The organism is Streptomyces sp. NPDC051173, assembly GCF_040689515.1.
GTDB lineage: Bacteria > Actinomycetota > Actinomycetes > Streptomycetales > Streptomycetaceae > Streptomyces.
Genome location: NZ_JBFBBD010000025.1, coordinates 16,048 through 73,537, shown reverse-complemented (window position 1 = coordinate 73,537; position 57,490 = coordinate 16,048). Strand labels below are relative to the sequence as shown.

Annotated in this window: 47 protein-coding genes and 1 pseudogene (1 of these 48 cut by a window edge); 23 read left to right on the top strand and 25 right to left on the bottom strand. The window is 73.5% G+C overall.

Annotation, left to right across the window (positions count from 1 at the left end; translation table 11 throughout):
* Positions 1-49, top strand: partial view of a family 2 encapsulin nanocompartment cargo protein terpene cyclase gene (locus tag AB0435_RS16225; protein ID WP_366427261.1) — the 3' portion only. It extends 2,207 nt beyond the left edge of the window; the window shows 49 of its 2,256 coding nt (coding positions 2,208-2,256); its start codon lies off the left edge, out of view; the stop codon is at positions 47-49.
* A 67-nt stretch (positions 50-116) separates the two neighbouring features.
* On the opposite strand, the gene AB0435_RS16220 is transcribed toward AB0435_RS16225, so the two are convergent.
* The 7 genes from AB0435_RS16220 to AB0435_RS16190 form a co-directional block, all read right to left on the bottom strand.
* A complete protein-coding gene (locus AB0435_RS16220) occupies positions 117-2,618 on the bottom strand; it encodes an acyl-CoA reductase (RefSeq protein WP_366427260.1) in 2,502 nt (833 codons plus the stop codon).
* Positions 2,615-3,790: an acyl-protein synthase gene (locus tag AB0435_RS16215; protein WP_366003716.1), complete on the bottom strand. Its 1,176-nt coding sequence runs from the start codon at positions 3,788-3,790 to the stop codon at positions 2,615-2,617. The genes AB0435_RS16220 and AB0435_RS16215 overlap by 4 nt, the downstream gene beginning before the upstream one ends.
* The gene (locus tag AB0435_RS16210) at positions 3,787-4,932 is read right to left on the bottom strand and encodes a GNAT family N-acetyltransferase (RefSeq protein ID WP_366003717.1); all 1,146 of its coding nucleotides are present in this window, start codon (positions 4,930-4,932) and stop codon (positions 3,787-3,789) included. Before AB0435_RS16210 ends, AB0435_RS16215 begins: the two co-directional genes overlap by 4 nt.
* Positions 4,929-6,209: an MFS transporter gene (locus AB0435_RS16205; protein WP_366003718.1), complete on the bottom strand. Its 1,281-nt coding sequence runs from the start codon at positions 6,207-6,209 to the stop codon at positions 4,929-4,931. Before AB0435_RS16205 ends, AB0435_RS16210 begins: the two co-directional genes overlap by 4 nt.
* Complete coding sequence (locus tag AB0435_RS16200) at positions 6,206-7,477, bottom strand: phenylacetate--CoA ligase family protein (protein WP_366003719.1); 1,272 nt, start codon at positions 7,475-7,477, stop codon at positions 6,206-6,208. The genes AB0435_RS16205 and AB0435_RS16200 overlap by 4 nt, the downstream gene beginning before the upstream one ends.
* A 573-nt stretch (positions 7,478-8,050) precedes the next feature.
* Positions 8,051-8,416, bottom strand: coding sequence for a DUF6233 domain-containing protein (locus tag AB0435_RS16195; protein ID WP_366003720.1), 366 nt, complete (start codon positions 8,414-8,416; stop codon positions 8,051-8,053).
* A gap of 371 nt (positions 8,417-8,787) precedes the next feature.
* On the bottom strand, positions 8,788-9,633 hold the full coding sequence (locus AB0435_RS16190) for an AraC family transcriptional regulator (RefSeq protein WP_366003721.1): 846 nt from the start codon (positions 9,631-9,633) through the stop codon (positions 8,788-8,790).
* 88 nt (positions 9,634-9,721) lie between these two features.
* On the opposite strand from AB0435_RS16190, the gene AB0435_RS16185 reads away from it, so the two are divergent.
* Both AB0435_RS16185 and AB0435_RS16180 read left to right on the top strand, forming a co-directional pair.
* On the top strand, positions 9,722-10,087 hold the full coding sequence (locus AB0435_RS16185) for a cupin domain-containing protein (protein ID WP_366427259.1): 366 nt from the start codon (positions 9,722-9,724) through the stop codon (positions 10,085-10,087).
* A 238-nt stretch (positions 10,088-10,325) separates the two neighbouring features.
* Positions 10,326-11,585 (top strand): wax ester/triacylglycerol synthase domain-containing protein, encoded by a 1,260-nt coding sequence (locus tag AB0435_RS16180; RefSeq protein ID WP_366003723.1) that lies wholly within the window; start codon positions 10,326-10,328, stop codon positions 11,583-11,585.
* Between the two features lie 255 nt (positions 11,586-11,840).
* Here AB0435_RS16180 and AB0435_RS16175 read toward each other — a convergent pair whose 3' ends face one another.
* The gene (locus AB0435_RS16175) at positions 11,841-12,680 is read right to left on the bottom strand and encodes a helix-turn-helix transcriptional regulator (protein ID WP_366427258.1); all 840 of its coding nucleotides are present in this window, start codon (positions 12,678-12,680) and stop codon (positions 11,841-11,843) included.
* 360 nt (positions 12,681-13,040) lie between these two features.
* Between AB0435_RS16175 and AB0435_RS16170 the strand changes: the two genes are divergently transcribed.
* Genes AB0435_RS16170 through AB0435_RS16125 form a run of 10 tightly spaced genes read left to right on the top strand, consistent with a single transcriptional unit; the run spans position 13,041 to position 29,170 of the window.
* Positions 13,041-14,756, top strand: a complete 1,716-nt coding sequence (locus AB0435_RS16170; protein ID WP_366427257.1) for a BTAD domain-containing putative transcriptional regulator — start codon at positions 13,041-13,043, stop codon at positions 14,754-14,756.
* A gap of 57 nt (positions 14,757-14,813) precedes the next feature.
* On the top strand, positions 14,814-17,048 hold the full coding sequence (locus AB0435_RS16165) for a TOMM precursor leader peptide-binding protein (protein WP_366004294.1): 2,235 nt from the start codon (positions 14,814-14,816) through the stop codon (positions 17,046-17,048).
* Positions 17,038-18,927, top strand: a complete 1,890-nt coding sequence (locus tag AB0435_RS16160; protein WP_366427256.1) for a TOMM precursor leader peptide-binding protein — start codon at positions 17,038-17,040, stop codon at positions 18,925-18,927. The genes AB0435_RS16165 and AB0435_RS16160 overlap by 11 nt, the downstream gene beginning before the upstream one ends.
* 25 nt (positions 18,928-18,952) lie before the next feature.
* Positions 18,953-20,545, top strand: coding sequence for a nitroreductase family protein (locus AB0435_RS16155; protein WP_366427255.1), 1,593 nt, complete (start codon positions 18,953-18,955; stop codon positions 20,543-20,545).
* Between the two features lie 16 nt (positions 20,546-20,561).
* Complete coding sequence (locus tag AB0435_RS16150; protein ID WP_366427254.1) at positions 20,562-23,276, top strand: lantibiotic dehydratase; 2,715 nt, start codon at positions 20,562-20,564, stop codon at positions 23,274-23,276.
* Positions 23,273-24,316 carry a lantibiotic dehydratase C-terminal domain-containing protein gene (locus AB0435_RS16145; RefSeq protein WP_366427253.1) on the top strand — a complete coding sequence of 348 codons (1,044 nt, stop codon included), beginning with the start codon at positions 23,273-23,275 and terminating at the stop codon, positions 24,314-24,316. Before AB0435_RS16150 ends, AB0435_RS16145 begins: the two co-directional genes overlap by 4 nt.
* A complete protein-coding gene (locus tag AB0435_RS16140) occupies positions 24,313-25,542 on the top strand; it encodes a peptidase M50 (RefSeq protein WP_366004288.1) in 1,230 nt (409 codons plus the stop codon). Before AB0435_RS16145 ends, AB0435_RS16140 begins: the two co-directional genes overlap by 4 nt.
* 6 nt (positions 25,543-25,548) lie before the next feature.
* Positions 25,549-26,481, top strand: coding sequence for an ABC transporter ATP-binding protein (locus AB0435_RS16135; protein WP_366004287.1), 933 nt, complete (start codon positions 25,549-25,551; stop codon positions 26,479-26,481).
* Entirely contained in the window at positions 26,478-27,233 is a 756-nt protein-coding gene (locus tag AB0435_RS16130) for an ABC transporter permease (RefSeq protein WP_366004286.1), read from the top strand. Before AB0435_RS16135 ends, AB0435_RS16130 begins: the two co-directional genes overlap by 4 nt.
* A complete protein-coding gene (locus tag AB0435_RS16125) occupies positions 27,230-29,170 on the top strand; it encodes a TOMM precursor leader peptide-binding protein (protein WP_366427252.1) in 1,941 nt (646 codons plus the stop codon). Before AB0435_RS16130 ends, AB0435_RS16125 begins: the two co-directional genes overlap by 4 nt.
* Before the next feature lie 77 nt (positions 29,171-29,247).
* Here AB0435_RS16125 and AB0435_RS16120 read toward each other — a convergent pair whose 3' ends face one another.
* Entirely contained in the window at positions 29,248-29,424 is a 177-nt protein-coding gene (locus AB0435_RS16120; protein ID WP_361526204.1) for a thiazolylpeptide-type bacteriocin, read from the bottom strand.
* 155 nt (positions 29,425-29,579) lie between these two features.
* On the opposite strand from AB0435_RS16120, the gene AB0435_RS16115 reads away from it, so the two are divergent.
* From AB0435_RS16115 to AB0435_RS16090, 6 genes are all read left to right on the top strand, one after another.
* The gene (locus AB0435_RS16115) at positions 29,580-30,779 is read left to right on the top strand and encodes an amidohydrolase (protein WP_366427251.1); all 1,200 of its coding nucleotides are present in this window, start codon (positions 29,580-29,582) and stop codon (positions 30,777-30,779) included.
* A 219-nt stretch (positions 30,780-30,998) separates the two neighbouring features.
* Complete coding sequence (locus AB0435_RS16110; RefSeq protein WP_366004283.1) at positions 30,999-32,165, top strand: alpha-hydroxy-acid oxidizing protein; 1,167 nt, start codon at positions 30,999-31,001, stop codon at positions 32,163-32,165.
* Between the two features lie 168 nt (positions 32,166-32,333).
* Complete coding sequence (locus AB0435_RS16105) at positions 32,334-36,326, top strand: Pls/PosA family non-ribosomal peptide synthetase (protein ID WP_366427250.1); 3,993 nt, start codon at positions 32,334-32,336, stop codon at positions 36,324-36,326.
* A gap of 34 nt (positions 36,327-36,360) precedes the next feature.
* Positions 36,361-37,104, top strand: a complete 744-nt coding sequence (locus AB0435_RS16100; protein WP_366004281.1) for a BPL-N domain-containing protein — start codon at positions 36,361-36,363, stop codon at positions 37,102-37,104.
* Positions 37,105-37,257: 153 nt separating this feature from the next.
* A complete protein-coding gene (locus tag AB0435_RS16095; protein WP_366004280.1) occupies positions 37,258-38,043 on the top strand; it encodes a maleylpyruvate isomerase family mycothiol-dependent enzyme in 786 nt (261 codons plus the stop codon).
* Between the two features lie 100 nt (positions 38,044-38,143).
* Entirely contained in the window at positions 38,144-39,499 is a 1,356-nt protein-coding gene (locus AB0435_RS16090; protein ID WP_366004297.1) for a M1 family metallopeptidase, read from the top strand.
* On the opposite strand, the gene AB0435_RS16085 is transcribed toward AB0435_RS16090, so the two are convergent.
* Positions 39,456-40,247 (bottom strand): methyltransferase domain-containing protein, encoded by a 792-nt coding sequence (locus tag AB0435_RS16085; RefSeq protein ID WP_366004279.1) that lies wholly within the window; start codon positions 40,245-40,247, stop codon positions 39,456-39,458. The two genes, AB0435_RS16090 and AB0435_RS16085, sit on opposite strands and share 44 nt — an antisense overlap.
* Positions 40,248-40,481: 234 nt before the next feature.
* On the opposite strand from AB0435_RS16085, the gene AB0435_RS16080 reads away from it, so the two are divergent.
* Positions 40,482-41,501 carry a RimK family alpha-L-glutamate ligase gene (locus AB0435_RS16080; protein ID WP_366004278.1) on the top strand — a complete coding sequence of 340 codons (1,020 nt, stop codon included), beginning with the start codon at positions 40,482-40,484 and terminating at the stop codon, positions 41,499-41,501.
* On the opposite strand, the gene AB0435_RS16075 is transcribed toward AB0435_RS16080, so the two are convergent.
* From AB0435_RS16075 to AB0435_RS16030, 10 genes are all read right to left on the bottom strand, one after another.
* Positions 41,405-42,247 carry a M23 family metallopeptidase gene (locus tag AB0435_RS16075; RefSeq protein ID WP_366427249.1) on the bottom strand — a complete coding sequence of 281 codons (843 nt, stop codon included), beginning with the start codon at positions 42,245-42,247 and terminating at the stop codon, positions 41,405-41,407. The genes AB0435_RS16080 and AB0435_RS16075 overlap by 97 nt on opposite strands.
* A gap of 24 nt (positions 42,248-42,271) precedes the next feature.
* A complete protein-coding gene (locus AB0435_RS16070) occupies positions 42,272-43,732 on the bottom strand; it encodes an NAD(P)/FAD-dependent oxidoreductase (protein WP_366427248.1) in 1,461 nt (486 codons plus the stop codon).
* Complete coding sequence (locus AB0435_RS16065; RefSeq protein ID WP_366004275.1) at positions 43,729-45,450, bottom strand: ABC transporter ATP-binding protein; 1,722 nt, start codon at positions 45,448-45,450, stop codon at positions 43,729-43,731. Before AB0435_RS16065 ends, AB0435_RS16070 begins: the two co-directional genes overlap by 4 nt.
* A complete protein-coding gene (locus AB0435_RS16060; RefSeq protein ID WP_366004273.1) occupies positions 45,447-45,623 on the bottom strand; it encodes a hypothetical protein in 177 nt (58 codons plus the stop codon). Before AB0435_RS16060 ends, AB0435_RS16065 begins: the two co-directional genes overlap by 4 nt.
* A 44-nt stretch (positions 45,624-45,667) precedes the next feature.
* Positions 45,668-46,429: a class I SAM-dependent methyltransferase gene (locus AB0435_RS16055; protein ID WP_366427247.1), complete on the bottom strand. Its 762-nt coding sequence runs from the start codon at positions 46,427-46,429 to the stop codon at positions 45,668-45,670.
* A 114-nt stretch (positions 46,430-46,543) separates the two neighbouring features.
* Entirely contained in the window at positions 46,544-47,128 is a 585-nt protein-coding gene (locus AB0435_RS16050; protein ID WP_366004271.1) for a hypothetical protein, read from the bottom strand.
* Positions 47,125-48,930 (bottom strand): alpha/beta fold hydrolase, encoded by a 1,806-nt coding sequence (locus tag AB0435_RS16045; RefSeq protein WP_366427246.1) that lies wholly within the window; start codon positions 48,928-48,930, stop codon positions 47,125-47,127. Before AB0435_RS16045 ends, AB0435_RS16050 begins: the two co-directional genes overlap by 4 nt.
* Before the next feature lie 271 nt (positions 48,931-49,201).
* The gene (locus AB0435_RS16040; RefSeq protein WP_366427245.1) at positions 49,202-49,402 is read right to left on the bottom strand and encodes a hypothetical protein; all 201 of its coding nucleotides are present in this window, start codon (positions 49,400-49,402) and stop codon (positions 49,202-49,204) included.
* Positions 49,403-49,439: 37 nt separating this feature from the next.
* Positions 49,440-49,613 (bottom strand): hypothetical protein, encoded by a 174-nt coding sequence (locus tag AB0435_RS16035; protein WP_366427244.1) that lies wholly within the window; start codon positions 49,611-49,613, stop codon positions 49,440-49,442.
* 443 nt (positions 49,614-50,056) lie between these two features.
* Positions 50,057-50,806 carry a class I SAM-dependent methyltransferase gene (locus AB0435_RS16030; protein ID WP_366004267.1) on the bottom strand — a complete coding sequence of 250 codons (750 nt, stop codon included), beginning with the start codon at positions 50,804-50,806 and terminating at the stop codon, positions 50,057-50,059.
* Positions 50,807-51,059: 253 nt separating this feature from the next.
* Here AB0435_RS16030 and AB0435_RS16025 point away from each other — a divergent pair, with 253 nt between their 5' ends.
* From AB0435_RS16025 to AB0435_RS16015, 3 genes are all read left to right on the top strand, one after another.
* Positions 51,060-51,395 carry a metalloregulator ArsR/SmtB family transcription factor gene (locus tag AB0435_RS16025; protein ID WP_366004266.1) on the top strand — a complete coding sequence of 112 codons (336 nt, stop codon included), beginning with the start codon at positions 51,060-51,062 and terminating at the stop codon, positions 51,393-51,395.
* Positions 51,396-51,401: 6 nt separating this feature from the next.
* Positions 51,402-51,947, top strand: coding sequence for an SRPBCC family protein (locus AB0435_RS16020; protein WP_366004265.1), 546 nt, complete (start codon positions 51,402-51,404; stop codon positions 51,945-51,947).
* Between the two features lie 146 nt (positions 51,948-52,093).
* Positions 52,094-52,621: a hypothetical protein gene (locus AB0435_RS16015; protein WP_366427243.1), complete on the top strand. Its 528-nt coding sequence runs from the start codon at positions 52,094-52,096 to the stop codon at positions 52,619-52,621.
* Between the two features lie 22 nt (positions 52,622-52,643).
* On the opposite strand, the gene AB0435_RS16010 is transcribed toward AB0435_RS16015, so the two are convergent.
* From AB0435_RS16010 to AB0435_RS15990, 5 genes and pseudogenes are all read right to left on the bottom strand, one after another.
* Entirely contained in the window at positions 52,644-53,945 is a 1,302-nt protein-coding gene (locus AB0435_RS16010) for a NucA/NucB deoxyribonuclease domain-containing protein (RefSeq protein ID WP_366427242.1), read from the bottom strand.
* 220 nt (positions 53,946-54,165) lie between these two features.
* Positions 54,166-54,540 (bottom strand): VOC family protein, encoded by a 375-nt coding sequence (locus AB0435_RS16005; protein WP_366004262.1) that lies wholly within the window; start codon positions 54,538-54,540, stop codon positions 54,166-54,168.
* 24 nt (positions 54,541-54,564) lie between these two features.
* Complete coding sequence (locus tag AB0435_RS16000; protein WP_366004261.1) at positions 54,565-55,122, bottom strand: hypothetical protein; 558 nt, start codon at positions 55,120-55,122, stop codon at positions 54,565-54,567.
* Between the two features lie 31 nt (positions 55,123-55,153).
* Positions 55,154-57,154, bottom strand: coding sequence for a family 43 glycosylhydrolase (locus AB0435_RS15995; protein WP_366004260.1), 2,001 nt, complete (start codon positions 57,152-57,154; stop codon positions 55,154-55,156).
* Between the two features lie 74 nt (positions 57,155-57,228).
* Positions 57,229-57,490: pseudogene (locus AB0435_RS15990) on the bottom strand (hypothetical protein); the annotation flags it as partial.

Genomic DNA, 57,490 nt, shown 5'->3' with positions numbered 1-57,490 from the left:
ACTCGGGACGTCCGCGGCACGGCTGGCCCCGCCGGTGGGGGTCGGGTAGCCCTCGGTCGCGGGACGGCGGAAAGGGGGGCAAGGCCAACGCCTCGCCCCCCTTTCCGCCGTACTGCCTACTGCCGGGCGTCCACGACCGCCCGCAGCTTGCCGCTCATCGGGGTGCGGTCGAGGTCGGCGCCGTCCACGGTCTCCACGGTGAGGTCGAGCAGCCGCTCGTCCACGGCCGAGCGGAGCTCGGGGTAGTCGGCGAGGAAGGCGTCGCGTGCCGCCTCCGCGGGGACGTCGCCCGCGCGCTCCATGCGGACGGTGAGCGCCTCCCGGGGGCCGCCGTTGGCCAGCGCGATCTGGAGCTCGCCGCTGTAGTGCAGGCGCTCCTCCGCGATGGCCACGAACCGGCGGTAGTTGAGGAAGTACGTCGCCACGCGCATCACGTCACCGAGCCGCCCGAGGAGCTCGAACCTCGGGGCGTGGCTGCCGCAGGGGCAGCGGCCGGGGAGGGCGCGGCCGAGGTCGCCTATGACGTAGCGGCCGAGGTCCTGGCCGCGCCGGGCGTGGGTGGTGAAGACCAGCCGGCCGGTCTCCCCCGGCTCCACCGGGCGGTCGTCGTCGACGTCGAGGACCTCCAGGGTGTGGAGGTCGGCGTGCAGGTGGTGGACGCTGCCGCCGCTCTCGGTGCACTGATAGCCCAGCGGGCCCAGGTCGGTGCTGCCGTAGGTGATGGAGTGGATGACCTCGATGCCGAAGGTCTCGGTGAGGGTGCGGCGCTGTTCGGCGGTGAAGTGCTCGCCGCCGTAGAAGATCTTGCGGATGCCGCCGTAGGAGCGCAGCAGGTCCGCTTCCTCGTGGAGCAGCTGCCAGAGGTAGGAGGGCATTCCGAAGAGGGTGTCGGCCCGGTGGGCGACGATCGTCTCGGCGGTCGCCCGGTGGTCGGTGCCCGCGGCCATGGGCAGTTGGACGCCGCCCAGCCGCTCCAGGATGGAGAAGAAGCTGATGAAGCTGCCGTACATCCCGCCGCAGTAGAAGAGGTTGGCCGTGCGGTCCCGGGCCGGGTCGTAGCCCGCGGCGAGCAGGCCGCGGGCGGCGGCGTGCATCTGGGTGTCGTAGTCGTCGTAGCTGAAGAGCGACAGCGCGGGGGTGCCGGTGCTGCCGCCGCTGCGGAAGTACAGCTCGGCGTCGCGCGGGTCGACGTGCTGGTTGAGCTCCTGGACGTCGGCCTTGTCCCGCAGGGGCCCGCTCGGCGGCGGGAGGACGACGGGCCGGGCGAGGTCGTCGAGGCAGGCGGTGGTGGTGAAGCGCTCGTCGGCCTGGACGGCGACGCGGCGGCTGTAGCGCTGGAGGGCGTAGACGCCGTCGTGGGGTTCGCCGGAGTAGCCCGCCGTCATGGCGCCGACGGGCGTGACGCGGGTGGCGCCCGCGGCCAGGACCGTGCCGGACAGCTCCGCGATGTCCGGGCGGCTGCCCGCGATGCCGGCGGTCTGGAGGTAGCGGCGCATGGGGCGCAGGGTGGGGATGATCCGCTTGCGGGGCAGCGGCTTGATCCACACGCTGCGGTGCAGCGGGGAGGCGGTGAGGACGGGCCGGGTGTCGGCCAGGACGCGCCAGGTGCCGTCGGGCGCGGTCAGCACGCGGGTCAGGCCGAGGTGTTCCTCCAGGCGGGCGATCAGCTCCGTGGTGGTGAGCTCGGCCTCCTCGGCCGCGTCGAGCGCCTCGCCCGTGGGGGCCGGCATGGCGGCCAGGGCCTCGGCGAAGCGGTCGGCGAAGGCGAAGACCTCGTCGGTGTCCTCGGTGTCGAGGTAGACGACCTGGGGGCTGGAGCACGCCTGCTGCTCGAAGAGGCAGACGTCGGCGGCCAGCGCGGCGAGGGTGGCCGGGTCCTGCCACGCGTCGCGGGTGAGGTAGGCGAAGGAGATCTTGTGTCCCCACTCCACCAGGCGGCAGCCGGGCGGCACATGGGCGGCCACGCCTTCGACCGCGGCCTCGCCGCCCCAGACGGCGACGGCGTCGGCGGGCGCGCACATCAGGCGCAGCCAGTCCTGCCGGGAGGAGGAGAAGCGCAGCACGATGACGCGGTCGGCGAGGGCGCCGGTCGGGTCGAGGGCGGCCAGCTCGGCGAGCAGGTGCTGGGCGAGGAGGGTGTCGCCGCTGCTGGTCTTGAGGATGTTGACGTTGCCGGCGAGGAGGCCCTCGACGAGGCTGAGCGGGGCGACGCTGGCGGCGTTGCCGGGGGCGATGTGGGCGACGAGGCCGACGGGTGCCCAGGCTTCGTAGACGGTCTCCTTCGCGTCGGGACGGCCCAGCCGCTGGGGTGCGGTGGAGCCGAGTTCGCGGCGGAGCTTGCGGGTGAGGGCGTCGCGGCCGAGGAAGGCGGCGAGTTCGGCGAGGAGGCCGCCGTCCTCGTCGGCGGGGAGGTGCTCGGCGAGGCGTACGGAGACGGGGTGGGCCGGGTCGGCCAGGGCCGTGGCCAGCCGGTCGCAGGCGGCGAGGACCGTCTCGGTGGCGAGCGGCGCGGCGAGCGCGGCCTCGACGGCGGCCGGCAGCGTGGCCAGCCGCCGCTCGGCCTCGTCGTCACCGATGAAGGCGCCCTGCCAGTAGTGGTGGTTCATGGTGTCGGTCATGACATTCCCTTCATCAGTTCGGCGGCGGCGACGGCACAGCTGCGGTTGCGGCTCACCCCGGCCCGGCCGTGGACGGTGAACCAGTCGGTGGCGAGCTCGCAGCCGCACTCGCCGCCGGGCCGCACGGAGGCGAGGTCGCCCATGAGGACGCTCTGGGCCGGCACGGAGGTGATGTACGGCGAGACGAGGTGCAGATAGCCGGGCTCGCCGTAGGGCAGCGCTTCGAGGGTGCGGGTGGAGCGCGCGGAGATCCGGGACCAGACGGGTGCGTGCAGGTTGTGGTGGTCGCACTCGATGTAGGGGATGCAGTGCTCGACGGAGCCGAAGGTGTCCCGGATCCGCTCGGAGGGGATGCCCAGTTGCCCGGTGACGCGGCTGTAGAGCTCGTCCTTGCCGATCCGCTGGTCCGTGTGGCCCTTCCAGCCGCCGCCGAGGATCACCAGGGAGCCCTCGGGGAGCGTCAGGGGCGGCAGGCCCATGGCACGCATCCGCTCCAGGGTGAACCAGAGGAACGCGGGGAAGCCGAGGATCCGTACGGGCGCGTCCTCGTCCGCGAAGCGGCGCAGGGCGGCGACGCAGCCGAAGGGGTCGAACTCGTGGCCGTTGCCGGTGTTGCGCAGGGCGTACTCGACCTGGCGGGCGGGCGCGAAGTCGCAGAGGTAGTTGTCGGTGAAGGAGGTGCCCAGCTTGAGGTCGCGGGCGGGTTCGTAGCTGTAGAGGAGGTAGTTGACGTCCTGCTCGGGGGTGATCCAGCCGTTGCGGTCGAAGATGCGGGCGACCATGCGCTGGGCGGAGCGGATCGTCCACCGGTCGAAGAACATCTGGGACTTCTGGCCGGTGGTGCCGGAGGAGGTCAGGTGCAGGTCCACGTCGTCCCGGGGGATGGACAGGACCTCGTGGCGCTTGAAGAAGTTGGCGTGCACGAGGGGCGCGCGGTACGGCTCGGCGGGCGCGGCGGGCTCGACGGGCGCCGTGGCCTCGTACAGCTTCCGGAAGAACGGGGACCGGTCGGTGTGCCAGGCGTTGATCTCGGCCATGGCGGCCGTGAACAGCGCGTCCTCGGCGGGGCCGGTCGCGTAGGGGTCGGCCAGGTCGCACAGTTCCTGGACCCGGGACAGCGCGTGCGGGTCGGGAACGTCGATCGGGGCGAGATGGGGGTTCACGGGGCTCATGAGACAACCTCGGGTACGGTCACGGCGGGCAGATAGGTCGACGCCCAGGCCGAGACGTAGAAGTCCAGGTAGGGCTGGAGGGGTTCGTCGACGACGACGCCGCGGAAGTCGATGTGTTCGGTGGTCCTGGTCAGCACGACGTAGTCGTGGAAGCCGTCGCCCTCGGGGCGCATCGCGGGGTAGAGGGCGCTCGGCAGGAAGCCCTGGGCCAGGAAGGCCGACAGCGCACCGTGGTGGGCGAGCGGCACCAGTGCCTCGACGTAGCCCGCGCCCGCGCGGGTGAGCGCCCGGGTGATCGGTTCGAGGTGACCGGCGGCGGCCGCCGGGTCCGGGTGGCCCGCGACCAGGGCGCAGTATTTGCCGGTGCGGTTCAGATAGGCGTACACCTCGAAGTCGCCGTCGTCCGGCACCAGCAGCACGTTGGGGGTGTGCAGCGGGTAGAACCACTGGGCGGCGTCGGGGAACTGGTCGTGGAAGCGGCGGCGGACGAAGGCCGGTGCCTCGATCATCTCCAGTCGCGCGTCCGACGTCCTGGCCGGTGCGGGGAGCGGTGCGGTGGCCCGGGTGCCCGCGTAGCTGATGCCGAGGCTGCGCTCGACGTTCCGCAGGAGCGGCAGCAGGGGCGCGGGCACCTCGTCGACGGGGATCCGCCGGTCCAGCACACCGGGAGAGTGACGCGCGTAGAGCGCGAGGCTCTCCCGGCAGTCGAGGTCGACCGCGTTGGGCAGGATGCCCATCGGCCGGAAGCCGTTGCGCGAGACGACGCGCTGGGGTCCGGCGCTGACGGTGCGGACCGTGGCGTAGACCGAGTCGAGGCGGCCGGTGTCGAGCATCCGGGCGCACAGTTCCTCGGTGAGGGCCCCGGCGAGGCCCGTGCCACGCTGGTCGGGGTGCACGGCGAGCCCTTCGAGGCGGCCGAGGCGGCCGCCGGGTTCGCTGTGGATGGCCGCCGATCCGACGACGCCCCCGGTTCCGGTGCGGCGGGCCACGAGCCAGAGGGTGTACGGGTCCGCGATGAGCCGGGACATCACGGCGGGGTCGGTGCCCAGGGCCGTGGGGTAGTGCGGCCCGTAGACGGCGTAGTAGAGCTGCCGGAGCTCGGCTATGTCGGCGGGCGTGGCCTGCTCGATGGTGACGCTCACCGGGCGGCTCCCACGGCTTCCGGCTCGGCCGCCGCGGGCGCGGCCTCCGGGGCCGGGGCGCGCTCGCGCAGCAGGGCCAGCGCGCAGGCGGCGGGCACCAGTCCGGCCGCCTGGATCAGGCAGAGCGTCTGCGGCGACAGCTGGTCGCCGAGCGCGCCGAAGAGCAGGGAGGCCACGGGGAAGGTCGCGCCGAGCACGGCCTGCATCACGGCGAAGAAGGCGGGCTTGTCGGCCGCGGGGACGAGGCGCTGGAAGAGCGCCACGAAGCGGACGCCGATCACGCCGACGCACCAGCCGGCCACGGCCAGGCAGCCCGCGATGACGGGCCGTTCGCCGACGATGCCGGGCAGGCCGAGGGCGAGGGCCATCGTGGCCAGGCACAGCGAGCCGACGACGGTGGGCCGGCCGGGCACCCGGGCGCCGCTGAACGAGCCGATCAGCGTGCCCGCGCCGAGCGAGGCCTCCAGCAGGGCGACGGTGCCGCCACCGCCGTGGAGCACGCCCTTGGTGTAGAGCGGGATGACGACGAAGACGGCGGTGGTGAAGAGGTTGGCGGCGGTGAAGCTGATGAGGATCTTGCGGACGAAGGGCAGGCCGGCCAGGACCTGACGCAGCGTCCGGCGCTCCTCGCCGTCCGCGCCTTCCCCGGCCTCGGCGGCCGCGGTGCGGAAGCGCACGGTCGCGATGAGGAGGGCGGCCGTCACATAGGCGGCCGCGCAGCCGACGGCGAGTCCGGCCACTCCGGCGCGGTCGACGATCAGGGCGCCGAGCAGCGCCCCGCCGAGGCTCGCCAGCGACTGGGTGGACAGCTCGAAGCCGGTGGCCGCCTCGATGTCCTCGTCGTCGACGAGTTCGGGCACGGAGGTGGTCAGGCAGGGGTCGAAGAACGCCTGGCAGGTGGCCAGGGCGAGGGTCGCGGCGTACGCGGCGGCGAGCGGCAGGTCGCTCGCGTACGCCCAGGCGGCGAGCGCCGTCGCGACAACGCCCGCGGTGGCCGCGGCGGTTCGCAGCAGCGTGCGGTGGGCGACGCGCGCGATGGCGCGGGCGACGACGGGGGCCAGGGCCACGGCGGGCAGCGTGCTGACGGCCATGAACAGCCCGGACGCGAGTCCGTTGCCGCCGCTGACGGCGTAGGCGACGAGCCACCAGGAGACGCCGACCTGGAACATCCGGACCGCGGCCTGGGTCAGCACCTGGCCGAGCCAGACGGCGCCGAAGGCGCGGTTGCGCAGGACGAGCGGGAGTCTGCGGGGCCGCTCCGCTGTCGGGGCGGTCATGCTGTCGGCCTCTCGTCGATGACGCGGATGAGCTTGCCGGAGCGGGAGTTGACCGCGAGGTCGCGGTTGCGGACCCACTCCACCTCCATCGGGTGGACGAATCCGGCGCGCAGGCTGTCGGGGTAGAGCGGGCGTGCCGTGCACAGCCCCTCGACGACCTCCTTGGCGAGGACGTCCAGACCGGCCGGGTCCTCGTCGCCGGGGGCCGTGGCCAGGCGCAGGACGAGGCCGTCGCGGCCGTCCCAGCGGCGCACCACGAGCTGCATGCCGACGATGCGGCCCTCGGTGTCCGCCTCGGCGACGGCGTTCTGCGCGTCCTGCGAGTACAGCGACACCGGTCCGACGCGCACGCCTTCCTCGGCGCGGCCGAGGATGCGGAAGTGGCCCGCCTCGGTGTCCGTCCACTCCGCGCGGTCACCCGCGGGGTAGCGGATGATCGGCATGAGGCTGCGGAAGAGGCTGGTCACGACGACGCGTCCGGGGCGGCCCGCCTCGGTGATCGGCTCCCCGGTCGTCTCGTCGAGGATCTCGACGACGGAGTGCGGGGTGAAGGCGCGGTGGACGCGCGCGTCGGGGCCGGGTACGGGGCGGCCGAGCAGGCCGGCGTCGACACTGGCGTAACCGAGGGAGCGCGCTTCGGCGTTGGGGAAGGCGGCGGCCAGCAGGCGTCGCTGGTCGTCGAAGAGCGCCTCGCCGCCGAAGAACAGCAGCTCCACGGCGGGCAGCTGCTCGCCCTGGGCGACCAGGTGCTCGGCGAGGCGGCAGAGCGTGGTCGGGGTGCCCGCGACGACCTGTGCGGCGAAGTCGCGGAGGGTGGGGACCGTCGACTCCAGCGGCGCGGCGCCGCCGATGGGCAGGCGCACGTTCTCCACGGGCGCGTGGGCGAGGGAGTCGAGGATGAAGAGGAAGCTGGCGTACAGCTCACCTGCGTAGAAGAGGTCCGCCACGCGGTGACCGGGCTTCAGCCCCGCGTCGACGAGTCCCGCGCCGAACGCGGTGACGAACTCCCGCCATTCCTCCCGGGTGTAGCAGGAGAACTTGGGTGCGCCGGTGGTGCCGCCCGTCTTGTAGACGGACGCCTCGGTGAGCGGTGCGGTGAGCACGCGATTGTCGTGGAGTGTGTTGGCTGCCCAGAATTCTCCCTGGTCCACGACGGGAAGAGCCGTGAGGCAATCCACATCCGGCGTCAGGGAGGCGTAGAGATTCGCGTAGTACGGGGAGTTTTCACGGGCGTGACGTATGAGGTCCGGAAGCTGATGGACGGGCATGCGGCCTTTGCCTAGTGACGAGAAAGAAAATGAGGAGTGTTCCTCGGCGGGGCGGGAAGCAGTGCACCGCCGCCACCAATTGAAAGCTGAACGAGATATGTCCCCCACATACTCGCGTTGCTTGTGCATCACAACTGACGCACGCTCAATGATGGAACACGGCAGAACGTACCGCAAAATCGGCGACGCCCCGGACGTCGGGATTGGCCGGAAACGGCGGCACCCGTGATGGCCGTAAATGCCAGCGGATGGCATGATTTGCCCGCGTGCGGCAAACACCCGGTATGCTGGCTCCTGCGGCGGTTCGTCCCTCGCTTCGGCCCCGGCCTGTGAGTTGACGTCCCGCACGTCGCTGTGTGAACCGTCACTGGAAGGGCGCCCGGTCTTTGCATAGCGTTGCGCCGACCCGCATCAGATATCAACGAACAATTCACCGGACGGCGTTGCTCGTCCGTCGGTGAATCCTCACCGGGGGCGCACGGAATTGCCTCTGAGGCAGAGCGGCGTTTCAGCCGGCCTTGACGGGTCCCTTACGGAAATCCGCGCCCGCCGGCGCCCGGGTCCGCCCGGCGGCTACGACGTGGGCGTAAGGAACCGTTCCGGCAGGCAGGCGTCGCACGGCCGGGCCTTGCTCGCGAGGAGCTCGTCACGCGCCTCGGCCGTGGTGAGGGTCTCCTCGCCGCCCTTGGGCACCCAGCAGCCCGCGTGGTGCACTTCGTGCATGGTCCTGCCGGACCGGGTGTGGGAGGTGACCGGCCAGACCGCGTGCTCCAGGTCCGGCCGGTACGGCGTACGGGAGGCGACGCGCGGCTCCTCGTACGGATCCTCCGTGAGGTGCTGGAGGACCGCGCAGCGGACCCACTCCCGCGGGGGCATGCCCGCTTCGTCTGCGGCCGCCGTGATAAGGGCGAGTTCGTCGTGGCTGAAGAGCTGCTCCATGCCGCGCGACGCTAGCAGTGGCGGAGTGCGGGCCGGGCGGGTTGCCTGAAGGCGGCATATGCGGGTGGCCTGCGGCGCGGAGCGGTTCCGCCGGGAGAGCGGTCGCCGTAAGGCCACGTGAGCGACTTCCGGACCGTGGCCGAAACACGTCATTTTCCGCTGGGCTCCGGTGAGTTGACGTCCGCCACGGGCTCGGGCACGGTTCCCGGAAGCGCGGCGGTTCCCCCGAACGGGGGCCCGGCGCCGGATACCGATTCACCCTTCCGGTCCGCCGGACGCCTCTCAGCGGTCCGGTCGGAACGGGTGCGCGAGGAAGAACGCGCGCCCTTCGGTGTCAAGGCGGTCTCAAGCCGGTCTCAAGGCGAAGGAACTCAAAGAGGGGGAAGGCGCCGCGGGCCGCGGGCGCCCGCAGCGGTGAAGCGGGCGGGTGTCGTGCCGACGTGCCGGGTGAAATGGCGGTTCAGGTGGGACTGGTCGTAGAAGCCGACGGCGGTGGCGACCTCCGCCGGGCACTGTCCGGACAGCAGCAGCGAGCGCGCCCGCTCGATCCGCTTGCCTGTCAGATAGGCGTGCGGCGGCAGTCCGTACGTCTGCTTGAAGCAGCGGATGAGGTGGGTGGGGTGGGCGCGCAGGACACCGGCCGCCTCTTCGAGCGAGAGGCCCGCGCGTATGCGGGAGTCGAGCAGATCGCGCAACTGCGTGGCCAGACGCCCCGCTTCGCGGCCGGGCGCGGCCGGACGCGTGGTGGCGAGCCGGTCGAGGTGCCCGTGGAGCCGCTCGCGGACGAAGGAGAGCCGGGACTCCGCCTCGAAGGCGTCCCCGGCGTGGGCGAGGGCCGTGTGCAGCCCGTGCACGCGCCGCCACAGCAGGCCGTCGAGGAGGACGGGCACCCCGGCGGCCCGGCCGGTGAACCGCTCGGGGAGGACCGTCGTGTCGAGGTAGAGCACGCGCTTGCGGAAGCCGGCGGCCGTGACGGTCCTCCCGTCGTGCGGGACCCCGGGCGGCAGCAGGGCGACGGTGCCCGTCCCGGTGGCTCCGTGGTGATGGCGGTCGAGCGCGAACTCGACGGAGCCCGCGTCGATGATCATCAGCGCCCAGGTGTCGTGGGCGTGGGCCGGATAGGCGTGGTCGACGAAGCGGGCGTGGAACACCTCGGCGATGCCGGGCACGGCCGGCCGCCAGGCGCTGACCTTCGTACGGGGACGGTCTCCGATCATGCAAGGAACGTACAAGACCGCAGGTGACCGCTCCCGGCACACTCGGGGCATCGGCCGGAGCACCGGCCGCGTGCCAGGAGGAGCCACCATGACCACGACCACCCGAGCCGTGAACCTCGCCGCGGAGCTCGCGGCCGTCCAGGGCCACTGGGTCCAGCGGAAGATAGCGGGCCTCAACGACTACGAAGTCAAACTCGCCAAGGTGCGGGGCGAGTTCGTCTGGCACACCCATGACGACACGGACGAGCTGTTCCTGGTCGTGAGCGGCCGGCTGACGATCCGGCTCAGGGACGGGGACGTCGTCCTGGAGCCGGGTGAGCTCTTCGTGGTGCCGCGGGGTACGGAGCACTGCCCCAGGGCCGAGGAGGAGACGTCCATCCTGCTGCTGGAGCCGGCGGGCGTGCCGGCCGCGGGCTCGGCGACCGTCCCGGACGGGCCGGCCGGCGGCGCGTGACCGGAACGGAGGGGTGACGGGTTCTCCGTGGAAACAAGGCGTCCGTCCTCCGCGGAGTCCGTGTCATCTCCCCTGCGGGTGGGGCGGGTCGGGGCCTCTCGGGCTCATCAGGCCGTCATGGGCGGTGCGTTGCGGCCCGGGAGGCCCGGGGGGGGGCGGTCCCGGGCAGGCCTGGGGTAGGGCGGTCGAGGCGGAATCTCCGGTTCGGCAAGGGCGGGTGCGGGGAAGAAGTCCGGCCATGTCCGACGGCACGCACGCCCACGCGCACCCGCCCGCCCTCATCGACCGAGCCATGCGGAGCTTCCCCGTGCACCACCCCGACGCCCAGCTCCGCATCGGGGCCCTGCTCCACCTCACCGGCACCGCCCCGCCCGTCGGACGACTGCGTGACCACGTCGCCGAGCGGCTGCCCGCCCTGCCCGCGCTGACGCACTTCCTCACCGACACGAGCAGCGGATGGACGCGGGCGTGGTACGCCGACCCGGCCGTCCACGTCGTGGAGCACGTGCTGCCGCCCGGCCGTGAGCACCTGGAGCGGGAGGTCCAGCGGCTCATCCGCGTCCCGTTGCCCGAGGGGGCACCGCACTGGCGCCTCGATCTGCTGCGCGGCCACGAGCCGGGGCGGTACGCGGTGCTCTATCTCGTCCACCACGCCATGCAGGACGGCGCGGGGATACTGCACACCCTGGAGACGCTGTTCACCGCGCGGGGCATCCCGGACAGCGAGTCGTCGGCCGTGGTGCCCGGCCTCTCCCCCGCCCCGCCGGTGATGCTGCGGGACCGCTTCCGCGCCCTGGCCACGACGGCACGCACGGCCGACCGGTCCGTCATCTGGGCCTCCGCCCGGCATCCCCTGTCCGCCCGGCGGACCTTCCGCTGGGCGCGCGTGCCCGTCGAGCGGTTACGGGAGGTCGGCCACGCCCGGGGCGGCTCCGTCAACGACGCCTATCTCGCCACGCTGGCGCACGCGGTGCAGGACTGGGCGGGCGGCCACTGGCCTCCCGCGCGCCGCTCCGCGGAACTGCCGCTGATCATGCCGGCGAACCTCCGCCGCCCCGAGGAGGCCGCCGCCCCCGGCAACAAGGTGGCGATGGTCCGGCTCGCGCTGCCGGGCGGGGACGTGCCGTTGACAGCTCGGCTGGACGGGGCGATCCGGGCCACGGCCCCCCTGCGGTCGCCGCGCCACCGCGAGGCGCTGCGCCGCGCGGCGTCCCTGTCGTACGTTCCCGCGTGGCTCCTGCCCCGGCTGCTGCGGGCCGTCGGCCGCCCGGACCGCGCCACGGTGGGGGTGTCGGGGCTGCTGGCCCGGCACGATCTCCACCTCGGCGAGGACCCGGTGACCCATGTGCTGCCCGTGGGCTGTCTCCCGGAGGCGAGCCCGTTCGGCTCGCTGATGCTGACCTATCGCGGAGTCTCGACGGCGTGCTTCATGACGGACCGCGCCCTGCCCGGCCTGGACTCGCTGCACCTGCGGTGGCGGCGGGCCGTGGAGGGGTGACCCCGGCGAGCCGGTCCGCCGCGCCGTGCGCCGGCTAGGGCCTGTCCGGCGGATCTTTGCCAGTCTGCGGGCCGGTTGCCTCCCCCAGCTAACGCTGGGGGAGATTGAGGACACCGCCGCGCAGCGGTGGTGCGGACGACGACCACCCGCAGCACCGACCACAAGATCCGCCGGACAGGCCCTAGCCGTCAGGCGCTTCGCCGTCGCCGCCCGATGTGCCGCGGGCCGAAGCGGCCGTCCGCGGGGCCCGTTCCGTCAGGCGACCGCGGTGACGACGACGAAGCGCAGGTCCGGGTGTTCGGCAGGGACGAGGACGTGGCTGGTCACCTGGATCTCGGCGCCGTCGTGAAAGGGCAGCCGGAGGCGGAGGCGGTGGCCGCCGGGGTGCTCGACCACGGCGTGCTGTTCGGCCCAGATGCGGCGGCAGGTGCCGTTGGTGGCGAGGATGTCCTCGATCAGGGACCGGATCCGGGCGTCGCGCGGGTCCCGGTGGCTGGCCACGCGGAGCATGGGGAGGTAGGTGCGGGCGCAGGTGTCCTCCCAGTCCAGCACCTGGGTGCGGGCCTCGGCCGAGGTGAGGGCCCAGCGCATGAGGTTGGCCTGCGGTTCGCGGGTGAAGGGGAACCACCGGGTCATGGGGGTGTTGGCGGCGACGATGTTCCAGGCGGCGTCGGAGAGGTAGGCCGGGTGCGGCGCCTGGTGTTCGAGGAGGGCGGCCGTCGCGGAGTCGACGGTCGCCTGGCCGTGACAGCCGCCGCGGACGGGCGGGCGGCGGCCCGAGACACCGAGGAAGAGGGTGAGCTTCTCGGTCTCGCTCAGCCGCAGCGCCTCGGCGACGCGCAGCAGGAAGGCGTCGGAGAACTCGCGGGGCGCGCCGGTCTCCAGCGCGCGGTACCAGCCCTCGCTCACGCCGGTCAGCCGGGCCACGTCGGCCTGTGACATGCGCGATCCGGCCCGGTGCCCCCAGACGCGCAGCTCGGGTATGCGCCGCCGGTCGACCCGCTCCCGCCAGGCGCGCAGCAGCCGGCTGACGGAATCGCCGTGAGGGCACGCCACCGTCGCCGGAAACTCGGGACCTTGGTCCTGTTTCGCCATCAGTTCACGGCCCGTCTTTAATCGATCATTGCCATGTCCGTTTCTACCGGATCATGACGGCGCTGACCAGTCCAGCGGCCAACAGCCTGTGAATGCGGGGCGAGTTGACGGGTGCCGGAAAGGGCTTCCGGACGCCTTTGACGGGACCGCCACTGAAACTCACGACACTCCGAGTGATGGATTACCTGTTGCAGACTCTGAGGGCGAAGAAGGCGTCGCGGTGACTCACATCCCGTGACGTCCGATGCCGTGCGTCCGGATCCGGGACTCGGGGATTCGCGATCCATAAGGATTCTTTGGGGGTGTCAGAATATGCGCTTCAAGGTTCTCGGTCCTTTGCGGATCTGCGACGGTCCCGAAGTGGCGGTCCTGCCTCCCTCGAAGCCCACGATTCTGCTCGCCGCTTTGCTGCTGCGGCCGGACACGGTGGTCTCGACGGACTTTCTGCGGCGCGCGATCTGGGGCGACGAGGAGCCCGCGTCGGCGAAGGCGGCACTGCACGCGTGTGTGCTGCGGCTGCGCAGGACGTTCACGAAATACGGGATTTCCGGTGCGGTGATCGAGTCCGTGCCGGGGGGCTACCGGATCGTCGTGGAGGCCGGTTCCCTCGACCTGGTCCGGTTCCGGGAGCTGCGGGCCAGGGCGCGCGCCGAGCGGGATCCGGAGGCCGAGCTGTGTGCGCTCAAGGAGGCGCTGGCGCTGTGGCAGGGGCCGCCGCTGCCCAACGTGCCGTCGGACTTCCTGCGCCGGGGCGAGCTGCCGGGGCTGGTCGAGGAGCGGCTGGCCGTCGTCGAGCGGGCCTGCGACATCGAACTCGCGCTGGGCCGCTGCGGGCAGGCGCTCGTGGAGCTGTGGACGGCCGTACGGGCGCACCCGGGCCACGAGCGGCTGCGGGAGCAGCTCATCGAGGCGCTCTACCGCACGGGCAGGCAGGCCGACGCCCTGGCGGAGTTCCGCGAGGTCAAGCGCTATCTGCGGGACGAGCTCGGGGTGGACCCCGGAGCCGGGCTGCGGCGGCTGGAGCTGAGCATCCTGCGCGGCGACCCCCTCGGTCCGGCCGAGGCGGCCCCCCGGCGGGACGTCCCGCCGGCTCCCGTGCCGGGCCCGCCGGTCGCCACCGTCTCGCACTTCACCGGCCGTACCGCCGAGGGCGCCGCGATCGTGGACCGGCTCACCGCCGACCGCTCGGCCCCGGCGATCGTGGTGCTCTCGGGTGCCCCGGGCATCGGCAAGACCGCGCTCGCCCTGCACACGGCCCGGCTGGCCGAACGGCACTTCCCCGACGGCCGGTTCGCGGTACGGATGACGCGCGCGGACGGCAGGCCGCGCGCGGCCGCGGAGGTCGCCGCCGAACTGGACCGCATGGCGGCGGGCTCCTCCGGGGCCCGGGACGGCCGGCGGGCGCTGCTGGTCCTGGACGACGTGACCGACGCCGAGCAGGTGCGGCCGCTGTTGCCCACGGGCGCGGGCGGTGCCGCGATCCTGACCGGCAGGCTCGGCCTGGCCGGGCTCGTCGCGGCACACGGCGGCTGGGTCCACCGGCTGGACACGCTCACCGAGGACGAGGCGTGCGCGCTGCTGACGGCCGTCCTCGGTGACGCCAGGGCCGGGGCGGAACCGGAGGCGCTCCGTGAACTGACGGCGGCGTGCGGCCGCTTCCCCCTCGCGCTGCGGATCGTGGGCGCGCGCCTGCTCACCCGGCCGCGGCTGACGGTCGCCGATTGCGTGGCCTGGCTGCGCGAGGACCCGCTGGTGCGGCTCTCCCTTCCCGACGATCCGCGGATGTCGGTGCCGAAGGCCCTGGGCGAGGCGCTCGAACGGCTGGACCCGCGCCTCGCGGATGCCTTTCTCCGCGTCGGGGCGTCGGCACTGCCGCGGATCTCGGCGGCGGGCGCGGCGGGCCTCCTCGGCATTCCGCCCGCACCGGCCGGGGAAATCCTGGAGCGGCTCGTGGACGTGAGCCTGCTGGAGGAGGAACCGGCCGGTCACTACCGCATGCACAGGCTGCTCCGGGACTTCGCCCGGCGCGCCTCCGGACACCAGGGCGGCCCACCGGCGCTGACCACGCGCCGCTGACCTTCGCCCGTCTCCTTCACAAGCCCCCTTCACAAGCTCCTTCACGAGGTGAGAGACATGCTGGAAGCCTACGAAGAGATAGCCGGGACGCGGCCCCGGATCCGCCGTGACGTGCTCTTCACCGAGACCCCGGACGGTGTGCTGTTCCACAACGCGCACGGGGGATTCCACCTCAACGCCACGTCCGCCTACCGGTTCGCCACCCTGCTCGTCCCGCACCTGAACGGGGAGCACCTCGTCGCCGACCTGTGCGAGGGGCTCGGTGAGAAGCAGCGGTCCATGGTCGGCCGGCTGGTGCGGACGCTGTACGAGCGGGAGTTCGCCCGTGACACGCCAGTGCCGGACGCGTCGGCCGCGGCCGCCCTGCCGCCCGGGGTGCGCGAGCGCTTCGCCCCGCAGATCGACTACGTCGACCACTACACCGACGACGCGGCCCGCCGCTTCGCCGCCTTCCGCTCGGCGCGGGTCGCCGTCCTCGGTGACGACGCGGTCGCCGGCTGGTGCGCCCTGAGCCTGGTCCGCAACGGCATCGCCGCCGTCGGCCACCCGGCGGGCACCGGCGCCTTCGCCGAGGCGGCGGGCGAGGCCGCGGAACTCACCTCCGCCGGCTGCCCCGTCGTGCTGGAGCCGCTGACGACGACCGGGCCCGTGGGCTGGGACGACCTGACGGCGTACGACATCGTCGTGGTCACCGGCGGCACTGCGGGATCGCGGCGGCTCTTCCGGCTGCTGGAGGCCGGTGTGCCGGAGGGCAGGACGCTGGTGCCCGCGGCCATGTTCGGCGGCCGTGCCGTGATCGGCCCGCTGATGACGCGGGACACCACGGGCTGCTGGGCCTGCGCGGTGCTGCGGCTCGGTGACCACGGCGACGCCGCCGCTGCGGCCGACCTGTGGAGCGGCATCTGTCTGCCCTCGGGCGGGGAGCCCGACGCGGCGCGGCCCGGCCGCGGCCTCTCGGCGATGATCGGGAACCTCCTGGGGTACGAGATCTTCCGGCTCACCACCGGCGCGCTGCCCGCCGAGACGCGCGGCCAGGTCGTCGTCCAGGACGTCGAGTCCTTCGACGTGGTCGCCGAGCCGCTGTTGGCGCACCCCCGCTGCCCGTTCTGCCGGACCGCGGGCACCACCGCTCCGGAGCCGGTCGAGCTGCCGGTGGACGAGCCCGCCCCGGCGGGCGGCACCACCTCGGCGGACATCGACACCGACGCGCTGCTCGCCGAGCTCAACAGCCGCCAGGTGCTGGTCGGGCCGCACGTGGGCGTGTTCCACCGGTTCACGGACGAGCCCTGGACGCAGACGCCGCTGAAGGTGGGCACGGTGAGCCTGCCTCTGGGGCACGGCACGGACCGTCAGATCGTGGCGTTCGACCTCCACACCGTCGCGGGCGCCCGCCTGACGGCGCTCGACACGGCCGCGGGTGTCTACGCCGAGCACGTCGTCCCGCTGAGCGGTGTCCTCACCGGGAGCGCCGTGGACACGGCCCGCGCGGCGGGCGCCCGGGTGCTCGCCCCCGCCGAACTGACCGTGGCCAGCGGGCTGCCCGCCGGGGCCGGTGACGTGACGGCGTGGGTCCGGGCCGGTTCGCTGACCGGTGGCGGGCAGGCACTCGTCCCGGCGGGCGCGGTGCGCACCTTCGGCCCGTACAACAGCGACCGGCTGCACACCCCGACGGCCGCGGGCACCGGGGCGGGCCGGACGACCACCGGGGCCGCCGCGCGCGGGCTGCTCTCCGCCCTGTGCCACGACGCCCTGGAGCGGGCCGTGCGCGGCACGGCCGGGACGGCGCGGATCGCGGGGGACGTGGCGGACGGCGACCCGGAGCTCACGTTCCTGGTGAGCTCGGCCCGCAACCTCGGTGTCGGCTACGAACTCCTCGACCTCGGCGAGACGCAGCGCTCCTCCGCGCATGTGCTCCTCGCCCGCGCCGTCCTCCCCCGGACCGGCGCCTGGGCCTGGTCCGTGGCGGGCGGGACGGACCGGCGGCGGGCCGCGGTGGCGGCGCTGCGCGACCTGCTGGGCCAGGAGCAGCTCGGGCGTGAGCTCGCGGAGCACGGCGACGTCCCCCTGGACCTGGGCGATCCGCTGCTGGGCGACCTCGCCCCGGAGGCACTGGCCGTCGAGGGGGACAGCGCCGCCCGGCCGGACGCCACCACGTACGCGGCGGTGCTCGCCCGGCTGCGCGCGGCGGGCCGCGACGCGCTGGTGGTGCCCACCGGTTCGGCGGACCTGCTGGCGGGCGGCATCAGCACGGTCCGGGTGCTGCTCACGCGTGAGGGCACCCGTGCCTGCTGAGTGGGAGCGCGCCTGCCGTGAGTTCGCCGGGCTGCTGGACAACTCCCCCGCGCGCGCCGCGACCGTCGAGGTCACCGCGCTCGGCACCCGCGACGAACTGGCCCAGGGGCCCTCCGCCGACCGGGAATTCGGACCGCGCGTGCAGCTCTACGGCCACCACGCGCTCGTCGGCCCCCTCCCCCGCGCCGCGGGGCTGCCGGGCGGTCCCTGCCCGCGGTGCCTGGCCCGGCGCTGGCAGTCGGTGCGCGGCCGTGCGCTGCGTGACGCGCTGGAGCTGGGATCCGGCACCCGGGCCGCGGGCCGGCCGCCGTACGCCGTCCCCTTCCTCACCGACGCGGTCGCCGCGCTGGTGGCGGCCCGTCAGGACGAGGCGCCCGCCGAGGAGGGCCCGTTCGGCGCCGTCCACCTCGTCGATCTGGAGACCCTGCGCGTCCGGCGGCATCTGCTCGTGCCGGACGCCGAGTGCCCGGACTGCGGGCGGTGCGTGCCCGACAGCGCGCGGGCCGCGACGCTCACGCTGCGGCCCGCGCCGAAGCACCGGCCCGGCTCGTTCCGGGTGCGGGCGGCCCGGGAGTACGACCTGCCGGTGGCGGCCTTCGCCAACCCGGTGTGCGGGGCGCTGGGGCCCGGGGTGGTGCACGACGTCGCGTCGGCGTCCACGTCGGCCACGGTCGGCTGCTTCGAGTTGCGCTCGGGCGAGTATCTGCGCGAGACGTTCTGGGGCGGCCACGCCGACTCCTACGCCGACAGCGAGCGCGTCGGTGTGCTGGAGGGGCTCGAACGCGCGGCGGGCATGCGGGCCCGCGGCCGCCGGACGCAGGTGCGGGCGTCGCTTGAGGCACTGGGCGGCGACGCCCTCGACCCGCGTGAATGCGGGCTGTACACCGAGGAGTTCCACCGGGCGAACCCCCGCGTGGTGCCGTTCACCGCCGACCGGGAGATCCCGTGGGTGTGGGGGTACTCGCTGCGGGACCGGCGGCCGCTGCTCGTCCCCGAGATCCTCACCTACTACGGCACGCCCGGCCTGGAGAACCGCTTCGTCCAGGAGAGCTCCAACGGCTGCGCGTCGGGCGGCTCGCTGGAGGAGGCGGTCTACCACGGGCTGATGGAGGTGATCGAGCGGGACGCCTTCCTGCTCGCGTGGTACGGCAAGGCGGCCCTGCCCGAGATCGACCCGCGGAGCAGCGCGGATCCGCGGACCCGGCAGATGGTGGACCGGCTCGCGATGTACGGCTACGAGGCGCGGTTCTTCGACACCCGGATCACCTTCCCGGTGCCGGTGGTGACGGCCGTCGCGGTGCGGAAGGACGGCGGGACCGGTGCGCTGTGCTTCGGCGCGGGCGCGGGCCTCGACCCGGAGGCGGCGCTCGCGGGCGGGCTGTGCGAGATCGCCACGGACGCGGTGAACATCCGGGGCCGGGCCGTGCGGGACGGCGCACGGCTGCGGGCCATGGCCGCCGACTTCGACAAGGTGCTGGCCCTGCACGACCATCCGCTGGTCTACGGCCTGCCGGAGATGGCCCGCCACGCCGCGTTCCTCCTGGACGGCGGCGGTCCGAAGCGCGCGCTGCCGGAGCTCTTCGGACCCGGCGTCCCGGTGTCTGCCGATCTGCGGGACGACGTCGAGCGGTGTGTGGCCGCGGTGGCCGGCGCGGGCTTCGACGTGGTCGTCGTCGACCAGACGCTGCCCGAGCAGCGCGAGCTGGGCCTGCACACGGTGAGCGTCCTCGTGCCCGGGCTGCTGCCGATCGACTTCGGCCGGCAGCGGCAGCGGGCCCTGCGGATGCCGCGGATGCGGACGGCGCTGCGCGCGGCCGGTCTGCGCGACCGCGATCTGGAGCCCGCCGACCTCAACCCGGCCCCGCACCCCTTCCCCTGAGCCGCCGAACACCTAAGGAGAACTTGTGGGTCACGCCCATGACTACGCGGAAGCGATCATGCACCGCGGCAGGATCCCGATGGAACCCGTCGGCTTCGTGCCCGACTGGTCGGACCGCCCGCGCAAGGGGAAGTTCTACCCCGGCGCGGAGTCCTTCCCGCTGCCGGCCGGGGACGGCACGGACTCCTCCGGCACGGTGGGGGAAGGAGTGTCGTCCGGCGCCGGTACGGCGCGCTTCACCCTGCCGCTGCTGGGCGGGATGCTCCTCGACTCCTACGGCCGGACCGGCCGCCGCCTCGGCGTCCAGGCCAACACCGACCTGCCGTCCCTGCCGGGCTACACCGACGCCAACTGGTCCCGCGGCACCGCCTCGGGCGGCGGCCTCTACCCCGTGACGGTCTATTGGGTGAACGGCCCCGGCGGGCCGCTCACGCCGGGCGTCCACCACTACTCCACCACGCACCACGCAATGGAGCGGCTGCTGACGGGCGACGTCTCGGCGGAGGTGCGCGAGGCGCTGGGCCTCGATGTGACGACTGATCAGTTCCTGGTCGTCGGCGTGAAGTTCTGGCAGAACGCCTTCAAGTACAACAGCTTCTGCATGCACGCGGTCAGCATGGACGTCGGTGCCGCCCTGCAGACGTGGCGGATCTGGGCGCGCGCCCGGGGGCTGCGGGTGGAGCCCGCCCTGTGGTTCGACGAGGAACGGCTGGCCCGGCTGCTCGGTGTCGACCCCTTGGAGGAGGGCATCTTCGCGGTGGTGCCGCTCTCCTGGGACAAGGACTGGGACAAGGACTGGGACAAGGAGCGGGCCACGGCACGTCCCACCGGGGCGGCGCCGCGGGTCCGGCGCACCGAGAGCGAACGCTCGCGCAAGGTGATCGCCTTCGAGGCCGTACGGCGGATCCAGGCGGCCATGGCCGAGCACGCCACCGACCGCCCGGCACCCGGCGCGCTCGCGGCCGCCCTGCCGGAGGCCGCGGACGGCGAACGCGTCGCGCTGCCGGAGCCGGATCCGCTGGACATGGGGGTGCGCGAGGCGCTGCGGCGACGGCGCAGCAGCTTCGGCCGGTTCGACGCCCAACGTCCGCTCGCGGCAGGGCAGTTGGCGGCGGTCCTGGCGGCCTCCGCGCCGGCGTCCGTGGGCAGTGATGCCACGGGTCCGGACGGGCCGCCGCTGGCGAAGCTGTACGTCTTCGTCAACCACGTCGAGGGCGTCGCGCCCGGCACGTACGCCTATGTGCCCGACAGCCACGAACTGCGCCTGGTCAGGCCGGGGCCGCCGGGCGGCTTCCTCCAGCGGAACTACTTCCTGTCCAACTACAACCTGGAGCAGGCCGCGGCCGTTGTGGTGCCGGCCGTCCGGATGGCCGCGGTGCTCGACGCGGTCGGCGACCGCGGCTACCGGCTGGTGAACGCGACGGTCGGGGCGGTGGCACAGACCTTCTACACGGCGGCGGCCGCGCTGGGCGTGGGCAGCGGTGTCGCGCTCGGCTTCGACGCCGTGTCGTTCGTCGAGGAGCTGGACCTCGCGGGCAGTGGCGAGTCACCACTGCTGATCATGCTCGTCGGCCATGAGCGGCCCGGCTCCGCCGACTTCCGCTACGAACTCGCCTGAGCGGCACAGGGAAGACATGACCACCGAGACATCCCACTGGGCGATCGGCCCGCACTTCATGCTGCGCGTGGCGGGCCTGCCCGTCGCGGCCGTACAGGCCCTGCGCTGCCCGGACACCGGCCGCTGGGCGGAGCGCGTGCTCCGCGAGGAGGCGCGGCTGCGGACGCGGGGCGCCGAACTCGGCGACCGGCTGCACCCGCTCGTCAAGAGCGCCGGGAGCGAACACGAGCGGCGACTGCTGCTGCGGCTGCGGCGGGAGGTGTTCAACGGCAGACTGCCCGCCGGGGCCGAGGAGGCGCTCGCGCTGCTCGCCGCCGCCGACCCGGCCACCGCGGCGGAGGCCGGCGGCTGGGTGCGCGACCGCCGGGCCCTGGCCGCGCTGCTCGCCGAGGGCGCGCCCCTCCTCGCCGCCGAGACCGCCCGCACCCGCGCCGAGCTGCGCGGGCTGCTGGGCGAGGAGCGGCTGCGGCTGGGGCTGCTGCTGGCGTCATCGGAGCTGGAGAGGCGACTGGACGCGTACATCGGCACGGACCCGGCCGGGCGGCCGGACAAGCGCCAACGCAAGGTCGAGCGCTCCGCCCTGGCCTATCTCTACCGGACGGTGTGCAAGACCAGCCCGTTCAGCACTTTCACCGGGGTGGCGCTGGGGCGCTTCACCGACGACGCCCACGGGACGGTCCACGTCCCCGAGGTGTGGACCGGCCGTCCCCGGCTCAACGTCGTCGTCCTGGCCCGGCTCGCCGAGCTGATCGCCGCCGACCCCGGCCGGCGCGGCGACCTGCCCGTCGCCCTCGCCTCCGGCTGGGGGCGCGACGACGACCGGATCCGCTATGTGCGCCGGTCGGTGACCGCGGGCGACGACGGCGCGGCGGTCACCTTCGACGCGGCGCGTGACCGGCTGTTCTTCCTCCGCCGCAGCGGCACCCTGGAGCGGCTGCTGGCCCTCTTCGCGGAGCGGCCGGTGCTGCGCCACCGCGAACTCGTGCGCTGGCTGGGCGCCGAGCGGGGCGCGGAACCGCGGGAGTGCGAGCGCTATCTGTCGGCCCTGCTGGAGCTGGGCATGGTGCAGATCCCGGCACTGTGCACGGATGTGCACAGTGCCGATCCGCTGCGTGCCTTCCGTGACGCGCTGCGCGACCTGGACCGCCCGTGGGCGACCCGGCTCGCGGAGACCCTGGAGTGGCCCGTCGCCTGCGTCGACCGCTACGCCGCGGCCGGCGCGGGCCTGCGCAGGGAGCTGCTGGCCGAACTGCGCCGCGCCCTGACGGAGATCCAGCGGGAACTCGGGGCGCCGGACGCGACCCTGCCGCGGACCCTGCTCTACGAGGACGTCCGCGCCGGGTCCGCGGACACCGCCGTCACCTGCGGGCTCCGCCCGTGGGCGGAGGACGGCGGGCCGCTGGCCGCGCTGCGTTCGGTGGAGCGCGTCCTGCCCGCCTTCGACCTGACACTGCCTCAACGGATCACGCTCAAGGGATTCTTCACGGCGCGGTACGGCAGCGGCGGCCGGTGCGATGACCTGCTCAAGCTGGTGCACGACTTCCACGAGGACTTCTACGACCAGTACATGACCTTCACCGCGCGCCGTAAGCCCTTCGACGAGCAGGGCCGTCACGTCCCCGAGCCCAACTGGCTCGGTTTGCCGGGCATCGCGGCCGTGGACGCGGCACGCGAGGAGTGGACGGCCCGGATGCGGCGGCTGTGGGACACCGCACGGGGGGCCGGGGAGGTCTGCGTCCGCACCGAGGCGGTCGACGCGGTCGCCGGGCACCTCGAAGGAGTCACGGCCGCCTTCGCCCCGCAGAGCCACTTCCTCCAACTGGTGCCGCGCGACGGCGACCCGCTGGCGGTGCTCAACCAGTCGTACGGCGGCCTCGCCTTCCCCTTCAGCCGGTTCACCCACTGCTACGACGAAGAGGGCGAGGGGCTCTCCGGCCGGATCCGGCGCGCGGCGGCGGCCGCGCAGCCGGCGGGCGCGGTGTTCGCCGAGATCACCGGCGGTTCCGTCACCAGCAACCTCAACCTGCACGGGCGCCTGACGGACTATCAGATCGTGTGTCCCGGCGAGACCAGCACGGTGCCGCCGGAGCAGCGGATCGCCCTGGACGACCTCTTCGTCGAGCACGACACCGGCACCGACCGCCTGGTGCTGCGCTCGAAGCGGCTCGGCCTCGAGGTCATTCCGGTCTACCTCGGCTACCTCGTCCCCCTGGCGCTCCCCGAGATCCCCCGCACGCTGCTGCTGCTCTCCCCCACGTCCATGGCCCCGCTCGACGTGTGGGGCGGGGTGCCGGAGGGCCCGGCCGACGACGGGGTGACCTCGCGGCCGCGGGTGCGCCACGGCCGTCTCGTCCTGAGCAGGCGCAGCTGGACGGCCCCGGCCTCGGCGCTGCCCGCCGGGGCGGAGGGGGACGACGCCCGGCGGTTCCTGGAGTGGCAGCGGTGGCGCGCGAAGCACCGGCTCCCCCGCCGGGTCTTCGCCACCGTCACCTCGGCCGCGGCCCCGCCGACGGCGGGCCGGGCCAAGCCGCAGTACGTCGACTTCGACAGCTGGCTGTCCCTCACCGCGCTCGAAGGGCTGCTCAAGGACCCCGCCGACCGGGTCGTCCTGCGCGAGGCCCTGCCCGACGAGGACGACCTGCACGCCGTCTCCGCCCAGGGCCGGCACGTGGTGGAGCTGGCCGTCGAGACACTCCGCAACGACCGCGAAGGAACCGGTGCGCTGACATGACCGTACCCAGCACCACCACCGCCGGCGCCTGGCAGGCCCTGCACATCCAGTACGCCGCCAACCCCCAGCCCCTGCTGACCCAGTGCGTCGGCCCGCTCGTCGAGGAGCTCGCCGCCGACGGCCTGCTGGCGGGCCACTTCTTCATCAACTACTGGCTGGAGGGCCCGCACGTGCGGCTGCGGCTGCGGCCCGCGACCGAGGCCGCGGCGGCCGAGGTCCGGGGCCGCGCCGAGCGGGCCGTCGCGGCCTTCCTGCGGGAGCGGCCCGCGCTCTACGAGGTGGACTCCTCGGGCTTCCTCAACGAGTTCTACAACACCCTCTTCGAGCTGGAGTTCCCGGAGGACGAACGGGGCGGCTTCCTGGCCCCCGACGGGCGGATGAAGCTGCGCCCCAACAACACCTTCACCCGGGAGCCGTACGAACCCGAGTACGGCAAGTACGGCGGCCCGGCCGGGGTGGAGCTCGCCGAGTGGCACTTCCGGCACTCCAGCGAGCTCGTGATCGAGGCCGTCCGCACCATGAACCTCCACCTGCGGACCGTCCGCCTGGGCACCGCGGCCCAGCTGATGATGGTGATGGCGGGCTCCTTCCTGCCCGGCCGCGCGGAGCTCGCGGAGTATCTGGACCGCTATCACGCCTTCTGGCAGAAGGCGTTCTCCGGCACGGACTTCATCGGCTCCGAGGAGTACGACCGCGGCTACGCGGACATGGGCCCCGCGCTCGGGCGGCGCTTCGACACCGTCCTCGGCGCCCTCGCCGGCGGCGGGACCGGCCGGCTGCCCGGCTTCCTGCGCGGCTGGGCCGGGCACTGCGCCGAACTGCGCGACCGCGCCACCACTCTGGCCACGCGCGGCGACCTCGTCTTCCGCTCCTGGGACGGCACCACCGACGAGCGGGTGGACGACCCGGCCGTCGCCCTGCCCCTCCTGCTGTCCCCCTATATGCACATGACCAACAACCGGCTCCATGTGACGATCCGCGACGAGGCCTACCTGTCGTACGTCCTGGGCCGCGCCCTGCGCGAGGAAGGCGGCCGATGACCTCCGGGCCGCTGGAGCGGCGGCCCGCCCTGCGCCCGGACGTCCTGCGCAGCGCGGCGCTGCGGCGCGGCACGTCCGTGGTGCACCTGGTGAAGGACCCGCGCGGCGGGCAGTCCTTCGAGGTCGGCGTCAAGGAGCACTTCCTGATGGCGCGCCTGGACGGCACGCGCACGCTCGGGGAGATCGGCGAGGAGTACGCGCGCCACTTCGGCAGACGGCTGGGTGAGGCCAACTGGCGTCAGCTGCTCGGGCTGTTGTGGGAGAAGCACCTGCTGGTGGGCGCCGAGCCGCCGGCCCCTGCCGCGCCGGAGCGGCCGGCGCGCAGCACGCTCCTCAAGGGCACGCTGCGGCTGACGGCCGACGCGGCCGCCACCACCGACCGGCTGTACCGGGCCGTCGGCTTCGCCCTGTCGCCCTGGTTCGTGGTGCCGCTCCTGCTGCTCACGCTCGGCATGGAGGCGTACGTCGTCCTGCGCCTGGGGGTGTTCGCCGACGGGGCGCTGGAGCTGTTCCGGCAGCCGGCGACGCTGCTCGCGGTGTTCACGCTGCTGTGGGTGAGCACGGCCCTCCACGAGCTCGCCCACGGGGTGGTCGCCCGGCACTTCGGCGGGACGGTCGGCGAGATCGGGCTGCGCTGGCACCTGCCGATGGTGTTCATGTACTGCAAGGTCGAGAACTACCCCTATCTGCCGACCCGTTGGGCCCAAGCAGCCACCGCGGCCGCGGGCACAGTGATGAACCTGGCGTTCCTGCTGCCGTTCCTCCTGCTGTGGTCGGTACTGCCCGACGGCGACCCGGCCCGCGGCCCCCTCGCCGGGCTGCTGCTCGTCGGCTCCGTGCTGGCGCTCACCAACCTGGTGCCCCTGCCGCCGCTCGACGGCTACAAGATGCTCGGCCACTGCCTGGGCCTGGCCGACTACGCCACCGAGAGCCGCCGCTTCCTGCGGCTGCTGGCCGCGCGTGCCGTGCGGCGCGGCCCCGGGGTCGCCGGGTACCCGCGCGCGGCCCGCATCGCCTACGCCTCCTACGGGCTGGGGGCGGCCCTCCTCGTCGGCGGCTGCGGGGTGGGCGGCGTACTGCTGTGCCACCACCTGCTCGCCGGCCGGTACGGCGTGTGGGCCGCCGCCGTCCCGGCCCTGCTGATCGTCGCCCTGGTGGCGGTCACGGGCCCCTGGGCCGGGCGCCGGCCCGCACCGACCTCGTCCGCAACGCGCAAGAAGAGCTGAGGAAACATGAGAAACGACAAGCCGACGAGCCCCGCGCTGGTGCTCGAAGGCGTACGCAAGCGCTACGGCGACGTCCAGGCGGTGGACGGGATCTCCCTGACGGTCGAGCGCGGCGAGTTCTTCGGCGTGCTCGGGCCGAACGGCGCGGGCAAGACCACCCTCGTGGAGATCATGGAAGGGCTGCGCCAGGCCGACGGGGGCACCGTGTCCGTGCTCGGCTCCTCCCCCTGGCCACGCGATCTGGACCTGCTGCCGCGCATCGGCGTGCAGACCCAGAGCTCCGCCTTCTTCACCCGGCTGACCGCGCGGGAACACCTGGCCACGGTCACCGCGCTCTACGGCGCCGACCCGGCCGGGGTCGACCGCACGCTCTCGCTCGTGGGACTGGCCGAGCAGCGGGACATCCGCATCGAGGTGCTCTCCGGCGGCCAGCGGCAGCGGCTCGCCATCGCCTCCGCCCTGGTCCACGACCCGGAACTGATCTTCCTCGACGAGCCCACCGCGGCCCTCGACCCGCAGGCCAGGCGCGCCCTGTGGAAGGTGCTGCGCGCCCTGAAGAGCGAGGGGCGCACCATCGTCTACACCACGCACCACCTCGACGAGGCCGAGGCGCTCTGCGACCGGGTGGCGATCGTCGTCGCGGGCTCGGTGGTCGCGCTGGACAGCCCGGACCGGCTGGTGGGGGCGGCGAAGGCGCCGACCCGGCTGCTGGTGCCCGCGGACCGGCTGTCGCCGGAGCGGGCGCGGGAGTTCGAGGGCGCCGACCGGGTCTGCCTGGAGGGCGGGTCGGTCGTCATCGAGACCAGGGCGGCCGGGCCGCTGCTGGCCGCGCTGGGGGACGCCGTCGGCCTCGACGGCATCCGGACCCGCACCGCGACCTTGGAAGACGTCTATCTGGAGCTCACCGGCGAGCTCATCGGAACGGAGCAGGGCGCATGAGCGCGTACACCGCACTGACCGGCGCGAGTTACCGGGCGTCCGTCCGGGACCGCACCACCGTCTTCTTCACCTTCGCCTTCCCCCTGATCTTCCTGGTCGTCTTCGGCCTGATCTTCCGCGGCAAGACGGTGGAGGAGAGCGGCCGCGGCTACATCGACTACATCGCCCCCGGCGTCCTGTCGTGGGGCGTGGGCAACGCGGCCGTGTTCGGCGTGGCGTTCACCCTCATGCAGTGGCGCCGTGACGACCTGCTGCGCCTCATCCGGCTGACCCCCACCCCGCTGTCGTCGGTGCTCGCGTCGCGCTACGTCATCGCCCTGGTCATCGGGGCCGTGCAGGCGGTGCTGTTCATCGGGGTCGCGCTGCTGCCGGTCTTCGGCCTGCGGGTCGACGCCACGTGGCCGTGGGCCGTACCGGTGCTCGTGTGCGGCATCACCGCGTTCCTCGCGATCGGGCTGGTGATCGGGGCGCGGGCGGACACCCCGGAGGCGGTGGCGGCCGTCGCCAACTGCGTGATGGTGCCGATGGCGTTCCTGTCCGGTTCGTTCTATCCGCTCGACGCGATGCCGTCCTGGCTCCAGTCCGTCTCCAAGGCGCTGCCCCTGCACTATCTCAACGACGGCATCTCCCGGGCCGTCTCCGGGCGCGCGGACCTCGCCTCGACGGCCGTGGCCTGCGCCGGACTCGCCCTGTTCGCCCTGGTCTTCGGCCTGATCGCGGTCAAGGTCTTCCGCTGGAGCAACGACGCATGAGCACTCCCATGGCCGCCGCGAGCGAGCACCTCCGCCGGGCGCTCACCGAGCGCTTCCACGCCGCCGCCCGCGCCCCGGGCGCACCGGCCCCCGTCGTCGTGCCCGTAGGTTCCGCCGACGCCTTCCGGCCCGGTGAGGACCCGCACGGCGCCCTGCGCGCCCGCGCCACCGTGCACCTGACCGCCCAGGCGGTGCTGATCGGCCCCTGGGGTGCCACCGGGGAGGCGGCCGCGGCCTGCGGCCACTGCCTCGCGCGGCGCTGGCAGCGGCTGCGCTCCCGCTCCGAGCGCGACGCGCTGGAGGTGGGCACCCGCATGACCGCGGCGGGCACCTGGCCCGTACTGCCCGACTACGCCGTGGACACCGTCTGGGCGGTGTACGAGGCGGTGTTGCTCTCCGGCCGCCCGGTGGCGGCGGGGCGGCCGGACGGCGAGTGGCACACCCCCGCGGACCGCCCGCTGCCCCAGGTCTCCCGGATCGACCTCGCCACCCTGAAGGTCACCACGCTGCCGCTGCTCGCCGAGCCCCTGTGCCCACGGTGCGGCCCGGCGCCCGGGTCCGGCCCCCTGCCGGAGCCGAACTCCCGGCGCAAGCCCGCGCCGGACGCCTCCCGGCTGCGCCCGGCGGACGCCTACCCGCTGCCGAGAGGAGCGCTCGCCAACCCCGTGTGCGGCGCGCTCGGCGAGGGCACCTGGCTCAACGTCGCCTCACCCACGACCTCGCCCGTGGCGGGCAGCGTCTTCGTCCGCACCTACGCGGGCCTGTCCGACGTCACCTGGAGCGGCCAGGCCAACTCCTTCGCCTCCAGCCGGACACTGGCCTTCCTCGAAGGGCTGGAACGGTACGCGGGCATCCACCCCCGGCGCCGGGGCGAGCCGGTCGTGGACTCCTACGACAACGTCCGCGCCGAAGCCGTCGATCCACGTACCTGCGGTACCTACGCGCCACAGACGTACCGCGACGACCCGATGCTCGAACCCTTCGACCCCGGGCGGAAGATCCCCTGGGTGCGGGGCCACTCGCTGCGCGACGGCCGCGCGGTGCTGGTGCCGCGGCGGGCGGTCCACTACGGCGCGGGCGTGGACAGCGACAACTTCGTCTTCGAGAGCTCCAACGGCTGCGCCACCGGCAGCTGTCTGGAGGAGGCGGTGCTCTTCGGACTGCTGGAGCTCATCGAGCGGGACGCGTTCCTGCTCGGCTGGTACGGCCGGGCCCGCCTCACCGGCATCGACCTGGCCTCGTGCCGCGGCGGCGCGGTGCGCGCCATGGCCGACCGCGCGGCTCTCCAGGGCTACGACGTGCGGGCCTTCGACAACCGCGTCGATCTGTCCGTGCCCGTCGTGACCGCGGTCGCGGTGCGCCGCGACGGCGGCCCCGGCACGCTCTCCTTCGCGGCGGGTGCCCGCCTCGACCCGGAGGAGGCGGTGGAGGCGGCGCTGTCGGAGGTCCTCACCTATCTCCCGCACCTGGACCGCCAGGTGGCCGAGCACCGGGACGACCTGGAGGCGATGGCCGACGACTTCTCCCTCGTACGGCAGCTCACCCACCACGCCCGGCTCTACGGCCTGCCGCGGATGGCACGGCACGCGCACGAGTATCTGGAACCCGCCGCGGTCCGCCCGGTGGACGAGCTCTACGCCGGCTGGCGGCGGCCCGCCACAGGGGATCTGCTCGACGACGTGCTGCTGTGCCGCGACGAGCTGGTGCGCGCGGGCTTCGACGTGATCGTGGTCGACCAGACCTCGCCCGAGCAGGAGCGCATGGGGCTGCGCACGGTGTCGACCGTCGTGCCGGGGCTCGTCCCGATCGACTTCGGCTGGGACCGGCAGCGGGTGCTGGGGATGGACCGGCTGCGTACGGCGTTCCGGCGGGCGGGGTGGCGGACGACGGACCTGCGGGACGAGGAGATCCGCCGGGTGCCGCACCCGTTCCCCTGACCCGCCCCGGCCGTGACGCCGGGCAGCCCTCTCCGGGACGGATCCCGTCCCGGAGAGGGCTGCCGGTGCGCGGCTCGTCAGGCGGAGCAGCTGGTGGTGCTGGTCGTGCTGGAGCAGGTGCTCGTGGAGCTGGAGCTGGTGGAGCCGGCGAGGACGACCTCGCTGGCGTCGGAGTAGTCCGAGATCTCGAACGTCTCCGACTCCAGCTCCAGGATCTCCTGGGCGAGGGAAGCGAGTTCGGCCTTCTGAGCCATGGTTGATCTCCTTCGTGCGGTCGGGCGGGGACGGGGGCCCGCGCCCTTCGGTCCTTGCGCGATCAGTCCACCAGGGGCCGCTGACAGATCACTTCGCGACCGCTGACACCCGGTGTCAGCGGCGCCTCCGCGACGTCCACGAGAAAGGCGGATCCATGCTCACCGAGGAACAGTTGCGGGCGGTCACCACGCTCTACCTCGATCTCCACGCCCACCCGGAGCTCTCCGGGGCGGAGGCGCGGACGGCCGGTCTGTTCGCCGGCCGGCTGACGGCGGAAGGTTTCCGGGTGACCACGGGCGTCGGCGGCCACGGTGTCGTCGGGGTGCTGGAGAACGGCGACGGGCCGCGGGTGATGCTCCGCGCCGAGCTCGACGCCCTGCCCGTACGGGAGCGGACCGGCCTGCCGTACGCGAGCCGCGTCACCGCCCCCGAGCCCGTCATGCACGCCTGCGGCCATGACCTGCACCTCACGGCGGTCGCGGGCGCGGCCGGCGTGCTGGCCAGGGAGAGGCGGCGGTGGCGGGGCACGCTGCTGGTCGTCGGGCAGCCTGCGGAGGAGACGCTGACGGGCGCGCGGGCCATGCTCGACGACGGGCTGTACGAGCGGTTCGGCCGCCCCGACGCGGTGCTGGCCCAGCACGCGGCGCCGTTCCCGGCGGGCATGGTCGCGCACGGCTCGGGCCCGGTGACGGCCGGCAGCGTGTCCCTCGACGTGGTGGTGCACGGCCGCGGCGGGCACGCGGCGACGCCCCACCTGGCCGTGGACCCGGTCGTGACGGCGGCCGCGACGGTGCTCCGCCTCCAGTCCGTGGTGGCCGCCGGGACGGCACCCGCCGAACAGGCGGTCCTCACGGTGGGCCGGCTGCACGCGGGGAAGCGGAGCAATGTCCTTCCCGACCGGGCCGAACTGGGCGTCACCGTCCGCGCCTTCTCCGAGTCCGCGCTCGACCGGCTGTCGGCGGCCGTGCACCGGGTCGTACGGGCCGAATGCGCCGCCTCGGACTGCCCCGAGCCGCCGGACATCACCGTCACGTCCCGCTCCCCCGTCAACCTCCCCGACGCCCGGCTGACTTCGGCCGTACGGGACGCCCACCGGACGGCGTTCGGCACGGAGCGGGTCACGGGGTGGTCGCCGTCCCTGGCCACGGAGGACTTCCCGCTCTTCGCCGAGGGCGGGGTGCCGACCGCCTATTGGATGCTGGGGACGGCGGGACCGCGGGAGTGGGCGGCGGCACGGCACACCCCGCTCCCGCCGAACCACTCCCCCTTCTTCGCCCCGCACGCCCGCCTCGCCGTCCCGACAGGCGTCGAGGCGATGGTGACGGCGGCCCTGTGCGCCCTGTCCGCTACGTGAACGGGGCTACGGCCGCGGCTCCACGGAGGGGCGCGAAGACAACGCGCTGCGGCAGCCGGGCGGGTGACGACGCCGACGGCCGTGAACTCCCCGGCGACGGCCGGTTCCCGGGTCCGGTGACCGGCGGCGACCGACAGGCCCCGTTGCCGGGCGGGCACACCACCTTGCAGGGTGGGCACCAGGTCACCCGGCCTGGACCGCCAGAGGAAGGACTGACTCATGGACCAGCCGTTCGGTTCCTACCAGAACGAGATCTACTCCGACGCGCTTCGCGGCGTCCTGCCGCGGTACCCCATGACGCACGACGAGTTGGAGTCCAGGGCCCTGGCGATGCTGCCGGAGTCCGTGCGCTTCTATGTCGCCGGGGGTGCGGGGGACGAGCGCACCCAGCGGGCCAACGTGGCCGCCTTCGAGCGGTGGGGGCTGTACCCCAGGATGTTCGTGGGGGCGGCGCGACGTGACCTGTCGGTCGACCTGTTCGGACTGACCCTGCCCTCGCCCCTGTTCATGGCGCCGATAGGCGTCATCGGGCTGTGCGCCCAGGACGGGCACGGCGATCTGGCGACGGCGCGGGCGGCCGCCCGTACCGGGGTCCCGATGATCGCCTCGACCTTCTCCGTCGACCCGATGGAGGCGGTCGTGGCCGGGTCCGGGCGGACACCGGCGCTGTTCCAGCTGTACACGCCCACCGACCGGGACCTCGCGGAGAGCCTGGTCCAGCGCGCGGAGAAGGCGGGGTTCAAGGCGATCGTGGTCACCCTGGACGCCTGGACGACCGGCTGGCGGCCGCGCGACCTGAGCACCGGCAACTTCCCGCAGCTGCGCGGCCACTGCCTGGCCAACTACACCGGCGACCCCGTCTTCCGGGCCGGCCTGGAGCGCACGCCGGAAGAGGACCCGCAGGCCGCGGTCCTGCGCTGGAGAGAAGTCTTCAGCAACCCCCTCACCTGGGACGACCTGCCCTGGCTGCGCTCGATCACCACACTGCCGCTGATCGTGAAGGGCCTCTGCCACCCCGAGGACGTGCGCCGCGCCCGGGACGGCGGCGTGGACGGCGTCTACTGCTCCAACCACGGCGGCCGCCAGGCCGACGGGGGCCTGCCCGCCCTCGACGCCCTGCCCGGCGTCGTCGAGGCGGCCGACGGCCTGCCCGTCCTCTTCGACTCCGGCGTCCGCAGCGGAGCGGACGTCGTCAAGGCGATCGCCCTGGGCGCCACCGCCGTCGGCATCGGCCGCCCGTACGCCTACGGCCTCGCCCTCGGCGGCACCGACGGCATCGTCCACGTCCTGCGCTCGGTCCTGGCCGAGGCCGACCTGCTCATGGCCGTCGACGGCTACCCCACCCTGGCGGACCTCACTCCCGAGGCGCTCCGGCGCGTCGGCTGACCCACTCGCCCCGGCACGCCTGCGCCTGGGATCCCTTCTCCCCCGGTGCCGACGCCGCGGCGGGCGAGCTGTTCACCGGCCTCGCCCGCCTGCTCAAGTGAGCGCCCCCTGGGCCGCCGTCTCCGGCCCAGGGATGCGATCACTTGTGATCGGCGATGCCATGGAGGCATGGCCACGTACAGGCCGGCCACGGGTGCCACGCGGCTGCACCGCGTGTTCGAGGCCGCCTGCGACCGTTCGCCGTCGGCCACGGCGCTGGAGTGCGAGCAGCACAGGCTGACCTACGGCGAACTCGACGCCCGCGCCAACCAGCTCGCCCGTCACCTCCGCGGCCTCGGCATCGGCCCGGGGTCGCGGGTCGCGATCCTGGTGCCGCGCTCGGTGGAGACGTACGTGTCCTTGCTGGGCGTGGGCAAGGCGGGTGCGACGTTCGTGCCGGTCGACCCGGCGTCACCGCCGGACCGCGTCGCCTACATCGCGGAGGACGCCGACGTCGACCTGGTGCTGACCGCCCCCGGTGCCGCGCGGGCCGCCGAAGGGCTCACCCGGCGCGTCGTGGACCTCGGTTCGTGCGGGCCGGAGCTCGCGGCGGCGCCCCGTACCCGCCTGCCGCCCGGCCGGGAGGAGAAGGATCCGCTGGCGTACATCATGTACACCTCCGGGTCGAGCGGCAGGCCCAAGGGTGTGCAGATCGCCCAGTCGAGCATCTGCAACTTCCTCCGCTTCGTCCCCGGGCTCTACGACGTGCGGCCGGAGGACCGGGTCCACCAGGGCATGACGATCTCCTTCGACTTCTCCATCGAGGAGATCTGGCCGACGTGGGCGGTCGGCGCCACGCTCGTCGCGGGCCCGACCGGCTCGGGGCAGCTCGGCGCCGAGCTCGCCGACTGGCTGGAGGAGCGCGGGATCACGGTCATGTACTGCGTGCCGACGCTGCTGGCGACGATCCCCCGGGACCTGCCGCTCCTGCGCGGCATCATGGTCGGCGGCGAGGCGTGCCCGGCCCGGCTCGTCGAGCGGTGGAGCAGGCCGGGGCGCCGCATCCTCAACACCTACGGACCGACCGAGGCCACGGTCACCGCCACCGTCGGGGAACTGCTGCCGGGCCGGCCCGTGACCATCGGCAGGCCGCTGCCCACCTATGCGGTGGTGCTGCTCGACGAGGGGCGCCGGCCCGTGCCCGACGGCGCGGTCGGGGAGATCTGCGTCGGCGGCCCCGGCGTCGCCCGCGGCTATGTCGGGCGGCCGGAGCTGACCGCCGACCGGTTCATCGAGCATCCGCTGGCCCCGGAGGGCGGCAGGCTCTACCGCACGGGCGACCTCGGACGCAGGTCCCCGGACGGGCAGTTCGAGTATCTGGGCCGGGCCGACGCCGAGGTGAAGGTCCGCGGGCGCCGGGTCGACCTCGGCGAGATCGACAATGTGCTGCTGGAGGAGCCCGGTGTGGCCGAGGCGGCCACCACCTTGATGCCCGCGCCCGACGTGGAGAGCGGGGAGGGCGGGGCGGGTGAACTGTCCGCCTACGTAGTGCGGTCGGCGGACGGCACGGAGCCGGACGAGGTCCTCCTCGCCCGGCTGCACGAGCGCGCGCGGCGCAAGCTGCCCGCCTACATGGTGCCGTCCTTCCTGGACGTCCTCGCCGAGCTGCCCGCCATGCCGAGCGGCAAGGTGGACCGGCGGCGGCTGCCCCCGCCGACCGGCCGCCGCCTCCTGGGCGGCGGCGAAGTGGTGCCGCCCCGAGGCGAGTTGGAGGAGCGGGTACGGGACGCCTGGGCGGAGGCGCTGGATGTCGGCCCCGCGGCGCTGTCGGCGGAGGCGGACTTCTTCACCGACCTCGGCGGCCACTCCCTCCTCGCGGCCCGCGTCGTGTCCCTGCTGCGCGACCGGGACCTCGGGGCTCCCGCCCTGCGCGACCTCTACGCCCACCCGACCGTGCGCGGCCTCGCGGCCGTGCTGGGCGCGGCGGCGGAGGCCGCCCCGCCGGCCGGGCCGCCCCGCCCCGAGCCGATCCGCCACAGCGGCCGCCGGATCGCGGCGGCGGGGGCCGTCCAGGCGGGGGCGATCTATCTGGTGCTGCTCTCCTTCACGCTGCCGCTGGCCTGGGTGCTCGACCGGAGCGACGGCGACCTCACCCTGGGGACCTCACTGCACGCCGCGGCCGCCGTGCTGGTCGGCTACTTCGTCCTGCGCTGGATCGTCCCGGCCGCACTCGCGCGCCCGCTGGCGGCGGGCATCCGGCCGGGCCGCTACCGGCTGTGGGGCAGGACGTACCTGCGGCTGTGGACGCTGGGCCTGCTGCTGAGCCTCAGCCCGCTGCCGGTGCTGAGCGGTTCGCCCATGATGGCCGCGTACCTGCGCCTGCTCGGCGCGCGCGTCGGCCCCCGCACCACGATCGCCACCAACGCCGTGTCCCTGCCCACACTGCTGCGCGTCGGCGGTGATTCCGCGATCGGCTACGGCGCCACCCTGCACCCGTGGCGGGTGGCGGACGGCTGGGTGACGGTCGCCCCGATCGACATCGGCCCGCGGTGCTACGTGGGGGCCAACGCGGTCCTCGAACCCGGCGCCCGCATGGGGGCGGGGGCGGGGCTCGGCGAGCAGTCGGTGCTCGGCCAGGGCGAGGCGATTCCCCCCGGAGCCCGCTGGGCCGGGTCGCCACCGGGCCCCACGGACGCGCTCGCCCCCGAGGTGGAGGCCATGCTGCGCGCCGACGGCGACGCCGGGCCGTGGCGGCCGCGCCACCTCGCCGCGGCGCTGCTCGGCCTCGCGGCCCTGGAGGCCGTCGTGCTCGCCATGATCGTGCCGAGTCTGGTGCTGGTGTGGTGGAGCCTGCTCGCCTGGGACACCTGGGCGGCCCTCCTCGTCTCGGTGCTGTCCGGCCCGGTGTACGTGCTGACCGTGTGCTGTGCGGTCGCCGTCGGCAAGCGCCTGGTCCTGCCCACCGTGCCGGCCGGCGTGCGCCCGCTGCGGTCCTCGCTCGGCGTGCGCAAGTGGCTGGCGGACAAGCTCCTGGAGTTCAGCCTGACGTTCACCAACTCCCTCTACGCCACGCTCTACACCGTGCCGTGGCTGCGGGTCCTCGGCGCGCGGATCGGCCGGGGCGCCGAGGTCTCCACCGCCGCGCACCTCGACCCCGACCTGCTCACCCTCGGCGACGGCAGCTTCGTCGCCGATATGGCCAGCGTCGGCGCCGCCTCCTTCGCGGCCGGACGCGTCTCGTTCGGGCCCACCGAGGTGGGCCGGCGGGCGTTCATCGGCAACGCCGCCTTCGTACCGGCCGGCACCCGGACCGGGCCGGGCTCCCTCGTCGGCGTGGGCACGGTGCCGCCGCGGGACGAGGTGCCCGAGGGCACCTCGTGGCTGGGGTCGCCCGCGATCCACCTGCCGGTGCGCCAGAGCAGCGGCTCCTTCCCCGAGGAGCTGACGTTCGCGCCGACGCGCAAGGCGGTGCTCCAGCGGCTGGGCATCGAGTTCTTCCGCGCCACCATGCCCGCGTCCGTGCTGGGCACGAGCCTGTATCTGTACGTGCTGGCGCTCGCCGACGTGGTCCGCCTGCCGGGGCTCGTGCTCCCGTTGCTCGTGGCGCCCGTCCTGCTGATGAGCGCGGGCCTCGCCGTGATCGCGTACTGCGCGGTGGTCAAGCGCCTGGTCGCGGGGGTCTACCGGCCGCGCGTCGAGCCGCTGTGGAGCTGGTTCGTACGGCGTACGGAGTTCGTCACCGGCCTCTTCGAGGCGGCCGCCGTACCGGCCGGGGTGGCCGCCCTGACCGGGACCCCGTTCCTGCCGCCGGTACTGCGCTGGTTCGGCGCCCGCATCGGGCGGCGCACCTGGATCAGCACCACCTACCTCACCGAGTTCGACCTGGTGGACATCGGTGACGACGCCGCGGTGGGCACGGGCGTATCGTTGCAGACACACCTGTTCGAAGACCGTGTCATGAAGATGTCGACGGTCACCCTCCAGGCGGGCACCAGCATCGGCACCCGGGCGATCGTGCTCTACGACGGCGTGGTCGGCGAGGGCGTCTGGCTCGACGCGCTGTCGCTGCTCATGAAGGGCGAGCACCTCACACCGGGCAGCAGCTGGCGCGGCATCCCGGCCCAGGGCGTGACCCACCGGGACACCGGCCACGAGCCCACGCCCGGCCCCCGCCACCGGTGACCGCCCTTCGGGCACGGGCAGTGAGGCAGCACTCATGGCACCCAACGGCATCCTCGATTCCCTCCGCCGGGCGTTCGGCAGCAGGAGCGCCCCCGTGGACGTCCCCGTCCGGGCCGCCGGACAGCGCCCGCTGGCGCTCGTCTACCGCGGTCCGGCCACCCTGCCCGGATGCCCCGAAGCGGTGGCCGGGCTGCTGGCCGCCGGGCCGTGGGACCTGGACATCCGCTACACCGGTCCGCGCGAGGCCGTACCGCTGTCGGCCGAATCGCTGGCCCAGGCATGGGTGTACGCCCAGCCGGGCGGCGGCACGCTGTCGCACGCGTACCGGCACCTCAGACGGCAGCGTGAGGCGATCCGCGGCTACGTCCACGGCGGCGGCCGCTATCTGGGCTTCTGCCTCGGCGGCTATCTGGCCGGGGCCACCCCGGGGTTCGGCCTGCTGCCCGGCGACACCGACCAGTACATCGGCTCACCGGGCGCCACCGTCCACGACGAGAGCAACACCCTGGTCGACGTGGACTGGCGCGGCCTGCGGCGCACCCTGTTCTTCCAGGACGGCCCGCAGTTCCTCCTCGACGCGGGCGCGCACGCGACGGTCCTGGCCACGTATACGAACGGCACGGTCGCCGCGCTCGTCGCCCCCTTCGGCGCGGGCCGCGTCGGGGTCGTGGGGCCGCACCCGGAGGCCACCGACGACTGGTTCATCGACGACGGCCTCCCCGTCCACCACGGCCACGACCTCGGCCTCGACCTCGCGAGCGCGGTGCTGGAGGGCTGACCGCGCGGGCGGCCGCGGCCTGACGGGCATGCCTGTCACGACGACGGAGGTCCCGGGCGCGCGGGCCCCGGGACCGTGTGGCAGTCTGCGCGCAGAGCCCGGCCCGTCGGACCGCCGGGCCGGAACGCTCACGAAAGCGCGGCAAAAATGGACATGTCGAATCGGCCGGACCGGGCATCCGCCCCCGCCGCCCACCGCGAGGCCGTCGCGGCGGAGACCGCCCGGATGGTGGCCGTGGTCAAGGGGGCGGACCTGTCCGCACCCGTACCCGGCTGCCCCGGCTGGACGCTCGCCGACCTCGTCAAGCACACCGGCAGCGTGCAGCGCTGGTTCTCCGTCCTCCTGCGCGGGCGCGTCCAGGAGCGCCCGCTGAGCCGGGACGTGGAGCTGGACCTCCCGGCCGAGGAGAGCGGCTACGCCGACTGGCTGACGGCGAGCGCCGCCGAGGCGGCGAGCGCGTTCGCGGCCGTCGACCCGGACGCTCCCATGTGGGTGTGGGGAGCCGATCCCCACGCCCGGTTCTGGATCCGGCGGATGCTGTTCGAGACGCTGGTGCACCGCACGGACGCGGAAGCGGCCGCCGGCGTCCCGTCCGTGGTCGACCGCGACCTCGCGACCGACGGCGTCGACGAGTTCCTCGTCAACCTCCCCCACGCGGCCTTCTTCGCCCCCAAGGTGGCCGAGCTGCGGGGCGACGGCGAGACCCTGCGCTTCCGGTGCACGGACACCGGCGGCGACTGGCTGGTCCGCCTGCGCCCCGACGGCTTCGGGCTCGAAGCCGGCGCCACGGCCGGCACGCGCGCCGACGCCACCGTGCGGGGCACCGCCGCGGACCTGCTGCTCCTCATGTACGGCCGCCGGGGCCACTCCTCCGACGCCTTCGAAGTGCTCGGGGACGAGGCCCTCTTGGCACGTTGGTCCGCCAACTCCGCTTTCTGAGGCGCGAGTACGGGAAGTGTCACGTCGGCGCCGACGACCGGAAGGAAGGTCCGTGAACGCTTTCCGTGGCACTCTCGTCTCCCTCTGCACCGTGCTCGCCCTGACCTGCACGACCGCGGCCGCCCCGGCGGAACCACCGCCCGATCCGCCGACGGCCGGGTCCCCCGGCCTCGGCGACCCGTTCTTCCCGCTGGACGGCAACGGCGGCTACCACGCCCTGCACTACGGCCTCACCCTCGCCTACACACCGGCCGACACCCACCTCGACGGGCGGGCGGTCGTCACCGCGCGCGCCACCCAGAACCTCTCCCGCTTCGACCTCGACCTGTCCGGGCTCACCGTGCGGTCCGTGCGGGTCGGTTCGGCACCCGCCGCGTTCCGCCGCGACGGCCAGGAGCTGATCATCACGCCGCGCACCCCGCTGCGCCGCGGCCAGTTCTTCCGGGTCACGGTGGCGTACGACGGCGAACCGCAGGCCATCAACATCCCGGGGGACCCGTACGACGGCTGGAACGTCACCGACCACGGCGCGTTCGTGGCCGGGGAGCCGCAGGGCAGCCGCACGTGGTTCCCGCTGAACAACCACCCGCTGGACAAGGCCGCGTTCGACTTCACCATCACCGTGCCCGAGGGCTACACCGCCGTCGCCAACGGCACGCTCACCGGCCGCCGCACCCACCAGGGCCGCACCACCTTCCGCTGGCACAGCCCCGAGCCGATGGCGGGGTACCTCGCCACGGCCACCATCGGGAAGTTCCGCACCGAGAGCTACCGCACCCCCTCCGGGCTGCCCGTCTTCACCGCGGTGGAGCCCCGCGAGTACGCCGCCTCGGCCCCCGCGCTGAAGCGGCTGCCGGAGATCATCGACTGGGAGAGCGGGCTCTTCGGCCCCTACCCCTTCGGGGCCGCCGGGGCGATCGTCGACCACGCGCCGCAGATCCCGTACACGGCTCTGGAGACGCAGACCAGACCGCTGTACGCCCACGCGCCCGAGATCGTCACCCTGGTGCACGAGACGGCGCACCAGTGGTTCGGGGACTCCGTCAGCCTGGCCCGGTGGCCGGACATCTGGCTCAACGAGGGCTTCGCCACGTACGCGGAGTGGCTGTGGGCCGAGCAGCACGGCGGCCCCAGCGCCCAGCAGGCGTTCGACACCGACTACGCCAAACCCGTCAGTGATCCCATATGGGCCTTCCCGCCCGCCGCCCCGGGCGACTTCACGCACCTCTTCGACGCACCGGTCTACGACCGCGGGGCGATGGCGCTGCACGCGGTGCGGACCGTCGTCGGCGACCGCGCGTTCTTCCACCTGCTGCGCGCGTGGGCGGCGCGGCACCGCTACGGGCACGGCACGACACGGGAGTTCACCGCCCTCGCCCGCACGGTCTCCCCCAGGGACCCGGGGCCCGCCCTCACCAGCTGGCTGTACGGGCCGGGGAAGCCCGCACGGCCCTGACCTCACCGGCCACGACGAGGCGGTATCCGTAGTCGTACGTCTCCAGCGTGCGCAGGTGTCCGTACCGGGCGTCCCACTCGCCGCTCGCCAGGTCGTCGCGCAGCAGCCGCACCCCGCGCGCGGCGGCCTCGGGCGGGAGCTGGGCGAGGATGGACATCCCGGCGCGGACAGCGGGGTCGAGGAACGCCTCCGGCCGGTTCCAGAAGGCGCCGACGAATCCGTCGGTGCAGTCGGCGGGCACCGGTACGGCGTCGACTGCCCGTACGTCCAGGTGCTCGCCGATGTCCGCGACCGCGGGCGCGTGGGCCTCGCTGGGCAGCGTGAGGGACTCGGGGAAGTAGCGGGTCAGCCAGAACCGGCGGCCGATCTCCGGTTCGGTCATGAGGATGACCTGGCGCCGGGCCACTCTGCGCAGTTCGGCGAGGCCCGCGGCCAGGTCGTGCCACAGGTGCACGGTGAAGGTGGCGAGCGCCGCGTCGAAGGCGGTGTCGCCGAAGGGCAGCGCCTCCACCACGGCCCGGACGGCCGGGGCCGCGGTCGGCGGCCGCTGGGCCAGCATCGCGGCGGCGGGCTCGACCGCGACGACGGCGCGGTCGTCGGGCTCGTAATTGCCCGTTCCCGCGCCGACGTTGAGCAGTGTCCGGGCGCCGCGCAGGGCGCGGCGGACGCGGGCGGCGACGCGCGGGTCGGGGCGGCGGGCGCGGGCGTATCCCGGGCCGATACTCTCGTAGAGCGTGCCGTCGGTCATGCGCGCCTCCATCCCTTGAGTCCGGGGCCGCCGCTCGTCGGCGGCCGGGCGCGAGGAACCGTAGTCGGGGGCGCGGCGGCCGAGAAGCCCCACCGCCGCCCGACGGCCCGCTTTCGGCCGCTCGTCCGGCGCGCGGGCCGGCTCACCCGTCCGGCCCGGGCCCGGTGTTTCGGGAGAGGGCTCCGGGGACAGGTTCTTGCAGGTCTTGGGCGACGAAGGAACGAGGGCGGGCAGATGGCGGAGTCGGCGATCCGGACACCTGCGGATGTCTGGATGCTGGTGCGGGAGCACCCGGCGCCGCTGAAACACTCGACCCAGGAACTGGCCACGGCGCTCGAACGGATCCACGGCGCCCGGTTCGCCGTCTGGCACACCGACGAACTGCTCTTCGGCGTGCGCGAGGGGCGGCTCTTCCTGCGCACCCTGGGCGGCCTGGAGGTGCCTCCGCCGCGCGTCGTCTGTGTGCGTCAGGTGCCCGGGTCCCAGCACCACGACCGCGAGGTGACCCTGCTGCGGCAGCTGGAGCGCATGGGCGCCGTGCTCCTCAACCCACTGGATTCCCAGCTCGTCTGCCACAACAAGTTCTGGCAGCTCCAGGAGCTGGCCCTGGCCGGCCTGCCGGTGCCCGACTCCCTCTCGTACGCCACCGCTCCGCTCCCCGCGGTCGTCCAGGCCGCCGGTCCCGGCATGCCGTGCGTGGTGAAGTCCGTGACCGGAACGGGCGGGAACGGAGTGTTCCTCGCCCCGGACGCCCGGCTGCTGCGGGATGTGGCCGGGAACCTCGCGCAGGGGACGCCCTACCTCCTCCAGGAGTACGTGGCCCCTTCACACGGCCGTGACCTGCGCGTGGTCGTCGTGGACGGCGCGGCCGTCGCCGCGGAGATCCGCACGTCCCACGACGGCTCGCTCGCCTCGAACCTGGCGCGGGGCGGTTCCGCGACGCTCTGTCACGGCCGCTACCCCGAGGCCGAGGCGCTGGCGGTCCAGGCGGCCAGGACCGTCGGCCTGACCGTCGCGGGGGTGGACCTCCTCTTCACCGGCACCGGCTCCTACACCGTCTGCGAGGTCAACGCCGTCCCGGCCTGGCGCCCGGAGATGACGGGCGTGGTCCCCGCGATCACGGCGTGCGTCGCCCGGCACCTGGGCGCGCGGGGCGATCAGCCCGCGCCGTCGGCGGTCCCGGTCCCGGCCGCGACGAAGAAGGTCGCGTCCTCGGGCACGCCGGTGTGCTCCGACCCCGCGTCGTCGCGGTAGTCCCACGCGAACGGCAGGCCGCGCGCGGTCGCCACGTCGGAGCCGTCCATGAGCTGGAAGTGCAGGTGGGGTTCCGAGGAGTTGCCGGAGTTCCCGCACTCGGCCAGCTGCTGACCGGCCGCCACCCGGTCGCCCACCGCCACCCGCAGCGAGCCGCGCCGCAGGTGGGCGAAGCCGGCCACGACGCCGTCGCCGAGGTCCAGCAGGACGTGGTTGCCCCAGATGTGGCGTGGCCAGCCCAGCCCCCGGACGAAACCCTCCAGGTAGAGATAGCCGAAGCCGGGCAGCGACATCCGGCAGAGGTGGTCGCGCCGGCCGTCCACGGTGGCGACGACCACCCCGTCGGCGGGGGCCAGCACGGGCCGCCCGAAGGTGCGGTAGCGGCCGGGCGGCAGGCCGAACGGCCGGAACATGCTGAAGGCAGGGTCGGGCGTCGCCCCCTCGGCCGGCGCGTACTTCAGGTCGACGGCGTAGGTCTGCGCGTGGCTGTGGGTGTGGCTGGGCACCTTGGTGCCGGGCCCGTTGAGCGCGACCCACCGCCCGCCGACGGGCACCCGGACGGGGACGGGCGGCCGCTCCCGGTCCGGGCGCTGCCTGCGCGTCAGCGACCACCGCATGGTCCCGCCGACGACGAGCAGCACCACACCGGTGACCCACAGGGGCCCCACACCCCGGCCGTTCACCAGCACGCACAGAGCCCCGGCCCCGAAGAGCAGTCCGTGGCGCTTCCACAGGGTCAGCAGCATGTGTACGTACCTCGTCGTCCGGGGTCAGGGGAAGGCGCGGACCGGCCGGGGGGACAGGTCCGGGGTCTCGCGGATGCCGTGGTGGCGGCGGAGCGCGGACAGGGCCGCGAGATGGCCGCACATGCCGTGCACGGACGGCCCGGGCGGGGTCGCCGCCGAGCAGAGGTACACACCGGGCAGGGGTGTGGTGTACGGGTCCCAGCGCGCTGTCGGGCGCAGCAGCGACTGACGCACGGTCAGGGCACCGGCGGTGATGTCCCCGCCGACGTAGTTGGGGTTGTACGCCTCGAACCCGGCGGCCGGGCGGCCGTGCGAGGCGAGGATCGTGTCGGTGAACCCGGGCGCGTACTCCTCGACGCGTCGGCGGATCAGCTCGACGGGGTCGCGGGTGTCGCCGTGGGGTACGTGCGCGTAGGCCCACACCGGCCTTCTGCCGTCCACGGCGCGGGACGGGTCGGTGACGGCGGGGTCGACGACCAGCAGGAAGGGGGCGGAGCCCGGCTTCCCCTGGGCCACGCCGCTCTCCTGCCGGGCGATGTCGGCGTGGCTGCCGCCCACGTGCACCGTACCGGCCCGGCCCACGAGCGGACTGGCCCAGGGGACGGGGCCGCTGACGAGGAAGTCGGCCTTCGCGGCGCCGGGGCCGTAGCGGTAGCGGCGCAGGGCGCGCCGGTAGCGGGCGGGCAGCCGGTGCCCGGCCAGGGCGAGGAACTCCTTGGGCCCGACGTCCAGCAGCACGAGCGGTACGTCGCCGAGTTCGGCGAGGTCGCGGACGTGGTGCCCGGTGTGGAGGACGCCGCCGTGCGCGGTGATGTCGTCGGCCAGGGCCGCGGCGATCCGGTCGCTGCCGCCCTCGGGCAGCGGCCAGCCGGTGCTGTGGGCCGTGTGCGCGAGGAGCATGGCGACCGCGGCCGACGCGAGCGAGGGGAGTTTGCCGACGGCGTGCGCCGCCACTCCGGTCAGCAGTGCCCTGGCCTCCGGCGTGACGAACGGGCTGCGCGGAGTGGCGTGGGCCAGGACCCGGGAGGCGAGCCACGCCGCGGCGACCGGGTCGCGTGGCACGCTCCTCAGGTCGGACAGGAGCAGGTCGACGACGGAGCGGGAGCGGGCGACGAGGGGGCCCATGAGGCGCTCCCAGCGGGGCCCGTCCACGCCCAGGTGCGCGGCGGTGCGGGTGATGTCGCGCCAAGCCGCCACCGCGTGGCCGCCGGCCAGCGGATGGGCGTAGGGGATGTCGGGCTGGAGCAGGTTCACGCCGCGCGAGGCCAGGCCGAAGGCGCGGAAGAACGGCGAGGCGACGGCCATCGGGTGGACGGCCGAGCAGACGTCGTGCCGCACCTCGCTGTCGAACAGGGCGACGGTGCGCAGCCCGCCCCCGACGGTGTCGGCCTTCTCGTAGAGGACGACGTCGAGCCCGGCCCTGGCCAGGGTCACCGCGGCGGCCAGTCCGTTGGGGCCGGTGCCCACGATCGCGGCGTCGGTCATGACGCGGCTCCTGCGGCCGGTGCCAACTGGCGTCCGGCGAGGCGCCGGTAGGTGGTGTCGGTGTCCATCAGCTCGGTGTGGGTGCCGCTGGCGCGCAGCCTGCCGTCCTCGATGAGGAGGATGCGGTCGGCGTCGATGGTGGTGGAGAGGCGGTGGGCGATGGTGAGGACCTGGCAGCGGGTGCCGATGGTGGTGATGGCCTCGCGCAGCGCCGTCTCCGAGTCGGAGTCGAGGTGGGAGGTGGCCTCGTCCAGCAGCAGGACGTCCGGGCGGGTCAGCAGGGCGCGGGCGATGGCGAGGCGCTGGCGCTGGCCGCCGGAGAGGCCGGTGCCGCCTTCGCCGAGCGCGGTGTCCAGGCCGTCCGGCAGGGCTTCGACGACGTCCGTGAGGTGGGCCGCCGCGACGGCTTCCGCGATGTCGGCGGCGGTGGCGTCGGGCCGGGCGTAGGTGAGGTTCTCGCGGACGGTGCCGCGCATCAGCGGGGCTTCCTGTTCGACCAGGCCGATGCGGGAGCGGAGTTCGTCCAGCGGCACGGCGGCGGTGTCGCGTCCCGCGAGGTGGATGCTGCCCTCGTCGGGGGTGTGGAAGCGTTCGACGAGTTGGAAGAGCGTGGTCTTGCCCGCGCCGGAGGGGCCGACGATCGCGGTGACGCCGGCGGGCGGCAGCGCGAAGGACACCCCCCGCACGGCGGGGGCGCCGGCGCCGGGGTAGGCGAAGGTGACGTCCTTGAACTCGATCGCGGGGGCGCCCTCGACACGGCCGGTGGCGCCGGGGCCCGCGGAGGGCTCCACCTCGACGGCGGCGAGCTCCTTGACCCGGTCGATGGCGGCGCGGCCCTGCTGGAGCTCCCCGAGGGACATGAACAGCATCACCAGCGGGGACACCAGATAGAACAGGTACATGATGAACGCGGTGAGGTCCTCGATGGGCAGGGCCCCGGTCGCGGTGCGGGACATGCCCCAGGCGATCACCACGGCGAGCGACACCTGGGTGCCGACGTTCATGGCGGGCATCAGCATCGCCGACAGCCGCGTCACCCGGATCCCGCTGACGCGCGCCGCGTCGGCGAGCTCCCCGATGTGCTCCGCCTCGCGCTGTTCGGCGCGGGACGCCTTCACGGTGGTCAGCGCGCCGAGGACGCGCAGCAGGCCGGACCCGAAGGCGCTGGTGTCCTCCCGGTTGGTCACCGCCGCCGCGCGGACGGCGCGCGCCAGTCCCAGGGCGACGGCCGAGGACACCCCCAGGCAGCCGGCGGTGACGAGCAGCAGCCTCCAGTCGATCCACGCCATCACGGCGACGCAGCCGATGGTGGTGAACGCCGAGGTGATCAGCTGGGAGACGGAGGAGGAGAGGGCGACGCGCGCCAGGGAGGTGTCCGCGACCGTGCGTGTGAACACGTCCCCGTGTTCGAGGCGGTTGAACTCCCTCATCCGGGAGCGCAGGAGCCGCCCGGTGAGGGTCGTGCGCATGTCGAGGACGATGTTCTCCCCGGCCCGGCCGATCAGATGGAAGTGGGCGGCGGCCAGCAGCGCGTCGGCGACGAACAGGGCGGCGATGAGCGCGATCGGCCCCGCCATCGAACCGTTCGTCGCGACGGCCTCGATCAGGTCGCCGATGAGCAGGGGCTGCACGAGAGTGGCGGCGGTCCCGCCGAGGCCGAGCAGGATGCCCGCGCCGAGCAGCAGCCGGTGGCGGCGGACGAGGGCGGATACGTTCACTGCTTGGCCTTGCCCGCGGCGATCGCCGCGATCACGGCGATGGACACGCCGAAAATGATGCTCTTGGACCACGACCCGGAGGTGACGTGACCGTCCTCGCGGAACATCACCAGCATGACCGGCACGGCGAAGGCGAAGGCCAGGACGAACCAGAGGACGCGCGATGTATTCACCACAGGATCCCTTTCTTGTGCGTTGTACGGCTTCCGGGCGTCGCTCACGTGCCTCTGACGTAGGTGGTGAGGAACATCGGGTACTGCTCCGTGTACGGGGACAGGTCCCAGCCGGAGTAGCGGCCCTCCGGGGTGAGCCCGGCGGCGAGGGCGTAGGCGTCCGTCTCGTCGGGGACGGCCGGACGCGAGAGTTCGTTGCCCACGCGGGTGGTGCCGTCGGACTCGTACCAGACGTGGGAGCACTGCCACAGGTCGGAGCCGGGCGGCAGGGTGGAGTGGGTCTGCAGTCCCGTTCCCGGCTCCGGGTAGGGGGTGAAGACCGTGGTCCGCGTCCGGCCCTCGTGGAGTGCCTCGATCGCGGGGCGGTTGCCGGTCTCGATCACCAGCCGCCCGCCGGGCGCGAGCAGTTCGGCGGCGCGGTGGACCATGTCCTGCTGTTCCTCGCGGGTGAGGAGCATGGAGAGCACTCCGCACACGGCGTACACCAGCCCGTACCGGCGGTCGTCGGAATAGGCGCGGATGTCGCCGTGGACGCCGGTGACGCGCTCGGCGCCGGGATCCTTCGCCAGCAGGGCGAGCATCTCGGGCGAGGAGTCGACCCCGGTGACCGGGCCGGTGCTGACGGAGAGCGGGACGGCTATACGGCCGGTGCCGACGCCGAATTCGAGGGTGCCCGCCCCCGGGTCGGGGTGGAGGGCGGCGAGCGCGTCGGCGACGGCCCGCGCACCGGCGTCCTTGGGGAAGATCCGGTCGTACCAGGAAGCGAACTGGGTGCCGTAGCCGATGTCTTCGACCGTGCTGTTCATGTGCGTGGTCACTTTCTTGCCGGGGCGCGGCGTGAACCGAGTCGCCGTCTCGTTGGGGTGCGGGGCCGGGCCGCGCGCTCACCGCGTGGTGACGCGCGGCCCGCGCCCGGTGCCTCAGGCGGCCGCCGGTTGGCTCCGGTTCGATGCGTCGAGCGGGGTGTAGGGCGAGATGAACAGGGTTTCCGGCTCCTCGGCGCTGTCGTGTCCCGCCGCGCGCACGACGGCGAACTGGAAGCCCTGGACGGCGGATCCGCCCTGTTCCCGGCGGATCCGCTGCCGGATGAAGGCGACCAGCACCTCGTAGGAGGAATTGCCCTGCACCGCCACGGCACCGGTCTTCACCGCCTGTTGCAGGATCGCGGTGCAGATGTCGAACACCGCCTTCTCCGGGCGGCGGGTGGCGAACCAGAAGGCGTGGTGCAGGCGGCGGGGTTCGATCATCTCGATCTCGTGCCAGTCGCTGGTGACCCCGCCGGGGTCGAGGGTGCGGTAGACGTAGTGGAAGTCGTGCACCGCCGGGTTGGGGGCGAAGAACTTCCAGTTCGGGATGAGCGAGAAGACGTCCCTGGTGCGGGCCCGGTCGAACGCCGGGTGCGGGTGCTGCGCGGCCACCGTGGCCAGCAGCATGCCCGCTCCCAGCACCCGGGCCGCCGCGCCCTCGCCGGTGAACGTGGACTTCAGGAGTCCGGCCGTGGTCACTGCCCTGCCCCTTCCCGCTGCGCCTTCTTCTCCTCGGCCCTGTCCTCTGCCCTCTCCGCTGCCGTCCCCTCGGCCTCCGTGAGCGCGGTGCCCAGGAACCGGGCCATCAGCTCCGCCGCCTTGTGGGCGTGCATGGCGTCGGTCAGCAGGGAGTCGTGGTCGGAGCCCTCGACCACCTTGATCCCGCCTCGCTCGCCGTGGTTCCGGTGGGCCCTGGAGAGCTCGTTGTAGAGGAGGAGCTGCTCGGGGTCCTGGTCCACGGTCTGCTGCGCGGCGATGATCAGGCCGGGGGCCGCGATCGGGTCGATGTCGCCTTCGAAGGCCCTGAACTCCCGCTCCACGGCCTCCCATTCGCGCTTGCCGGCCGTCCAGAGACGGGCGTCGGTGTACTGCGCGAAGACCTTGTCGCGGTAGGCCTTCGGGAGCTTGTCGAGCCAGTCGGGGCGGCTCATCAGGATGCCGGTGCCCAGCCGCAGATAGAGCGAGGCGTGCGCGATCGTCTCCCGGAGGTCCTTGGCGCCCGCGTCCTGCCGCTGCGAGCGCTGCAGCTCCGCGGGGTGCGCGGGGTCGAGATAGACGAGACCGGCCACCCGGTCCCCCAGCCGCGCGGCGGCCCGGCGGATCAGCTCGCCGCCCAGGGAGTGGCCGACCAGCACCACCTTGCGGTGCCGGGGCACGACGGCCCGCACCAGGTCCTCCAGGTCGTCGACCGACTCCTCCAGCCCGTACGGGGCCGTGCTGCGGCGGACGCTGCCGGCGTATCCGGCGCGGGCGTAGGACACCACGGCGTGCTCCGAGTCATGCGCGAACCGCTCGGTGATCCACGAGAAGTGCTCGGAGGTCGAGGTCAGACCCGCGCAGAAGACCAGCACCGGCGCGTCCGACTCCTCCCGGCCGCCGGTTTCGTACATGAGCTCGTTGCCGTGCCGGGTGACGACCTTCCGCGAGGCCGGCCAGCCTTCGAGCACCACGCCGCGGCGCTGGACGGCGACGGCGGCGGCCGCCGCGACCCCGGCGGCCAGCAGGACGGCCGCCGCCCTGACCGCGCGGTCGTCCCGCCCGGCGACCGCCGGGTGGGTGGCCGGTGCGGTGGTGTAGGCGACCATCGGGTGCAGTGAGGGGAAGGCGGTCATGAAGCGCCCGAGTCCCATGATGAAGCCGTTGGCCACGTGGAAGCTCCCGGCGGCGGCCAGGAACGGGCGGGTCAGCCGGCCCCCGGCGACGTAGACGAGCGGGAAGAGGCACTCCATCGCCAGCACACCGTGCTGTACGTACTTCGACGTCTGCGGATAGCGCCGGGTCAGGCGGTAGACACCCTCGGAGCCATAGGTGCGGGTCCGCATCACGCCCGGGAGGGCGGAGGCGTCCCGCCACCTCTCGCCCATGAGCTTGACCCAGCCGGAGGCCGCGTACGAGAGGTTCGCCTGCATGGCGACGTACCAGAGCAGGGCGTCCTGGGTCTGGGGACTCCTCGAGAGCCGGGCCAGTCCGGTGGCGCCCTGCACCAGCGTCGCGACCTGGTCCGAGCCGTCCGTTCCGTAACGGTGCCGGGCCTGCAGGAGGCATGTCGTCCCGCCGAGGAAGAGGCTTCCCGCCCCGCGCCACCTGCTGTGGCCGGGCATCAGCAGGCCGATGCTGACCGCCGCCCGCGCCGCGTGCAGGGCTATGGTCACGTTCTTGCCGCTCACGGCATTACTCAGCCGGCGTACAGCGATGTTCTTTGCCTCGGGCGACTTCTTCATGATGTCCCAGTCGTTCAGCCCACCGGGATCCAGCTGTTCACGCTGGTGCAGATATTCCAATGAAGAAGACAGGGTGGTGAGGGCGGACAGTCTCTCCGATATTCCCAATGCCCTGTCCCGGGATATCGGCACGGGAGAGAACACAGCCGAGGCGAGTTTTCTCAAGTACCTCAAAAAAGCGCCTTCCTCTCGACTCGTCAAGGGCTGAGCTAATATGGGCAGGCTGTCGGGCCGCGATTGCGGCGCGGCCCGACAGCCTTCCTCACCCGCTCTCGGAGGTCACTCCGCGAGCGTCGGTACGGATCCGGCACCGATATCCGGACCCGGTCGCTCAGCCCTTGGCGGCGGCCCGGCCGGCCTCGTAGGCGCCGACCGCGGCCGCGCCGGCCGCGAGGCCGCCGCCGGCATAGGGGGTGACCACCAGGACGGCGGGCGTGAAGGCCACCGGCATCACCCGCGTGACCTTGTCGCCCTCACCCTCGGAGAGGGTCGGCGCGGTGGCCGTACGGACGCTCTCGATGATTCCGCTCATCTTTCGATCTCCCTTGTCCGGGGTTCCTGTCGACGGGTCAGTTGACGACGCGGCCGGCGACGTAGGCGCCGACCGGGATGGTGAAGGCGACGACCGCCGCCGTGACCTTGACGGAGGCGGGCACGGCCACGACCGCCGGCGTCGCCATGACGGGGGTGCCGTCACGGAGGACCAGCCCCTCGGTGATGGGGCCCATCTCCTGCTCATTCATGAAGGCCGCGATTCTGGCCACAGTTCTCCCTTTCCTTTCGGCGTCCCGACGCGAAAATCGGCAGGCGGGTGCCCGAAGCGGTGTTCCCGGCTTTGTCCCACCCGGCTGCCGGACTTCGATCGGTCGGCGCTGCACGAGCCTGAAGGGAACAGGTGACTTCGGGAGGTCCATCGGCACTCGGACGGCAAGCGTCACGAACGGATCAGCATTGCGGGACCATTCGATCCCCACCTCGCGAAACGATCGCGACTCCGCCCAAACCAAGCCCCCCTTTGCCTGTTCTTGGCTTGCACATTACCTTCGGCCGACTTGGAGGACAACCCCTGGAATGATGCACTCCGCTTCCCCGCCCGCCCGGTGCGCCCACACGAAAAAACGCGGGTCAGGCCGGCTCACGTCGGCCTGACCCGCGATCGGATCGGGAGGGGCGGAGGAACCGCCGACTACCTGCGCACGGCGTGCAGTTGCCACATGGGCACCAGCACCCTGCCCGTGTCATCGACGCGCAGAGCGTCGGGTTCGACACTGAAGCCCGCCCGACCCAGGTCACTCCCGTGCTGCTGGAGGAACCGAGGGGTGAAGGCCGTGACGTAGTCCATGAGCTCGATGCCTTCGATCCGCCAGTGCTCACCCAGGTGCGTGCGCAGGTCGTCCTGTCCGACGGCCATCAAGGGCAGGCTGAACCCGGGCCACTTCGTGTCGGCGAAGCAGAAGAGGTGGAGCCGGGCGCCCGCGCGCGTCACACGGTGCAGCGCCGCCGCGTACGCGCCGCGCTGGGCGCCGTCGAGGCAGTGGTAGAGCGCGCTGTCGACCACGGTGTCGAATTCCTGGCCGAGACCTTCGAGGGTCGTGGCATCGGCCTGCACGAAGGTGACGTCGAGGCCACGCGCGGCAGCCCGCCCCCTCGCCTGCTCCAGTGCGGTGGGGGCGGCGTCGAAGCCGGTCACCCGGTGACCGCGCCCGGCGAGGTACAGCGCGTTCTCGCCGAGCCCGCAGCCCGCGTCGAGGACGTCGCCGGACAACTGCCCGCCCTCCTCCAGCGCGACCAGCGCGGGCTGCGGCCCGCCGATGTCCCACGGCGCCACGTCGAGAACGAGCTCCGTTCCCGGCAGTGAGGGTTTCCCTTGATAGAGCGCTTCGAAATCCATGTCCCTGGGGGCGGCCGCCGCCCCGTCGCCGGTTCCGTTCGTCATGTGCGCCTCCACGGTCGAGGGCTTCCGGGCACGGACGTGCCCCTCACCCAGCGGTGACCTCTCGGACTGTACGCCGCCAAGGCCCCTTATTTCAACGCCCGTTGAACCACCCCGGGGACCCGGCGGCACCGGACCACCGGCTCCTTGCGCGGGCCGCCGGAAGACGTCCGTCCGGCAGCCCGCCGAAGGCCCCGCACCCACATCACGAGCATATGCCTTGACAGGCATATAACCAACGAGGCACATTGAACTCATGACCGATGCTGCCCTGTGGACCGCCCTCGCCGACCCGCACCGGCGCGCCGTGATCGCGCTGCTGCTGGAGCGGCCGCGGTCCGTCGGTGAGATCGTCGAGGCATGCGGCCTGAGCCAGCCGAGCACGTCGAAGCACCTGCGGGTGCTGCGTGACGCGGGCCTGGTGCGCGTGCGGCAGGAGGCGCAGCGCAGGGTCTACGCCCTCGATCCCGCGCCGATCGCCGAACTCGATGCCTGGCTGGCCCCGTACCGGCGGCTGTGGAACGACAGCCTCGACGCACTGGGCCACCGCCTCGACAGCGCGGCACCACCCCTGGAACCTCCGAAGGACTGAGTCACCATGCCCATCGAACCCGCCGCCCCGACCGGCACCTACCTCACGCTGGACGACGGCCGTCCCGCCGTCCGCTTCACCCGTACGTACGCCCATCCCGTCGAGCGCGTCTGGCGCTTCGTGACCGACGCGGACGAGCTGGCCCACTGGTTCCCCTCCCGGGCCGAGATCGACCTGCGCCCGGGCGGCGCGATCCGTTTCAGCGGCGACCCGGCCATGGCGGACTCCACCGGGCGGGTCCTGGCCGTCGACGTCCCCTTGCACCTGTCCTTCAGCTGGGGCGGCGACGAGCTGCACTTCGATCTCGAACCGCTCGACAGCACGCACACCCGCTTCACGCTCACCGACGTGCTGGAGGCCCCGGACACCGCGTCCCGCAACGGCGCCGGGTGGGACGTGTGCCTGACCGCCCTCGACGCCAGGGCCCGTGGCACGAGCCACGCGGGCCCGCACGCCGGCGCCACGGCGGCCTGGCAGGAGCTCTACCGCGCCTACATCGCCGCCGGCGTCCCCTCCGGGGCCACGGTGCCGGGCCTGCCCGACGGTCACTGAACTCCGATCGGGGGGGCACGGCCGATTCCGCCGGACGGCCCTGCCGAGTTGCCCGTGCGGCAAGGCGCGTCCGCTGCCTCCTCATCGCCGCCGACCGGGTCTGAACCGGGCTACGGTGGGGCGGTACGGCGCTGAGGAAGGCACAAGTGGTGTGTCTCTCGTACCGGGAGGTCGGCGTGGCCGCTGTGGTGCGCGTGTCCGAGCGAGTGGTGACGGTCGAGCGCGGGCAGTTCGCCTTGTGCGACGAAGGGGCGCCCTTCGACGACCGTCCGTGGGAGCTCCCGGCACTCGAAGGGCGGCAGATCGCGGTCAATGGCAGCGGGCTGACGGTGGCCAGCACCGTCGCGATGCACGACGCCGATGTGCGGCTGGAGTTGTGGGACGGGCCGCCCCCGCCGGAGTCCGCCGGAGCGCCGCTGGGAGAGTGCGTGCTGGAAGTGCCGTCGGGTGCGGTGACGGCCTGGGCGGTGCCGCACGGTCCGGCGGGCGAGCCGATGGCGCTCGGCGACCCCGGACCGTACGCCGTGCGGCTGTACCGTCACGGAGGCGGTCCGGCGGCGCGGGCCCGGCAGGACGCCGCGGATCCCCCCTTGTTCACCGGGCTCGAACGGTACGTCGTTCAATTGTGGCGCCGTCCCGCGCCGGAGGAAACTGTCCGCGCGGGACGGCGGTGAGGACTGCCGCACACCGCGAAGGTCAGTGGATGGCGACGTAGAAGGCGTCCTTGTGGAGGATGCGGTCGGCGACGTACCAGTTGTTCAAGTCGGTTCCGGCGTTGCCGTTCTGTGTGCCGTCGACGTACTTCACCGAGAAGTTGCCGTCGCCCTTGCCCGCGCCCTCCCAAGCCGAGGCGAAGGGGTACTCGTCGCACTCCTCGCCGGCCTGGTGCGGCAGCGGGGCACAGGTGCTGCGGACCACACTGCGGTTCTTGTCGTACGCCTTGGTGGCCGTGGCGTCCCAGTTGGACACCAGCCGGTGCAGCGGCTTGCCGGAAGCGATGCTTCCGGGAATGGACTTGGTGTGCCCGGCGGGGGGCGGCGGGTAGGTGGCTCCGGGGCTGGTCTGGGCGAGCTGGATGTGGCGGGCGACCGCGCCGTTGCGCGCGGAGCTCACGCCGTACTCCCCCATCACCGGCATGACCCGGTCGAAGATTCCCGCGCCCTTGGCGCCCAGGTAGCTCGCGGAGTCGAACCGGACGCCGTTGTCGAGCACCGTCCCGGTCCCGCCGGAATTGGTGACGGACGAGCGGATGGCGCAGCGCGCCACCTTGTCACGTCCGTAGCCGTCCGACGCCGCCGAGGAGATGGTGTAGATGGCCGTACCGCCCGCCTGCCAACCGCTCAGCAGCTCGGGTCCCGAACCCCGGGCGTCGCACGCCTTGTTGCTGCCGTCCGGCCCGTGGTATCCGCCGGTGGCCCAGCCGATGGAGAGCTTGCCGTCCGTGGTCACGCCGGTGCGCACGAACTCGTCCATGCCGGTCACCGCCCGGATCACGCGGGAGCCCTTGGTGCCTTCTCCCGCGGTGGTGTTGCGCCAGGAGACGTTGCCGATGACCTTGCCGCCGCTCACCACGGAATATCCCACAGGGGTGACGTGGCAGTACGCGTAGTGGTTGATGATCCGTTCCCCGGACCTCGGCAGCAGGCGCCGGCAGGTGGCCAGGTCGACGCCGGCGGCCGTCACGGACCGTTCCCCGGCCGTGGACGTGTAGGTGGTTCCCAGCCGTTGCGCGGTCACGTCACCGTGCTCGTGCAGTGTGGCCGGCGGTCGTACGGCCGGATCGGGCCACTGGGCGGACCCTTCCGGCGCTCTGTCCTCGTCCCATCTGCTGCCCACGGCGGGCAGCGGGTGCGCTGCGTCGACGACCTGTACGGGCGTCGTGGTGATGCCGGCCGCCGCGCCCGCGGCGGGCTGAGCCGCCGCGTAGGTGGCGGGGAGAGCGGTACAGGCGGCGCCGACCAGAGCTGCGGTCAGCACACGGCGTATCGGCCAGTGCATGGGCGCTCCTAGTGTCGTTCCTCGTGGCCTGCCGACCACAAGGAACCGACGCTAAGTACGCCGAACAATTGAGCCAAGAGTTCCGCCGAACTATCTGCCGGCGTGGGTCTGTTTCCGGCCATGCGGGCCGAACCCCGCTGTCGTCCTGGACCGGTGGCCACAGCTCCACGGCGGCGGACCACGACGGTCGGTCCGACCTCGGCCGGGTACGGAGCGTGTCTCAAACCGCTCGTTCGGCGGCGCTCCGCTCCACGCAGAATTCATTGCCCTCAAGATCGGCGAGGGTCACCCAGCCCGTGCCGTCCGGGCGGCGGTGGTCGAGGACGAGAGTGGCGCCGAGGGACAGCAGGCGCTCCACCTCGGCGTCGCGGGGCCGGTCCTTCGGCTGGAGATCCAGATGCAGCCGGTTCTTCCGGCTCTTGGGCTCCGGCACCCTCACGAAGAGGAGCTTCGCGCCGCCGGTGATGACCCAGGACTCCGGGTCGCCCGGCAGATCCTCGTCCGCGAGCGAACCGCCGAGGACCTCGGCCCAGAAGGACGCCAGGCGGTAGGGATCGGCACAGTCGACGGTGACGTGTCCTATGAGAGATGCCATGGGGCGCACCCTACCCACGCCCGGTCAGTGACCGCCCCTGGGTTGGTCACAGCCGAAGTGGTCGGGGTAGCCGCCGAAGGCCTCCGCCTGGGTGGAGTCGCGGCTCATCGTCCCCTCGACGCACAGCGGAGAGGCGTCGATGAGGAAGCCGACCCCGGTGGGGCCGTTCTCGTACGTCTTCACCTTCCCGGCGGGGTAGCCGAGGCCGGTGATCGCGTCCCGGGAGTGCCCGGGGACGAAGTCACCGCGTTTGCGCAGCGGTTCGAGTGCGCCCTTGACGCGCCCGACGGCCGCGAGCCCGTCGCAGCGGCTCCGGCCGTGCAGCGGGAGGGGAACCATGAAGCCGTGGTTCTCGGCGTAGTGGTCGGTGGGCGGCGTGGCCGGGTCCGGCGTACCGGCCGTCGCCGACGGCAGCGCGGAACTGTCGCCGGGACACGGACCGTCCACCGGCGCGCTCGGCGCGGCCGCGTGCGCACCGGTGTCGTCTCCGGACCGCTGCGTTCCGCACCCGGCGAGCAGCAGGGCCAGCACCGCTATCGGCAAGGCCCCGCGCCGGGGTCTCGTCACTCTGATCGTCGTCATGCGCTGATCCTGCCCCGTACCGCGGCGGGAGTCATCCGTACGTCGCGACCGCGCGATCACCGAACGCGGCCCACGGGCGCCAGGTACCACCGGGCCGGTCCTGTACGCGGGTACGCGGCCGGCCGTCGGTGGTGACGGCGAAGACGTGCATCCGCCCGGTGGTGTCGACCGCGGCCGTGGGCGTGGCGGCGAGCCGGACGCCGGGCTCGCCGAAGTCGTCAGCGGGGTCCCAGCCACCGCCGGGTGCGCGTTGCCGTCGGTGGCTGAGCAGGGCCCCACCGGGTGACAACGCGAAGGCTTCGAGCCTGCCTTCCGCGTCGGGGGCGAGCGCCGGGGCCGTGGCCGTCCAGCCGAACATCGGCTGCCAGTCGTCCCAGCCGCCGCTCGGCACGGTCTGGCGCCGGTGGTACGCCGCCTGGCCGGACGGGGCCGTGGCGACGACGGTAAGCCTGCCGCTGCCGTCGCGCGTCACGCGCGGCGCGGTGCCGGCCGCGGTGCCGAAGCGGCTCCACTGCGCCCAGGGGCCGTTGGGCGTCTCCTGCCACCGGTGGTAGATGCCGGAGCCACCGGGCGAGAGGGCGAAGACCTCCAGCCGCCCGTCGGCGTTGACGGCGACGACGGGCGGTGCGCCCGCGGGCCCGCCGAAGCCGCCGTCCCACGCGTCCCATGCCGGCGACCCGGGCGAGCTCTGCCGTCGCCGGGCGATGGCGGTGCCGGCCGGGCCGAGCGCGAAGACCTCCAGTGCGCCGTCGGCGGCGCGGGCGACGGCCGGGGCGGCGCCCGCCGCACCGCCGAACTCCTCCCAGCCGTACCAACTGCCGTCCGGGCGCTGCACCCTGTGGTACAGGCCGGCACCGCCCGGGGCGAGGGAGAACACCTCCAGCCTGCCGTCGGTGTTGCGGCCGAGTGCGGGAACCGCCCCGGCCGGCGCGCCGAACGGCTGCCATGACGACCAGGTGTCGGACCGCGGGTCGAGTTGGACACGTTGCCACACCGAACGGTCGTCGGCGTCGAGGGCGAACACGGTCAGCCGGTCGTCGACGCCCAGGCCGACGGCCGGGTTGTCCGCGCTCTGCCAGGGAGGCGGCGTGTCCCGCCACTGCAAGGGGGCCATGTACAGCCCCTGGTGGAACCAGCCCGCGGCGCTCGCGTGCCACTGCTCTCCGTCGGCGACCACCTCGACGGCGTGTCCGGGCACATGGCCCGCGTAGCCGTCGAGGCCGAAGGAGTACGGATTCCGGGACGCGAAGACGTCGGTGCCGTCGTATCCGTCGCGGGGGCCGATGAACAGGTAGTACCAGCCGTCCCGTTCGACGACGAAGGGTGACTCGGTGACCGACACCGTCGCGGTGGTGGTCGCGTCGGTGAACACCGTTCCCGGCTCGCTCCAGTGGACCAGGTCGTCGGAGCGCCGGAAGGCCACCACATGCCGTCCGTCCTGGGCGGAGAACTCGGTGTAGTACATCACCCACTGACCCTCGATCCGCACGACCATCGGGTCGCGTGCCGCGCGCCCCCGGAAGAGCGGGCCGGTCGGAAGGCGTGTCCAGGTGAACAGGTCGGTGGAGGTGGCGAGGTTGATCGCGGCACCGCCCCGGCCACCGGCGGCGTAGAACATCCAGTAGGTGCCGCCCGCCTCGACGACATGGGGCGCCCACAGGTGCTCCTCCCCGAAGTAGGCCGGGTCCACGGTCAGCGCGTCGGCGTGCGTGGTCCACGGCCCGTACGGGTCCGGGGCGGACGCGTGGGCGAAGGAGACCTCGGCCGCGCTGTCGGGGGCCTGGCCGGGCGGCGCGGCGGCGCCGACGATGCCGAACAGGTGCCACCGGCCGGACGTCCTGACCAGCGTGTGGTCGTTGAGGTAGCGCTGCCCGCCGGGGGTGGACGGGTCGTAGACGTGCGCGAAGGGCCCCGCTCCGACCCACCCGTGAGGCGGGGGCGGTACGGCGGTGGCGCCGCCGGCACCCAGCAGCGCGAGCGCGCCTGCCCCGGCGGAACCCTGGAGCAGGCGGCGTCTGGTGATCGGATGCATGGGTCCTCCGGGAGGGAAGGAGGGGCCGTGGCCGGCCAGGCCCTGGGTGTCCTGGCCGGCCACGGGATGTCGGGTCAAGAGACCGGCGGACCGGCGGTGCTGTTGACCCAGGCCCACTCGGACCAGGTGCTGAAGCCGGTCTGCCACCTGTGGTAGACCCCGGCCCGGCTGGTCCCGAAGACCTCGATGCGACCGTCGGCATTGGTCGTGGCGGTGACTCCGGTGCCACCGGTGCCGAACGTGTCCCAGTCGCCGTAGGGAGCGTTCACGCCCTTCTGCCACATGTGCATGGCGACATCACCGTTGATGGCGAACACCTCCACCCGCCCATCGGCG

Coding starts and splice junctions, on each gene's coding strand:
- AB0435_RS16145 (WP_366427253.1), top strand. CDS start 23,273: ATGACCGTACCCAGCACCACCACCGCCGGCGCCTGGCAGGCCCTGCAC.
- AB0435_RS16175 (WP_366427258.1), bottom strand. CDS start 12,680: ATGGCGAAACAGGACCAAGGTCCCGAGTTTCCGGCGACGGTGGCGTGC.
- AB0435_RS16055 (WP_366427247.1), bottom strand. CDS start 46,429: ATGAACAGCACGGTCGAAGACATCGGCTACGGCACCCAGTTCGCTTCC.
- AB0435_RS16035 (WP_366427244.1), bottom strand. CDS start 49,613: ATGAATGAGCAGGAGATGGGCCCCATCACCGAGGGGCTGGTCCTCCGT.
- AB0435_RS16085 (WP_366004279.1), bottom strand. CDS start 40,247: ATGACCGACGGCACGCTCTACGAGAGTATCGGCCCGGGATACGCCCGC.
- AB0435_RS16100 (WP_366004281.1), top strand. CDS start 36,361: ATGGCACCCAACGGCATCCTCGATTCCCTCCGCCGGGCGTTCGGCAGC.
- AB0435_RS16000 (WP_366004261.1), bottom strand. CDS start 55,122: ATGACGACGATCAGAGTGACGAGACCCCGGCGCGGGGCCTTGCCGATA.
- AB0435_RS15995 (WP_366004260.1), bottom strand. CDS start 57,154: ATGCATCCGATCACCAGACGCCGCCTGCTCCAGGGTTCCGCCGGGGCA.
- AB0435_RS16010 (WP_366427242.1), bottom strand. CDS start 53,945: ATGCACTGGCCGATACGCCGTGTGCTGACCGCAGCTCTGGTCGGCGCC.
- AB0435_RS16005 (WP_366004262.1), bottom strand. CDS start 54,540: ATGGCATCTCTCATAGGACACGTCACCGTCGACTGTGCCGATCCCTAC.
- AB0435_RS16165 (WP_366004294.1), top strand. CDS start 14,814: ATGCTGGAAGCCTACGAAGAGATAGCCGGGACGCGGCCCCGGATCCGC.
- AB0435_RS16180 (WP_366003723.1), top strand. CDS start 10,326: ATGTCCGACGGCACGCACGCCCACGCGCACCCGCCCGCCCTCATCGAC.
- AB0435_RS16120 (WP_361526204.1), bottom strand. CDS start 29,424: ATGGCTCAGAAGGCCGAACTCGCTTCCCTCGCCCAGGAGATCCTGGAG.
- AB0435_RS16190 (WP_366003721.1), bottom strand. CDS start 9,633: ATGATCGGAGACCGTCCCCGTACGAAGGTCAGCGCCTGGCGGCCGGCC.
- AB0435_RS16205 (WP_366003718.1), bottom strand. CDS start 6,209: ATGACCGCCCCGACAGCGGAGCGGCCCCGCAGACTCCCGCTCGTCCTG.
- AB0435_RS16125 (WP_366427252.1), top strand. CDS start 27,230: ATGAGCACTCCCATGGCCGCCGCGAGCGAGCACCTCCGCCGGGCGCTC.
- AB0435_RS16115 (WP_366427251.1), top strand. CDS start 29,580: ATGCTCACCGAGGAACAGTTGCGGGCGGTCACCACGCTCTACCTCGAT.
- AB0435_RS16130 (WP_366004286.1), top strand. CDS start 26,478: ATGAGCGCGTACACCGCACTGACCGGCGCGAGTTACCGGGCGTCCGTC.
- AB0435_RS16185 (WP_366427259.1), top strand. CDS start 9,722: ATGACCACGACCACCCGAGCCGTGAACCTCGCCGCGGAGCTCGCGGCC.
- AB0435_RS16020 (WP_366004265.1), top strand. CDS start 51,402: ATGCCCATCGAACCCGCCGCCCCGACCGGCACCTACCTCACGCTGGAC.
- AB0435_RS16135 (WP_366004287.1), top strand. CDS start 25,549: ATGAGAAACGACAAGCCGACGAGCCCCGCGCTGGTGCTCGAAGGCGTA.
- AB0435_RS16075 (WP_366427249.1), bottom strand. CDS start 42,247: ATGCTGCTGACCCTGTGGAAGCGCCACGGACTGCTCTTCGGGGCCGGG.
- AB0435_RS16025 (WP_366004266.1), top strand. CDS start 51,060: ATGACCGATGCTGCCCTGTGGACCGCCCTCGCCGACCCGCACCGGCGC.
- AB0435_RS16110 (WP_366004283.1), top strand. CDS start 30,999: ATGGACCAGCCGTTCGGTTCCTACCAGAACGAGATCTACTCCGACGCG.
- AB0435_RS16220 (WP_366427260.1), bottom strand. CDS start 2,618: ATGACCGACACCATGAACCACCACTACTGGCAGGGCGCCTTCATCGGT.
- AB0435_RS16040 (WP_366427245.1), bottom strand. CDS start 49,402: ATGAGCGGAATCATCGAGAGCGTCCGTACGGCCACCGCGCCGACCCTC.
- AB0435_RS16095 (WP_366004280.1), top strand. CDS start 37,258: ATGTCGAATCGGCCGGACCGGGCATCCGCCCCCGCCGCCCACCGCGAG.
- AB0435_RS16200 (WP_366003719.1), bottom strand. CDS start 7,477: ATGCCCGTCCATCAGCTTCCGGACCTCATACGTCACGCCCGTGAAAAC.
- AB0435_RS16105 (WP_366427250.1), top strand. CDS start 32,334: ATGGCCACGTACAGGCCGGCCACGGGTGCCACGCGGCTGCACCGCGTG.
- AB0435_RS16030 (WP_366004267.1), bottom strand. CDS start 50,806: ATGACGAACGGAACCGGCGACGGGGCGGCGGCCGCCCCCAGGGACATG.
- AB0435_RS16080 (WP_366004278.1), top strand. CDS start 40,482: ATGGCGGAGTCGGCGATCCGGACACCTGCGGATGTCTGGATGCTGGTG.
- AB0435_RS16195 (WP_366003720.1), bottom strand. CDS start 8,416: ATGGAGCAGCTCTTCAGCCACGACGAACTCGCCCTTATCACGGCGGCC.
- AB0435_RS16150 (WP_366427254.1), top strand. CDS start 20,562: ATGACCACCGAGACATCCCACTGGGCGATCGGCCCGCACTTCATGCTG.
- AB0435_RS16140 (WP_366004288.1), top strand. CDS start 24,313: ATGACCTCCGGGCCGCTGGAGCGGCGGCCCGCCCTGCGCCCGGACGTC.
- AB0435_RS16215 (WP_366003716.1), bottom strand. CDS start 3,790: ATGAGCCCCGTGAACCCCCATCTCGCCCCGATCGACGTTCCCGACCCG.
- AB0435_RS16070 (WP_366427248.1), bottom strand. CDS start 43,732: ATGACCGACGCCGCGATCGTGGGCACCGGCCCCAACGGACTGGCCGCC.